The sequence below is a fragment of the Curvibacter cyanobacteriorum genome (assembly GCF_028649475.1).
Lineage (GTDB): Bacteria > Pseudomonadota > Gammaproteobacteria > Burkholderiales > Burkholderiaceae_C > Curvibacter > Curvibacter cyanobacteriorum.
Window position 1 is genome coordinate 56984 of sequence record NZ_JAQSIP010000003.1, and the last position, 56637, is coordinate 113620.

Annotated in this window: 48 protein-coding genes (2 of these 48 only partly in view); 23 read left to right on the forward strand and 25 right to left on the reverse strand. The window is 67.2% G+C overall.

Annotated elements, in window-relative coordinates; translation table 11 throughout:
• The 5 genes from PSQ40_RS06915 to PSQ40_RS06935 all read left to right on the forward strand — a co-directional run.
• Positions 1-1041, forward strand: the end of a protein-coding gene (locus tag PSQ40_RS06915; protein WP_273950025.1) for a 3-hydroxyacyl-CoA dehydrogenase/enoyl-CoA hydratase family protein. The gene continues 1359 nt to the left of window position 1, outside the view; 1041 of the gene's 2400 nt are visible here — the last part of the coding sequence; its start codon lies beyond the left edge, outside the window; it ends in the stop codon at positions 1039-1041.
• The gene (locus PSQ40_RS06920) at positions 1041-1565 is read left to right on the forward strand and encodes a DUF4442 domain-containing protein (protein ID WP_273950026.1); all 525 of its coding nucleotides are present in this window, start codon (positions 1041-1043) and stop codon (positions 1563-1565) included. Before PSQ40_RS06915 ends, PSQ40_RS06920 begins: the two co-directional genes overlap by 1 nt.
• Before the next feature lie 12 nt (positions 1566-1577).
• Positions 1578-2777: an acetyl-CoA C-acyltransferase gene (locus tag PSQ40_RS06925; RefSeq protein WP_273950028.1), complete on the forward strand. Its 1200-nt coding sequence runs from the start codon at positions 1578-1580 to the stop codon at positions 2775-2777.
• A 499-nt stretch (positions 2778-3276) separates the two neighbouring features.
• Positions 3277-4104, forward strand: coding sequence for an acyl-CoA thioesterase (locus tag PSQ40_RS06930; RefSeq protein WP_273950031.1), 828 nt, complete (start codon positions 3277-3279; stop codon positions 4102-4104).
• An 82-nt stretch (positions 4105-4186) separates the two neighbouring features.
• Positions 4187-4954, forward strand: coding sequence for an enoyl-CoA hydratase (locus PSQ40_RS06935; RefSeq protein ID WP_273950033.1), 768 nt, complete (start codon positions 4187-4189; stop codon positions 4952-4954).
• 57 nt (positions 4955-5011) lie between these two features.
• Here the strand turns inward: PSQ40_RS06935 and PSQ40_RS06940 are convergent, their stop codons facing one another.
• Complete coding sequence (locus tag PSQ40_RS06940) at positions 5012-5929, reverse strand: YicC/YloC family endoribonuclease (protein WP_273950034.1); 918 nt, start codon at positions 5927-5929, stop codon at positions 5012-5014.
• Between the two features lie 71 nt (positions 5930-6000).
• On the opposite strand from PSQ40_RS06940, the gene PSQ40_RS06945 reads away from it, so the two are divergent.
• From PSQ40_RS06945 to hemW, 5 genes are all read left to right on the forward strand, one after another.
• Entirely contained in the window at positions 6001-7011 is a 1011-nt protein-coding gene (locus tag PSQ40_RS06945; protein ID WP_273950036.1) for a serine/threonine protein kinase, read from the forward strand.
• Positions 7008-7910: a PP2C family protein-serine/threonine phosphatase gene (locus tag PSQ40_RS06950; protein ID WP_273950038.1), complete on the forward strand. Its 903-nt coding sequence runs from the start codon at positions 7008-7010 to the stop codon at positions 7908-7910. The genes PSQ40_RS06945 and PSQ40_RS06950 overlap by 4 nt, the downstream gene beginning before the upstream one ends.
• A 133-nt stretch (positions 7911-8043) precedes the next feature.
• Complete coding sequence (rph, locus tag PSQ40_RS06955) at positions 8044-8799, forward strand: ribonuclease PH (RefSeq protein ID WP_273950040.1); 756 nt, start codon at positions 8044-8046, stop codon at positions 8797-8799.
• A gap of 37 nt (positions 8800-8836) precedes the next feature.
• Positions 8837-9451, forward strand: a complete 615-nt coding sequence (gene rdgB / locus PSQ40_RS06960) for an RdgB/HAM1 family non-canonical purine NTP pyrophosphatase (RefSeq protein ID WP_273950041.1) — start codon at positions 8837-8839, stop codon at positions 9449-9451.
• Between the two features lie 29 nt (positions 9452-9480).
• Positions 9481-10659 carry a radical SAM family heme chaperone HemW gene (gene hemW / locus PSQ40_RS06965; RefSeq protein WP_273951143.1) on the forward strand — a complete coding sequence of 393 codons (1179 nt, stop codon included), beginning with the start codon at positions 9481-9483 and terminating at the stop codon, positions 10657-10659.
• Here hemW and PSQ40_RS06970 read toward each other — a convergent pair.
• The gene (locus PSQ40_RS06970; protein ID WP_273950043.1) at positions 10642-11091 is read right to left on the reverse strand and encodes a DUF2177 family protein; all 450 of its coding nucleotides are present in this window, start codon (positions 11089-11091) and stop codon (positions 10642-10644) included. The two genes, hemW and PSQ40_RS06970, sit on opposite strands and share 18 nt — an antisense overlap.
• Positions 11092-11362: 271 nt before the next feature.
• Here PSQ40_RS06970 and PSQ40_RS06975 point away from each other — a divergent pair, with 271 nt between their 5' ends.
• Positions 11363-13600: an NADP-dependent isocitrate dehydrogenase gene (locus PSQ40_RS06975; RefSeq protein WP_273950045.1), complete on the forward strand. Its 2238-nt coding sequence runs from the start codon at positions 11363-11365 to the stop codon at positions 13598-13600.
• A 235-nt stretch (positions 13601-13835) separates the two neighbouring features.
• On the opposite strand, the gene PSQ40_RS06980 is transcribed toward PSQ40_RS06975, so the two are convergent.
• Positions 13836-15107, reverse strand: coding sequence for a Glu/Leu/Phe/Val family dehydrogenase (locus PSQ40_RS06980; protein ID WP_273950047.1), 1272 nt, complete (start codon positions 15105-15107; stop codon positions 13836-13838).
• A gap of 280 nt (positions 15108-15387) precedes the next feature.
• On the opposite strand from PSQ40_RS06980, the gene PSQ40_RS06985 reads away from it, so the two are divergent.
• Complete coding sequence (locus PSQ40_RS06985; protein WP_273950049.1) at positions 15388-16194, forward strand: N-acyl amino acid synthase FeeM domain-containing protein; 807 nt, start codon at positions 15388-15390, stop codon at positions 16192-16194.
• Here the strand turns inward: PSQ40_RS06985 and PSQ40_RS06990 are convergent.
• A complete protein-coding gene (locus tag PSQ40_RS06990) occupies positions 16188-19127 on the reverse strand; it encodes a putative bifunctional diguanylate cyclase/phosphodiesterase (protein ID WP_273950051.1) in 2940 nt (979 codons plus the stop codon). The genes PSQ40_RS06985 and PSQ40_RS06990 overlap by 7 nt on opposite strands.
• A gap of 375 nt (positions 19128-19502) precedes the next feature.
• On the opposite strand from PSQ40_RS06990, the gene urtA reads away from it, so the two are divergent.
• From urtA to urtE, 5 genes are all read left to right on the forward strand, one after another.
• Positions 19503-20765, forward strand: a complete 1263-nt coding sequence (gene urtA, locus PSQ40_RS06995; protein WP_273950053.1) for an urea ABC transporter substrate-binding protein — start codon at positions 19503-19505, stop codon at positions 20763-20765.
• A gap of 114 nt (positions 20766-20879) precedes the next feature.
• A complete protein-coding gene (gene urtB, locus PSQ40_RS07000) occupies positions 20880-22457 on the forward strand; it encodes an urea ABC transporter permease subunit UrtB (protein ID WP_273950055.1) in 1578 nt (525 codons plus the stop codon).
• A gap of 13 nt (positions 22458-22470) precedes the next feature.
• Positions 22471-23619 (forward strand): urea ABC transporter permease subunit UrtC, encoded by a 1149-nt coding sequence (urtC, locus tag PSQ40_RS07005; protein ID WP_273950056.1) that lies wholly within the window; start codon positions 22471-22473, stop codon positions 23617-23619.
• A complete protein-coding gene (gene urtD, locus PSQ40_RS07010; RefSeq protein ID WP_273950058.1) occupies positions 23616-24497 on the forward strand; it encodes an urea ABC transporter ATP-binding protein UrtD in 882 nt (293 codons plus the stop codon). Before urtC ends, urtD begins: the two co-directional genes overlap by 4 nt.
• A gap of 92 nt (positions 24498-24589) precedes the next feature.
• Entirely contained in the window at positions 24590-25282 is a 693-nt protein-coding gene (gene urtE / locus PSQ40_RS07015) for an urea ABC transporter ATP-binding subunit UrtE (RefSeq protein ID WP_273950060.1), read from the forward strand.
• Between the two features lie 76 nt (positions 25283-25358).
• Here the strand turns inward: urtE and PSQ40_RS07020 are convergent, their stop codons facing one another.
• From PSQ40_RS07020 to PSQ40_RS07035, 4 genes are read right to left on the reverse strand one after another with little or no spacing between them, the layout of a single operon-like run.
• The gene (locus tag PSQ40_RS07020) at positions 25359-26186 is read right to left on the reverse strand and encodes an urease accessory protein UreD (RefSeq protein WP_273950062.1); all 828 of its coding nucleotides are present in this window, start codon (positions 26184-26186) and stop codon (positions 25359-25361) included.
• Between the two features lie 31 nt (positions 26187-26217).
• On the reverse strand, positions 26218-26667 hold the full coding sequence (locus tag PSQ40_RS07025) for a VOC family protein (protein WP_273950064.1): 450 nt from the start codon (positions 26665-26667) through the stop codon (positions 26218-26220).
• A complete protein-coding gene (locus tag PSQ40_RS07030) occupies positions 26664-27674 on the reverse strand; it encodes an isopenicillin N synthase family dioxygenase (protein ID WP_273950066.1) in 1011 nt (336 codons plus the stop codon). Before PSQ40_RS07030 ends, PSQ40_RS07025 begins: the two co-directional genes overlap by 4 nt.
• Before the next feature lie 20 nt (positions 27675-27694).
• Positions 27695-28735, reverse strand: a complete 1041-nt coding sequence (locus tag PSQ40_RS07035) for an ABC transporter substrate-binding protein (protein WP_273950068.1) — start codon at positions 28733-28735, stop codon at positions 27695-27697.
• A 589-nt stretch (positions 28736-29324) separates the two neighbouring features.
• Between PSQ40_RS07035 and PSQ40_RS07040 the strand changes: the two genes are divergently transcribed.
• Entirely contained in the window at positions 29325-30347 is a 1023-nt protein-coding gene (locus PSQ40_RS07040) for an isopenicillin N synthase family dioxygenase (RefSeq protein ID WP_273950071.1), read from the forward strand.
• 273 nt (positions 30348-30620) lie between these two features.
• Here the strand turns inward: PSQ40_RS07040 and PSQ40_RS07045 are convergent, their stop codons facing one another.
• The 14 genes from PSQ40_RS07045 to PSQ40_RS07110 all read right to left on the reverse strand — a co-directional run bounded on the left by PSQ40_RS07045 (position 30621) and on the right by PSQ40_RS07110 (position 48739).
• The gene (locus tag PSQ40_RS07045) at positions 30621-31394 is read right to left on the reverse strand and encodes an ABC transporter permease (protein ID WP_273950073.1); all 774 of its coding nucleotides are present in this window, start codon (positions 31392-31394) and stop codon (positions 30621-30623) included.
• A gap of 22 nt (positions 31395-31416) precedes the next feature.
• A complete protein-coding gene (locus PSQ40_RS07050) occupies positions 31417-32256 on the reverse strand; it encodes an ABC transporter ATP-binding protein (protein WP_273950075.1) in 840 nt (279 codons plus the stop codon).
• A gap of 31 nt (positions 32257-32287) precedes the next feature.
• Entirely contained in the window at positions 32288-33319 is a 1032-nt protein-coding gene (locus PSQ40_RS07055; RefSeq protein WP_273950077.1) for an ABC transporter substrate-binding protein, read from the reverse strand.
• A 282-nt stretch (positions 33320-33601) separates the two neighbouring features.
• A complete protein-coding gene (locus PSQ40_RS07060; protein WP_273950078.1) occupies positions 33602-35902 on the reverse strand; it encodes an NADP-dependent malic enzyme in 2301 nt (766 codons plus the stop codon).
• 139 nt (positions 35903-36041) lie between these two features.
• Entirely contained in the window at positions 36042-37529 is a 1488-nt protein-coding gene (locus tag PSQ40_RS07065; protein WP_273950080.1) for a nucleobase:cation symporter-2 family protein, read from the reverse strand.
• Positions 37530-37773: 244 nt separating this feature from the next.
• Positions 37774-38466 carry a GntR family transcriptional regulator gene (locus PSQ40_RS07070; protein ID WP_273950082.1) on the reverse strand — a complete coding sequence of 231 codons (693 nt, stop codon included), beginning with the start codon at positions 38464-38466 and terminating at the stop codon, positions 37774-37776.
• A 20-nt stretch (positions 38467-38486) separates the two neighbouring features.
• Complete coding sequence (locus PSQ40_RS07075) at positions 38487-40352, reverse strand: methyl-accepting chemotaxis protein (RefSeq protein ID WP_273950083.1); 1866 nt, start codon at positions 40350-40352, stop codon at positions 38487-38489.
• Positions 40353-40478: 126 nt separating this feature from the next.
• The gene (locus PSQ40_RS07080; protein ID WP_273950085.1) at positions 40479-41759 is read right to left on the reverse strand and encodes a C4-dicarboxylate transporter DctA; all 1281 of its coding nucleotides are present in this window, start codon (positions 41757-41759) and stop codon (positions 40479-40481) included.
• A gap of 535 nt (positions 41760-42294) precedes the next feature.
• Complete coding sequence (locus tag PSQ40_RS07085) at positions 42295-43044, reverse strand: tyrosine-protein phosphatase (protein WP_273950087.1); 750 nt, start codon at positions 43042-43044, stop codon at positions 42295-42297.
• Between the two features lie 96 nt (positions 43045-43140).
• The gene (locus PSQ40_RS07090) at positions 43141-44076 is read right to left on the reverse strand and encodes a pseudouridine synthase (protein WP_273950089.1); all 936 of its coding nucleotides are present in this window, start codon (positions 44074-44076) and stop codon (positions 43141-43143) included.
• Positions 44073-45320, reverse strand: a complete 1248-nt coding sequence (locus PSQ40_RS07095) for a M20 family metallopeptidase (protein ID WP_273950091.1) — start codon at positions 45318-45320, stop codon at positions 44073-44075. The genes PSQ40_RS07090 and PSQ40_RS07095 overlap by 4 nt, the downstream gene beginning before the upstream one ends.
• The gene (uraD, locus tag PSQ40_RS07100) at positions 45317-47092 is read right to left on the reverse strand and encodes a 2-oxo-4-hydroxy-4-carboxy-5-ureidoimidazoline decarboxylase (RefSeq protein WP_273950092.1); all 1776 of its coding nucleotides are present in this window, start codon (positions 47090-47092) and stop codon (positions 45317-45319) included. Before uraD ends, PSQ40_RS07095 begins: the two co-directional genes overlap by 4 nt.
• Before the next feature lies 1 nt (position 47093).
• On the reverse strand, positions 47094-48056 hold the full coding sequence (gene puuE, locus PSQ40_RS07105; protein WP_273950093.1) for an allantoinase PuuE: 963 nt from the start codon (positions 48054-48056) through the stop codon (positions 47094-47096).
• 17 nt (positions 48057-48073) lie between these two features.
• On the reverse strand, positions 48074-48739 hold the full coding sequence (locus PSQ40_RS07110) for a GntR family transcriptional regulator (protein ID WP_273950094.1): 666 nt from the start codon (positions 48737-48739) through the stop codon (positions 48074-48076).
• A 99-nt stretch (positions 48740-48838) separates the two neighbouring features.
• Here PSQ40_RS07110 and uraH point away from each other — a divergent pair, with 99 nt between their 5' ends.
• Entirely contained in the window at positions 48839-49189 is a 351-nt protein-coding gene (uraH, locus tag PSQ40_RS07115) for a hydroxyisourate hydrolase (protein ID WP_273950095.1), read from the forward strand.
• A gap of 6 nt (positions 49190-49195) precedes the next feature.
• Here uraH and PSQ40_RS07120 read toward each other — a convergent pair whose 3' ends face one another.
• A complete protein-coding gene (locus PSQ40_RS07120; RefSeq protein WP_273950097.1) occupies positions 49196-49753 on the reverse strand; it encodes a hypothetical protein in 558 nt (185 codons plus the stop codon).
• Between the two features lie 159 nt (positions 49754-49912).
• Between PSQ40_RS07120 and xdhC the strand changes: the two genes are divergently transcribed.
• The 3 genes from xdhC (at position 49913) to PSQ40_RS07135 (ending at position 53586) form a co-directional block, all read left to right on the forward strand.
• On the forward strand, positions 49913-50734 hold the full coding sequence (gene xdhC / locus PSQ40_RS07125; protein WP_273950099.1) for a xanthine dehydrogenase accessory protein XdhC: 822 nt from the start codon (positions 49913-49915) through the stop codon (positions 50732-50734).
• A gap of 218 nt (positions 50735-50952) precedes the next feature.
• Positions 50953-52161 carry a urate hydroxylase PuuD gene (locus PSQ40_RS07130; protein ID WP_273950100.1) on the forward strand — a complete coding sequence of 403 codons (1209 nt, stop codon included), beginning with the start codon at positions 50953-50955 and terminating at the stop codon, positions 52159-52161.
• A gap of 27 nt (positions 52162-52188) precedes the next feature.
• On the forward strand, positions 52189-53586 hold the full coding sequence (locus tag PSQ40_RS07135; RefSeq protein WP_273950102.1) for an 8-oxoguanine deaminase: 1398 nt from the start codon (positions 52189-52191) through the stop codon (positions 53584-53586).
• Between the two features lie 117 nt (positions 53587-53703).
• Here the strand turns inward: PSQ40_RS07135 and modA are convergent, their stop codons facing one another.
• Entirely contained in the window at positions 53704-54462 is a 759-nt protein-coding gene (modA, locus tag PSQ40_RS07140; protein ID WP_273950104.1) for a molybdate ABC transporter substrate-binding protein, read from the reverse strand.
• A gap of 138 nt (positions 54463-54600) precedes the next feature.
• Complete coding sequence (locus PSQ40_RS07145) at positions 54601-55191, reverse strand: lysophospholipid acyltransferase family protein (RefSeq protein ID WP_273950106.1); 591 nt, start codon at positions 55189-55191, stop codon at positions 54601-54603.
• A 424-nt stretch (positions 55192-55615) separates the two neighbouring features.
• On the opposite strand from PSQ40_RS07145, the gene PSQ40_RS07150 reads away from it, so the two are divergent.
• Positions 55616-56637, forward strand: partial view of an MFS transporter gene (locus tag PSQ40_RS07150; protein WP_273950108.1) — the 5' portion only. The gene runs 364 nt beyond the window's last position; only the first 1022 of its 1386 coding nucleotides appear in the window; the start codon lies at positions 55616-55618; the stop codon falls past the right edge of the window.

Consider the following 56637-nt stretch of genomic DNA (forward strand, 5'->3'; position numbering starts at 1 on the left):
CCGGTCTATGCGCGTCAGCATTTCCCGGAAGCCCTGCTGGGCGAGGGGGCGGTGACCTTCGAGACCGCAGGCAAGACCCTGCACGAAGACGAGGCCATCCGCCTGTGGACGCTGGACGACGAGGTGCTGATCGCCAGCATCAAGAGCAAGATGCATGCGATCGGCCCCGGCGTGGTCGAGGGCCTGCAGCAAGGCATCGAACTGGCGGAGCAGCAGTACAAGGGCCTGGTGATCTGGTCGGGTGACGAGCCCTTCAGTGCCGGCGCCGACCTGCAGTCCATGCTGCCGGCCTTCATGATCGCCGGGGTGGACGCCATCGAAGGCGCCGAGCACGAGTTGCAGCAACTCATGCTGCGCCTGCGCTACGCCGGCGTGCCCGTGGTGTCGGCCGTGCGTGGCCTGGCCCTGGGCGGCGGTTGCGAGCTGGCCGTGCATTCGGCGCGCCGCGTGGTGGCGATGGAAAGCTACATCGGCCTGGTGGAAGTCGGGGTGGGCCTGGTGCCCGGTGCCGGCGGCCTGACTTACATCGCACGCCGTGCCGCCGAGAACGCGGCCACCTCCACCGGCAAGGACCTGCTGCCCTTCCTGACTGAGGGCTTCACCGCCGCGGCCATGGCCAAGGTCGGCACCAGCGCGCTGGAATCGCGCAAGCTGGGTTACCTGCTCGACAGCGACGTCATCGTGCCCAACAAGGACGAGTTGCTGTTTGTGGCCCTCAACGAAGCCAAGTCGATGTTCGACGGTGGCTGGCGTGCCCCGTTGAAGCGCCAGTTCCCGGTGGCCGGCCGCAGCGGCATCGCCACCATCCAGGGCTCGCTGGTCAACATGCGTGACGGCGGCTTCATCAGCCAGCACGACTTCCACATCGGCTGCCTGATCGCCAACGTGGTCTGCGGTGGCGAGGTCGACGCCGGCACCCTGGTCACCGAGGAGTACCTGATGGCGCTGGAGCGCAAGGCGTTCTGCTCGCTCATCGTGCACCCCAAGACGCAGGAACGCATCATGGGCATGCTCTCGACCGGCAAGCCGGTGCGCAACTGATGGGTTCGGTGACTGCCGTGGAACGTGCGCCCAACAAGCTGCAACGCTCGCTGATGCGTCTGGACGAAGCCCCGGCTTTCATGCGGGGCTGGGTGCAGAACATCATCCTGCGCCGTGCCGTGCCTTTCACCGGCACGGCGGGGGTGCGCTTCATCTCGCTGAGCCCGGAGCAGGTGGAGGTGCGGCTGGCCAACGAGGCGCGGGTGCACAACCACATCGGTGGTGTGCACACTTCGGCGATGAACCTGCTGGCCGAAACGGCCACCGGCATGGTCATCGGCATGAACGTGCGCGACGACTGCACACCGCTGGCCAAGTCGATGTCCATGCGCTTCGTGCGGCGGGCCAGCGGCGGCCTGAAGGCCGTCGCCACGCTCAGCCCCGAACAGGCCGCCTACATGCAGGCCAATGAAAAAGGCGAGTTGGCCGTGGCGGTCACCGTCACCGACGACACCGGCGCCGAGCCGGTGCAATGCGAATTTATCTGGGCCTGGGTTCCTGCCAGCCGCCCGACCAAGAACTGAAGGAGTTTCACCATGGCCCACCCCGTCCAGGACGCCTACATTGTTGCTGCCACGCGCACCCCGATCGGGCGTTCGCACCGCGGCTTCTTCCGCAACACCCGGCCCGACGACCTGCTGGCCACCACGCTGAAGGCCGCACTGGCCCAGGTGCCCGATCTGGACCCCGCCAGCATCGAAGACATCATCTGCGGCTGCGCCATCCCCGAAGCCCAGCAGGGCCTGAACGTGGCCCGTGTGGCCGCCGTGCTGGCCGGCCTGCCCACCAGCGTGGGCGGCATCACCGTCAACCGCTTCTGCGCCTCGGGCCTGTCGGCCGTGCAGATGGCGGCCGATCGCATCCGCGTCGGCGAAGCCGAAGTGATGATCGCCGCGGGCGTTGAAAGCATGAGCATGGTGCCCATGATGGGCAATTCGCCCTCGCTGTCGCCCAGCATCTTCGAGCGCGACGGCGACGTGGGCATCGCCTACGGCATGGGCCTGACCGCCGAAAAGGTGGCGCAGCAGTGGAAGGTCAGCCGCGAAGCGCAAGACGAGTTCGCGCTGCAGTCGCACCTGAAGGCCCTCAAGGCCCAGCAGGCGGGCGAGTTCACGGCCGAGATCACCCCGATCGAAGTGACCGAGCGCCGGCCCGATCTGGCCACCGGCGAGGTCAGCCTGAAGACCCGCACCGTGAGCTTGGACGAAGGCGCCCGCCCCGACACCACGCTCGAAGGCCTGGCCAAGCTCAAGACTGTGTTCGCCGCGCGCGGCTCGGTGACGGCGGGCAACAGCTCGCAGACCTCGGACGGCGCCGGCGCGCTGATCCTGGCCAGCGGCAACGCGGTCAAGCGCTTCGGCCTCAAGCCGCTGGCGCGCTTTGTCAGCTTCGCCAGCAAGGGCGTGCCGCCGCACATCATGGGCATCGGCCCGATCGAGGCCATCCCCGCCGCGCTGCGCTACGCCGGGCTGAAGCAGGACGACATCGACTGGTTCGAGCTGAACGAAGCCTTCGCCGCGCAATCGCTGGCCGTCATCAACACCCTGGGCCTGGACCCGGCCAAGGTCAACCGCATGGGCGGCGCCATCGCGCTGGGCCACCCGCTGGGCGCCACTGGCGCCATCCGCTCGGCCACCGTGGTGCACGCGCTGCAGCGGCACCAGCTGAAGTACGGCATGGTGACGATGTGTGTGGGCATGGGGCAAGGCGCCGCCGGCATCTTCGAACGCTGTTAACTGGCTACCGGATGGGCGCCATGCGTCGTTGGGCGGTGCTCGGAATCCTCACGTACCTGAAGTACGTTGCGGTTCCTGTGCTCCGTCCGCCTAGCCTGACACCCATCCGCTACGCCCGATAGGCCGTCGTTGGGGGGCTTGCGGCGTGATGGGGGCTTTCTCGGGCGCTGGGGAGGGGCGGGGTTTTCTTGGGGGGCGTGCGCTCCAGTCCCGGTGTGCCGGCCGTCTAGCTTGGCACCCATACGCTACGCCCGATAGGTCGTCTTTGGGGGCTTGCGGCGCGATGGCGGCTTCTCGGGCGCTTGGGTGGGGCGCAGCGTTTCTGTGTTGGTGAGTGCGCCCCTGTGGTTGTGGGTCGTTCGGCTGACCTGAGGCCGATCCGTTGCGCCCTTGAGTGTGGGGTGGGCGCAGGCTCAGGGGCAGGGCGGCTCTGCTCGGCTTAACATCCGGCGTCGCCAATTCGACTGTCTGATTTTTGAACCTGTCTGACACTGCACGCATGAGCTCACATCCACTTGATATCGCACTGAAGTTGCAAGCCTCCGCTTCGGCGCCTGGGCACTTCACGGGGCAGTCGAGCCCCGCTTACTGGAACATGGTGGGCCCGTTTGGGGGGACCACGGCAGCGACCTTGCTGGAGGCGGTGTTGCGCCACCCCGATTTGCTGGGCGAGCCGCTGTCGCTGACGGTCAATTACGCGGGGGCGGTGAATGCCGGCGAGTTCGAGGTGCAAGCCCAGCCGGTGCGCACCAACCGGTCGACCCAGCACTGGGTCATCACGCAGTTGCAAAAGGACGCCGAGGGCCAGCCCGTGGTGTGCACCACGGCCACCGCGGTGACGGCGGCGCGGCGCGAGACCTGGAGCGTGTCGGACACGCCGATGCCCGAGGTGCCCCCCCCCGATGAGGTGCCGCGCCTGGACCTGGCGCGGGGCGTGGAGTGGATCAACCGCTATGAGATGCGCCCCGTGTCGGGCGTGATCCCGCAGCAGTGGGACGGCTCGGGCGACAGCAGCCTGTCGCAGTTGTGGATGCGCGACCAGCCGCCGCGACCGCTCGATTTCTGCGCCTTGGCGGCCATGTCCGACATCTTCTTCCCCCGTGTCTGGCTGCGCCGGGCCACCCGGGTGCCCGCCGGCACGGTGTCCATCACCATTTACTTCCATGTGGGGCTGGCCGAACTGGCGGCCACCGGGTCGGGCTACCTGCTGGGCCAGGCGCGGGCGCAGGAGTTCCGCAACGGGTTTTTTGACCAGACCGCCCAGCTCTGGAACCAGGCGGGCCAGTTGCTGGTCAGCACCCACCAGGTCGTTTACTTCAAGGAGTGAGCCGCGCCGCATGCCGCATCGATGCTGCGCGGCCGCTTTGCTTCAGATTCCATCACCCCTCACCCCATTCCAAGGAAGCCCCATGAGCCAAGACATCCTGGTCCACACCGAAGCCGGTGTCAGCACCATCACCCTGAACCGGGTCGACAAGAAGAACTCCATCACCTCGGCGATGTACGCCACCATGGCCGACGCGTTGGCTTCGGCCCAGGACGACGCCGCGGTGCGCGTGGTGGTGTTCCAGGGCGACCTCACCATCTTCAGCGCCGGCAACGACATCGGTGATTTCCTCAACAAACCGCCTGCCGGCATGGACTCGCCGGTGTTCCGGTTCCTGCACGGCCTCGCGGCCTTCCCCAAGCCGGTGGTGGCAGCGGTGTGCGGCCCGGCCGTGGGCATCGGCACCACCATGCTGTTCCATTGCGACCTGGTCTACGCGGGCGACAACGCGGCGTTCTCGATGCCGTTCGTGAACCTGGGTCTGTGCCCCGAGGCCGCTTCGAGCCTGCTGGTGCCGCAGATGCTGGGTTACCACCGCGCCGCCGAGGCGCTGTTGCTGGGCGAGCCCTTCATGGCCGAGGCGGCCCTGGAGGTGGGCCTGGTCAACCGCGTGGTGCCGCCGACCGAAGCCAATGCTGTGGCGCAGTTGGTGGCCAAGAAGCTGGCCGCCAAGCCGCTGAGTTCCCTGATCGAGACCAAGCGCCTCATGAAGGGGGGTCAGGCCGCGCTGGTGGCCCAGCGCATGACGGAAGAGGGCGCCAGCTTTGGCCGCATGCTGCAGGAGCCCGCGGCCAAAGAGGCTTTCACGGCCTTCATGGAGAAGCGCCGCCCTGATTTTTCGGGCCTGTGAGGGCCGTGGCCCCGGCCGGGGCCGGGGCTTGTGCTGGGGCCGAGGCCCCAGGATCGATCACTCGATGTTCTGCACCTGTTCGCGCATCTGCTCGATCAGCACCTTCATGTCCACGCTGATGCGCGTCAGTTCCATGGCGGCCGACTTGGAACCCAGGGTGTTGGCCTCGCGGTGCAGCTCCTGGATCAGGAAGTCCAATCGCTTGCCCAGCTCGCCACCCTTGCTCAGCAGGCGCTCGAGCTCGTCGAGGTGGGAGTCCAGGCGGGTGATTTCTTCGGCCACGTCGATGCGGATCGCAAAGGCCGTGGCTTCGGACAGGGCCCGGTCCTGAGCGGCTTCGGGGGCGGTGGCGCCCTCGGCCAGGTTCATGGCTTCTTTCCAGCGCTCCAGGAAGCGTTGGCGTTGTTGCTCCACCAACTGCGGCACCAGGGGCACGGCCTGGGCGGCCAGCGCGCGCAGCTGGGCAATGCGGTCCAGCAGCATGGTGGACAGGCGGGCGCCTTCGCGTTGGCGAGCGGCCATCAGCTCCTTGATGGCCTTGCTGGCCAGGGCCTGGATCTGTTCGCCGGTGGTCTGCACCGTGCCGGCCTCGCTGCCGCCCAGGCGGATCACATCGGCCACGCTCAGCGGCGTGGCCTGGGGCAGCCAGGCGCGGATGTTGTCCTGCATGGCGTTGAGCTTTTGCAGCTGGCGGGTGGTGGGCTCTTTGAGGCCGCCCCCGTTTTCTTGCTCGACGGCGGCGCGCACCTCGACCTTGCCGCGCTTGAGCTTGGCATTCAGCAGCTCGCGCAGTGCGGGTTCATGCTGGCGCAGCTCCTCGGGCAGGCGAAAACTCAGGTCCAGGAAGCGGCTGTTGACCGAACGGATCTCCAGCCCGATGCGGGTGGCGCCGGCGCTTTTGGCGTCGCCGCCGGTCTCGGAGGGGGCCACTTCCTGTTGGGCAGTGGCGTAACCGGTCATGCTGTAAACTGGCATTGGACTTTTTCACGTAACTTCAATACTGCGGATTATCCCGCCTGGGCGCCTCGCCGTCCTGCTTCTCAACCATGTCGAAGGTCAAACCGGCGCCGCTTCCACCAGATACCGTGATCGGTGGTTACCGCGTGGTGCGTCGCCTGTCCGCGGGCGGCTTTGGCGTGGTGTACCTGTCGCTGGACATGGAAGGCCAGCAGGTCGCTGTCAAAGAGTACCTGCCGTCTTCGCTGGCCACCCGGGCCCCGGGCGAGCTGTTGCCCAAGGTGCCGCCCGAAAAGCTGTCGCTGTACCGACTGGGGCTGAAGAGCTTTTTTGAAGAAGGGCGCTCGCTGGCGCAGATTTCCCACCCTTCGGTGGTCAGCGTGCTCAACTTCTTCCGTGAGAACGAAACCGTCTACATGGTGATGAACTACCTGGAGGGGGCCACCCTGCAGGACTTCATCATCACCGCGCGCGACCTCAAGACGCAGAAGGTGTTCCGCGAGTCCACCATCCGCTCGCTGTTTGACGAGGTGCTGCGCGGCCTGCGCATCGTGCACCAGCACAAGATGCTGCACCTGGACATCAAGCCGGCCAACATCTTCATCACCGACGACAACAAGGCGGTGCTGATTGATTTTGGCGCCGCGCGCGAAGTGCTTTCCAAGGAAGGCAACTTCATCCGTCCGATGTACACGCCCGGCTTTGCTGCGCCCGAGATGTACCGCCGCGACGCGTCGATGGGCCCCTGGACCGACATCTACGCGATTGGTGCCTGCATCTACGCCTGCATGCAGGGCTACCCGCCCAACGAAGCACCGCAGCGGCTGGAGAAGGACCGCCTCTCGCTGGCCCTGTCGCGCTTGCGTGGCGTGTACTCGGACAACCTGATCGAGGTGGTTGAGTGGTGCATGGCACTGGACCCGCTGTCGCGTCCGCAGTCGGTGTTTGCCTTGCAAAAAGAGCTCAGCCGCGAAGGCGAGCGCCGCTACACCAAGCTGACGGTGGGTGAAAAAGTGCGCTTGCAGTTCGACACCCTGGTGTCGGACACCAAAAAGAAGACCGGGCGTGAGGCCACCGACATGGGGGCCAAACCCAAATGAAGTTCTCTGTTTTTCAAGTCAGTCGACGCGGTGGCCGCGCCAAGAACGAAGACCGCATGGGCTACTGCTACACGCGGGATTCGGCGCTGTTCGTGCTGGCCGACGGCATGGGCGGACACCCCGAAGGCGAGGTCGCGGCGCAGTTGGCGCTGCAAACCATCTCGGCCCTGTTCCAGCGCGAGGCCAAGCCGCGGCTGGCCGATGTCAGCGAGTTTTTGTCCAACGCCCTGATGGCGGCGCACCAGCAGATCCTGCGCTACGCGGCCGACCAGGGCATGCTGGACACCCCGCGCACCACCCTGGTGGCGGGCGTGTTGCAAAGCGGCAGTGCCAGCTGGGTGCATTGCGGCGATTCGCGCCTGTACCTGGTGCGTGAAAACGAGCTGCTGACCCGCACCCGCGACCACTCCTACCTGGAGCACCGCACCCCGGGCCTGGCCTTGCCCGAGCGCGTCAACCGCAATGTGCTGTTCACCTGCCTGGGCTCACCGACCAAGCCGGTGTTCGACGTGGCCGGCCCGGCCATGTTGCAGCAGGGCGACAAGATCTTGCTGTGCTCGGACGGCTTGTGGGGCAGCGTCAGCGACGACGAGATCGTGCACCAGCTGAGCCGGTCGCCGGTCTCCGAGGCGGTGCCCGATCTGGTGGAGGCTGCTTTGCGCAAGGCGGGCGACAGCAGCGACAACGTCACGGCGGTGGCGCTGGAGTGGGAAACCCCCGACACCTTTGAGTCCACCCGGGGCATTTCGACCGACAGCATCCACGATGGGGTGTTTGCGTCCACCATCCAGTCGGGCGTGCTGGACAACCTGGTCGATGACCTGGACGACGCGGCCATCGAACGCTCCATCGCCGAGATCAACGAGGCCATCCGGCGCTCCGCGGCCCGCAAGCACTGAATCGACGGCGCCCCCGGGCGTGGCCTGCCCTGCAGAGCCTGCGCGACCAGGGGCACGGTCCGGTGCCCGGGCGCAGCCGGCACGGCCACCACCGGCGCAGCGCCGTTCCGTTTACTTTGACAGGATTGACACCATGACCACCACCGACACCCCTTCGGGCGCCCCCTTTGTCCGCAGCCAGCAACGGGCCGCCCATCAGTTGCGCCCGGTGCGCATCACCCGCCACTACACCATGCACGCCGAAGGCTCGGTGTTGATCGAGTTCGGTCAGACCAAGGTCCTGTGCACGGCCTCGGTCGAAGACAAAGTGCCTGGTCACCAGCGCGGCAGCGGCGCCGGCTGGGTCACGGCCGAGTACGGCATGCTGCCGCGCGCCACCCATTCCCGCAGCGACCGCGAGGCCGCACGCGGCAAGCAAAGCGGTCGGACTCAGGAGATTCAGCGCCTGATCGGGCGCTCGCTGCGCGCCGTGTTCGACCTGCAGCGGCTGGGTGAGCGCACCCTTTACCTGGACTGCGACGTGCTGCAGGCCGACGGCGGCACCCGCACCGCGGCCATCACCGGCGCCTTTGTGGCGGCGCATGACGCGGTGCAGGGTTTGCTGGCCGCGGGCAAGATCAGTGCCTCGCCGATCCGCGACCATGTGGCGGCGATCTCGGTGGGCATCGTCCAGGGCACGCCCTTGCTGGACCTGGAATACACCGAAGACTCTGCCTGTGACACCGACATGAACGTGGTCATGACCGGTGCGGGACACTATGTGGAAGTGCAGGGCACCGCCGAGGGCATGGCCTTCACGCGCCGCGAGATGGACCAACTGCTGGCGCTGGCCGAGTCCGGCATTGCCGAGCTGGTGCAGCTGCAAAAGAACGCTTTGGCGTCGGCCTGAGGCGACGCCGTTTGACCCCTGATGTGATGAGAACCCGATGAAACTGGTCCTGGCCTCCAACAACCAAGGCAAGCTCGCCGAGCTGCAGGCCTTGTTCGCCCCGCTGGGCATTGCGCTGTTGCGCCAAGGCGAACTGGGCATACCCGAAGCCGCCGAACCCTTCCGCACCTTTGTCGAAAACGCCCTGGCCAAGGCCCGCCATGCGGCCCAGCACAGTGGCCTGCCCGCGCTGGCCGACGACGCCGGCCTGTGCGTGGACGCTTTTGGCGGCCTGCCCGGTGTCGACACCGCCTACTACGCCACCCAGTTTGGCTACCCCAAGGGCGACGACCACAATGTGCGTGCGTTGCTGGCGCAGATGCAGGGCGTGACCCAGCGCCGGGCCGCGCTGGTCAGCACCCTGGTGGCGGTGCGTTCGCCCGAGGACCCCGAGCCGCTGATCGCGGTGGGCCGCGCGGTGGGTCAGATCACCGAGGCGCCGGTGGGCGACAACGGCTTTGGGTTTGACCCGGTGATGTTCATCCCCGAATTTGGTCAGACCTTTGCGCAGCTGCCCACCGAGGTCAAGAACGCCAACAGCCACCGCGGCCGGGCCGCCCAGCAGATGCTGCAGCTGATGCGCGAGCGCTGGCTGCCGGAGGGGGGGCTGTGAGCAACGCCCCGCAAGACCCCCAGCACTACATGCGCCCGGGCACCCTGAGCCTGAGCGCCCTGCCGCCGCTGTCGCTGTATGTGCACCTGCCCTGGTGCCTCAAGAAGTGCCCTTACTGCGACTTCAATTCGCACGAGTTCAAGGGCGATGATGGGCAGAGCGCCTCGCCGCCCGAGCAACGTTACCTGGCTGCGCTGATGGCCGACCTGGAGGCCTCGCTGCCCCTGATCTGGGGCCGTTCGGTGCACAGCATCTTCATCGGTGGGGGCACGCCCAGCCTGTTTTCGCCCGAGGCCATCGACCAGCTCATCAGCGGCCTGCGCGCGCGCCTGCGCCTGGAGGCCGACTGCGAGGTCACGCTCGAGGCCAACCCGGGTACTTTCGAGAAGGACCGTTTCAGGGCTTTCCGCCAGGCCGGGGTGACCCGCCTGTCGGTCGGGGTGCAGAGCTTCAACGACGCCCACCTGAAGGCGCTGGGCCGCGTGCACAACCGCGATCAGGCGCTGGCTGCGGTGGAAGAGGCCGCAGCGGCGTTCGACACCTTCAACCTGGACCTGATGTACGCCTTGCCCGGGCAGGACCTGGCGGGCCTGGCACAGGACCTGGACACCGCCTTGGCGCTGGCGCCGCCGCACCTGTCGGTCTACCACCTGACCATCGAGCCCAACACCTATTTCGCCAAGTTCCCGCCGGTGGTGCCCGAGGACGACACCGCCTACGCCATGCTCGACCTGATCACCGAGCGCACGGCCCAGGCGGGCCTGGGCCGCTACGAGGTGTCGGCCTACGCCAAGCCCGGCCATGGCTGCTTCCACAACACCAACTACTGGCAGTTTGGCGACTACCTCGGCATCGGGGCCGGGGCGCATGGCAAGCTCAGCTTTGCCCACCGGGTGGTGCGCCAGGTGCGGGTGCGTGAACCGCGCCTCTACATGGAGCGTGCGCTGGCGGGCCAGGCCATCGCGCAGGAACACGACGTCAAGCGCAGCGAGCTGCCGTTCGAGTACATGCTCAACGCCTTGCGCCTGCGCGAGGGCTTTGCGCTGCAGGACTTCTGCGACCGCACCGGCCTGCCCTTGAGCGCCATCGCTGCCGGCCTCGACGAGGCCGAACGCAAAGGCCTGATCGAGCGCGACCTCGCGCGCGTCAAGCCGACCGAGCGCGGTTTCGACTTCCTCAGCGACCTGCAGTCACTGTTCCTGGCTTGAGCGGCGCCGCCCCAGCGCCCGGTCTGCCAGTGCCGCCAGGGTGGCCGTGAGGCCGGTGCCCCACAGCAGGTCGGTCACGCTCAGACCCAGCGGCCAGTCGCGCAGCGTGGCCAGGTTGCTGAGGTTGTAGGCGCCGTAGGCCATCAGCCCAAGCACCGCCCCGCGCCAGGCCGCGCCGCCCGTGGTGGCCGGGCGGGGCACCACGCACAGCGCCACCACCCCGGCGGGATAGCCCAGGTAAAACAGCGCAGCCGGCCCCCAGCGCACCGGACCCAGCCACGGTTGCAGCACCCGGTACAGGTCGGCCCCCAACCAGCCCAGCCACAGGGCATCCAGCACACACAGGCCCAGCAGGGCTGCGCTGTAAGCACGCGCCGCGGCCCGTGGCGTGAGGCCTCCGTGGGGGGCGTTGAAGGGCTGAGGGACGGTCATGGGGTCTCCTGGTGGGCCTTTGGGGGGGGCCCGTCTGGCGCTCGGCTGCGGGTCATCCGCCTTGCTGAACCCGGGCGATCCGGGGATGATTCGGGGCGCCCGGAACGCGCTGTACCGAGCCCGCGCGAGGTTGATTTTTGCATTGTAAAATCGCGTTGCAAAAATCAGCTTGAGGTCAGACGATCGCAAGCAAAATCAGGCAATATCCAAGCATGACTGCCGGTCTGTGAACCAGCCGACGGCCTTTCATTACCCATTCTTGAGATCAGCGATGAGCACGCAGCAACCCACCATCATCTACACCCTGACCGACGAAGCACCGCTGCTGGCGACCAGTGCTTTCCTGCCCATCATCCGCACCTTCACCGGCCCGACCGGCATCGAGGTGACCACGGCGGACATCTCGGTGGCAGGCCGCATTCTGGGTGAGTTCCCGGAATTCCTGAGTGAAGAGCAGCGCGTGCCCAACACCCTGGCCGAGCTGGGCAAGAAGACCCTGCAGCCCGATGCCAACATCATCAAGCTGCCCAACATCAGCGCTTCGCAAAACCAGCTGGTGTCGGCCATCCGTGAACTGCAGTCCAAGGGCTACAACCTGCCTGACTTCCCGGAAAACCCGCAAACCGACGAAGAAAAGGCCATTCGCCTGCGCTACAACAAGTGCCTGGGCTCGGCCGTGAACCCGGTGCTGCGTGAAGGCAACTCCGACCGCCGCGCCCCCAAGGCCGTCAAGGAATACGCCCGCAAGAACCCGCACAGCATGGCCGAATGGAGCCAGGCTTCGCGTTCGCACGTCTCGCACATGCACGCCGGCGACTTCTACCACGGTGAAAAGTCCATGACCCTGGACCGCGCCCGCGACGTCAAGATGGAGCTGATCACCAAGAGCGGCAAGACCATCATCCTGAAGCCGAAGGTGTCGCTGCTGGACCGCGAAGTCATCGACAGCATGTTCATGAGCAAGAAGGCGCTGGTCGAGTTCTACGAAAAAGAAATCGAAGACGCCCACAAGACCGGCGTGATGTTCTCGCTGCACGTCAAGGCCACCATGATGAAGGTCTCGCACCCCATCGTGTTCGGTCACTGCGTCAAGATCTTCTACAAGGACGCGTTCGAGAAGCACGCCAAGCTGTTCGAAGAACTCGGCGTGAACGTGAACAACGGCATGGCCAACCTGTACGACAAGATCTCCACCCTGCCGCAATCCAAGCAGGACGAGATCAAGCGCGACCTGCACGCCTGCCACGAACACCGCCCCGAGCTGGCCATGGTCGACTCGGCCAAGGGCATCACCAACTTCCACTCGCCCAACGACGTGATCGTGGACGCTTCCATGCCCGCCATGATCCGCAACGGCGGCAAGATGTGGGGTGCCGATGGCCGTCTGAAGGACGTCAAGGCCGTGATGCCTGAGTCCACCTTTGCCCGCATCTACCAGGAGATGATCAACTTCTGCAAGTGGCACGGCGCTTTCGATCCCAAGACCATGGGCACGGTGCCCAACGTGGGTCTGATGGCCCAGCAAGCCGAAGAGTACGGCTCGCACGACAAGACCTTCGAGATCCCCGAAGACGGCGTGGCCAACATCACCGACCTCGCCACTGGCGAAGTGCTGCTGAGCCAGAACGTGGAAACCGGCGACATCTGGCGCATGTGCCAGGTCAAGGACGCCGCCATCCGCGACTGGGTCAAGCTGGCTGTCACGCGCGCCCGCAACTCCGGCATGCCGGTGGTCTTCTGGCTCGACGCCTACCGCCCGCACGAAGCCCAGCTCATCACCAAGGTCAAGATGTACCTGCATGAGCACGACACCACCGGTCTGGACATCCAGATCATGAGCCAGGTCCGCGCCATGCGCTACACCCTGGAGCGCGTGGTCCGTGGCCTGGACACCATCAGCGCCACCGGCAACATCCTGCGCGACTACCTGACCGACCTGTTCCCGATCATGGAACTGGGCACCTCGGCCAAGATGCTGTCGGTGGTGCCGCTGATGGCCGGCGGTGGCATGTACGAAACCGGTGCCGGTGGTTCGGCTCCGAAGCACGTGCAACAGCTGGTGGAAGAGAACCACCTGCGCTGGGATTCGCTGGGCGAATTCCTGGCCCTGGCCGTGAGCCTGGAAGACCTGGGCATCAAGACCGGCAACCAACAAGCCAAGGTGCTGGCCAAGACCCTGGACGCCGCCACCGGCAAGCTGCTGGACAACAACAAGAACCCGTCGCCCAAGACCGGTCAGTTGGACAACCGTGGCAGCCAGTTCTACCTGGCCCTGTACTGGGCTCAAGCCCTGGCCGCGCAGACCGAGGACGCCGCCCTGGCCGCCAAGTTCGCGCCGCTGGCCAAGGCCCTGAGCGACGGCGAACAAGCCATCGTGGCCGAGCTGACCGCGGTGCAAGGCAAGCCTGTCGACATCGGCGGTTACTACAAGCCCGACTTCGCCAAGCTCGACGCCGTGATGCGCCCGAGCCCGACGCTGAACGCCGCGCTGGCCACCCTCAAGGCCTGAGCCTGAGCCTGAGGCCCCGGGCCCGCCTGCGGGTGGGCCCCAGAGGCCGAACCGCTGAGCGGTTCGCACCGACAAAAAAACCCGCCAGCTGGCGGGTTTTTTCTTGGGCACTGGACCCGGGCTGCCGCTTCGGACGACGCACCGGGCGACGGTCTGGAGGGGCGCATGACCGCCGCGTGGCCGCCACTCCGGACGGGGCGCGCAGGGCGCCTCGAGGCGTGGCGATGCGCACCGTTCAGGGGTACAGGCCGCGCTCTTCGCGCGCCGTCAGGATGCGCTCGCAGGCCACGGCGAACGTGGCGGTGCGCAGCGTGATGCGGTGCTTGTCCGAGGTGTCCCAGATCTGGTTCAGCGCGTTCACCATGATGCGGTCCAGGCGCTGGTTGATCTCGTCCTCGTCCCAGAAGAAGCTCGAGAAGTCCTGCACCCATTCAAAGTAGCTGACCGTCACGCCGCCGGCGTTGCAGATCACGTCGGGCACCACCAGCACGCCGCGGCTGGCCAGGATGTCGTCGGCCTCGGGCACGGTCGGGCCGTTGGCGCCTTCGAGCACCAGGCGGGCCTGGATGCGTTGGGCGCGCGCCGCGGTGATCTGGCCTTCAAGGGCGGCCGGGATCAGGATGTCGGTCTTCAGGTCCCAGAAATCTTCGTCACCGATGCGCTCACCGCCGCGGAAACCCGCCACCCCGTTCTGGCGGGCATGCGGAATCAGCTGCGCCAGGTCCAGGCCTTGCGGGTTGTAGATGGTGCCGGTGTGGTCTTGCACGGCCACGATGCGGGCGCCGGCTTCGGCCAGCAGCTCGGCTGCGATCGAGCCCACATTGCCAAAGCCTTGCACCGCGACACGCGCGCCCTGCAGGTCCATGCCCAGGCGGCGGGCGGCTTCACGGCCGGTCACGAAAACGCCGCGGCCCGTGGCCTTGACGCGACCCAGCGAGCCACCGAGGTGGATCGGCTTGCCCGTCACCACGCCGGTCGACGTGGTGCCGGTGTTCATCGAGTAGGTGTCCATCATCCAGGCCATGACCTGGGCGTTGGTGTTCACATCAGGGGCCGGGATGTCCTGTTGCGGGCCAATGATGACGCCGATCTCGCTGGTGTAGCGGCGGGTGACCTTCTCCAGTTCCTTTTGCGACAGCAGCTTGGGGTCGACGCGGATGCCGCCCTTGGCGCCGCCGTAGGGCAGGTTCACGGCCGCGCACTTGACCGTCATCCAGGCCGACAGGGCCATCACTTCCTCGAGCGTCACGTCGGGGTGGAAGCGCACGCCGCCCTTGCCCGGACCGCGCGACAGGTTGTGCTGCACGCGGTAGCCCTCGAAGTGGGCGATGCGACCGTCGTCCATTTCAATCGGCACGTCCACGATCAGGGCCCGCTTGGGGCGCTTCAGCGTCTCTGACCAGCGGGCCAGGTGACCCAGGTACGGCAAAACGCGATCCACTTGCGACAGGTAGGTACCCCAGGGGCTGGTGACGTTGGGGTGAACGTAGGACAGGTTTGATTTCATGCGGTTCTCGCGGCGGGTGAAGATGACCGAACGTTACGCCGGTGCCGCGCGACTTGCCACGGGTTATGCACGCGCTGAAAAGGGTTATGCCGGGCGCGTCATGCCGTTGCCGCAAAGGGTTATGCATGGATGTAGGGGCGCTTCATTGTCCAGCGCAGGGGGTGATTCAGGGCGTTGATAAGGCTGCTTTTTGGGGTCGTTTTCACGTATTCCGCTGGGCAGCAAATCCCTAGAGTGGTCCCTCAACCCACTCATCTCCCCCACCCAACAGGAGTATTTCATGGCTGCCGTTATGACCCCGTTTCTGGATTCGGACATCCGCCTCACCCCGCCCCGTGCCGGCCAACAGGCCTCGCTGTCGCAGGGGAAGGATGGCCTGGTCGAGGAGCGTTTGCCTTTCACGGTGCGTCTGGTTTCCAGTGAGCGGCAACTGGCCAAGGCCATCGCCATCCGGCATGCGGCCTATGCGCGACACTTGCCCGAATTTGCCGAATCCCTGAAGCAGGCGGAGCGCTCGGATTTCAGTGACGATTCCGTCATTTTGCTGGCCGAGTCGCGCCTGGACGGCTCCCCGCTGGGCACCATGCGCATCCAAACCAACCGCCACGAACCGCTGCCGCTGGAGCAGTCGGTGGCGTTGCCGGACTGGTTGCGTCATGGGGGCGTGCTGGCCGAGGCCGTGCGCCTGGGCGTGACCGAGGGCGTGCAGGGCCTGCTGGTCAAAACGGTGCTCTTCAAGGCGTTTTTCCAGTACTGCGAACGCTTTGGCATCGACTGGATGGTGATCGCTGGGCGCTCGCCCCTGGACCGGCAGTACCGCCGCCTGATGTTCCGTGAGGTTTACCCCGAACTCGGCCCGGTGCCGCTGCGCCATGCGGGCAATATTCCGCACCGCGTCATGTGCTTTGAAGTCGGGACGGCCCGCACCTTGCCGAACGCCGAGCAGCATTCCTTCTACGACTTCTTGTTCCGCACCCACCACCCGGAAATTCAGCTCGACGATGTACCGCTGACCTCTCGCGCGTCACCGATGCCCATGCACCTGGCCCCGCGTGGGCCGGTGTCGGTGGGGGTTCGCCTTCAGTGAAAGCGCGGCAGCAGCAAGCCCTGGGGGTTGGTGGCCTGGCTGTGCAGGTAGACTTTCAGCGCTTCGTCCTGGATGAAGTCGGCTGAGGACCGGTGCTCCAACATCCGGGCCGGTGATTGGGCCCGGGCGATGGCAAAGCCCTGCACATAATCGACCCCGATGTCGGTCAGGGTCTGCACCGTGGCCGCGTCTTCCGCCCACTCTGCGATGGTCTTCATGCCCAGATTGCGGGCCAGATTGACAATGGCTTCGACGATGGCGATGTTGGCCGGGTGCTTGTTCATGTTCACAATGAAGCTGCCATCGATCTTCAACAAATCGGCTGGCAGGTCCTTCAGGTAGGAGAACGAGGTGTAGCCGGCCCCGAAGTCATCCAGCGCCACCTTGGCGCCGACGGCACGAACCCCGTCGATGAAGCGGCGCGTGTTCTCGAGGTCGTGCAGCGCGATGCTTTCGGTGATCTCCAGACACAGGCGACCCGCGATGTCCCGGTGGCGGTTCAGCAACTCGAACACGTCCTGGACAAAACGCTCGTCGTTCAGCGAGGCGCCACTGAGGTTGACGCAGATGAACAGGGTGTTGTCGAGCTGGGGCAGGTGGGCGCTGAGCCAATTCAGGGTCTCAGAGATGACCCAGCGATCGATCACCCCCATGCGGCCACTGAACTCGGCCGCCGAGATCAGCCGGGGGGTCGGAACCAACTCACCCGCTGCATCGCGGGCCCGCAGCAGCACTTCAAAGTTGAGCGTCTGGAAGGGCTCGCTCAGCGACATGATGGGCTGCATCTCCAGGTACAAACCGTCCGGTGCCCCAGCGTTGGCCGACAGCTGCTCGACCAGCTTCATCTCGGCCTCATGCTCCAGGAAGATCCGGGAGTGCCGTTCGAACACCACGAGGTGATCGCCACCGCTGGCCTTGGCATCCCGGCAGGCTCGGTCCGCCGTGGAGATGGCGTCTTTGTAGGCGGTGCCCGGTGCCACCTCGATCAAGCCGATGGAGCCCCGAACATGAAACGACCGCTCCCCCACCTTGATGGGGCGGGTGCGGATGCTGTTCACCATGCCCTGGCACAGCAGGGTGGCATGGGCTGCCCGGGTGTGGGGAATCACCAGCAGGAACTCGTCACCGCCGACGCGGCCCAATTGCATGTCGCCGGACAGCAGGTTGCTCAGGCGTTGGCTGATCTGCCGCAGCACCTCGTCACCCGCCGCGTTGCCATAGATGTGGTTGATGAGCTTGAAACGGTCCAAGTCAATGAAGGCCACCGACACCTGGCCGCGTGCCTGGGGTTCGGACAAGGCCATCTCCAGCGCCCGTTGGATGCCTGTGCGGTTCAGCAGCTTGGTCAGCGGATCGTGGTGGGCCAGGAACTGCAGGTGGGCCGTGGCGCGCGCGCGTTCCGTGATGTCTTCGAGCGAGCCTTCAATGCGGTCGCGTGCCAGCGTGGCCTTGACCAAGAACTTCTTGGAGTTCGGGTCGCGGCTGTCGCGTCGGCTTTCGATCTCCAGTTCGGCGCCGATCTGGGTCCCCACCATGTGGGTCAGGCGCAGCCAGGAGTCTGGGCTGAAATAGCTGGTCCATTGGTTGCTGCCGTTCTCCAGCAAGGCGGGCCCGAGCAGCGCCATCATGGCCGGATTCGCACTCAGAAAGCGGCCGTCGAGGTCGAGCGTGAACAGCCCGATCGGAATCACCTCGAAGGTGTGTTGCAGGGCGGCCTGGGCTTCTTGCTTTTGTTGGTTTTCCTGGCGCATCTGCGCTGCAATCGCCAACGAGGCCAGCAGGCTCGACGACAAGGCGGCTGTCACGCTGTTGACCGAACCCAACAGCGACTTCTGACCCAAGGCCGCCGACGCAATCTCGTACAGGCTGGCCAGCAGGGTGATTGCGATCGAGGCGCTGTACCAGAGCACCACCGGCGTGCGGGAGTGGGCCAGCACCCGCAGCAACAAATACAGCAGCGCCGCGCCACACAGGGTGGTGCTGACCCACACCAAGGGCAGGAACTGCGCAAACGACAAGCAGGTGGACAAGGCCAGCAACGGCAGGCACACCCACTGGATCAGCCTCATCCGACCCATTTGCTGGGTGGCCAGCAACTCTTTGCGCAGCAGGTTGCTGAACAGGGTCACGCCTACCACAAAGAACAGGGTGACCGTCAACAGCCGGCTGCGCCCGATCAGGTCGGCGGGGATCATGCGCTCCAGCCACCCCAGGTCCCAGCCGGCCGACAAAGAGGCCATGCGCAGGTTGATCACCAGCCACACGGCAAAGAGCAGGTGCAGGCGGCTGCGGGTGATGGCTGCCGTGATCAGGATGAAGACCGCCAACACCAGCAGCCCCCCATTGAGCAGGCCCGCGTTGTGGTCAAACTCGCGCACCGCGACCGACCAGGCAGATTCGTTCCACAACAACACACTCAGTTTCGCCGGGCCCACCGCGTCGATTTGGCAAAGAAGTCGGTGGGGGCTGGATTGCGCCGCCACCTGCAAGGCAAAGCCACCTCGGGAACTGATCAGTCGGCCAGTCTGGCCATGGTGTGACGCGCGCCCCAGCAGGGTCAGCGATGTCCGGTCCCAGCAGCTCATCTGGGTGGCGTGGCGGGACGGGAACTCCAGCATCCAGTGACCCGAGGCCGTTTTGGCGGGCAGATCGAGTTGCAGCCAAACCGGCGACTCGGAGAGGTGCGTCTCATGCTGAGACACTTCGGTGCGGTCGCTGAAGGATTTGAGCGCTTGCTCTGGCGTCCAGGAGGACTCTGCACTGACCGCTTTGAAACGCAAGGTCTCGTTGCTGGTTTCCGGGTAGATGTGCGGCCAGAACACCAGCGCCCAGACGGAAAACAGCAACACCCCGGCCGGCAGGATGTAGATGGACAGCGCCAGCAAAAACCGGTCAAGCCAGTGCTCAGCGCGGGGCGTATCGGAAAGGGTCACGTCGTCGGAAATGACACAACGAACCGTGCCTGGCTCCGAGCTGGATCACATCTGCTTGGCATGGGTCGAGGTTGTAAATAGATTGATCAATTATGAGGGGATTGTTGCCCTGGCAATCATCAACTTGAGGGATTCCCCCTGACAGTGAAGATGGTGTTGGTTCAACCCCACCGTTTTGGTGGACCTGCTGCACCGACCAGGCCGCAGCTGCGCAAGCCCACCGCATGCGCCCCCGCATCTCGCCCCCGCATACGCCACCCGGCGTATTCCTCATACCGCCTGCGCTTCCTACGATGACATCCGTCGTCATCGAAGTGTCACCAGGGGGTGACGCCCCCGGTGACGGACCGATCCAACCTCAACCGGAGTTTCCTCATGCAACGTCGCTTCACCCTCAAGGCCCTGACCGCCGCCGTCGCGCTCGCAGGCATCACCGCCATCCCGGCCCAGGCCGCAGACACCATCAAGGTCGGCGTGCTGCACAGCCTGTCGGGCACCATGGCCATCTCGGAAACCGTGTTGAAAGACACCGTGCTGATGGCCATTGAAGAAATCAACGCCAAGGGCGGCGTGCTGGGCAAGAAGCTCGAGCCCGTGATCGTGGACCCGGCCTCCAACTGGCCGCTGTTCGCTGAAAAGACCAAGCAACTGCTGACCCAGGACAAGGTCAGCGTGATCTTCGGCTGCTGGACCAGCGTGTCGCGCAAGTCGGTGCTGCCGGTGGTGGAAGAGCTCAACGGCCTGCTGTTCTACCCGGTGCAGTACGAAGGTGAAGAACTGTCCAAGAACGTGTTCTACACCGGCGCCGCCCCGAACCAGCAAGCCATCCCCGCCGTCGACTACCTGATGAGCAAGGACGGCGGCGCGGCCAAGCGCTGGGTGCTGCTGGGCACCGACTACGTGTACCCCCGCACCACCAACAAGATCCTGCGCGCCTACCTGAAGAGCAAGGGCGTGAAGGAATCGGACATCGACGAGAAGTACACCCCCTTCGGTCACTCCGACTACCAAACCATCGTGGCCGACATCAAGAAGTTCAGCCAGGGTGGCAAGACCGCCGTGGTGTCCACCATCAACGGCGACTCCAACGTGCCGTTCTACAAGGAACTGGGCAACGCCGGCCTGAAGGCCAAGGACGTGCCGGTGGTGGCGTTCTCGGTGGGTGAAGAAGAACTGCGCGGCGTGGACACCAAGCCGCTGGTGGGCCACCTGGCCGCCTGGAACTACTTCATGTCCATCAAGAACCCGAGCAACGACGAGTTCATCAAGAAGTGGAGCGCTTACGCCAAGGCCAACAACATCGCTGGCCACAAGGACAAGCCCCTGACCAACGACCCGATGGAAGCCACCTACATCGGCATCAACATGTGGAAGCAAGCGGTTGAGAAGGCCAAGTCCACCGACGTGGACAAGGTGATCGCCGCCATGGCCGGCCAGACCTTCAAGGCCCCGAGCGGCATCGTCTCCAAGATGGACGAAAAGAACCACCACCTGCACAAGTCGGTGTTCATCGGCGAAATCAAGGCCGACGGTCAGTTCAACGTGGTCTGGAAGACCCCGGGCCCGGTCAAGGCCAAGCCCTGGAGCCCCTTCATCGAAGGCAACGAGAAGAAGGCTGACGAGCCCGCCAAGAAGTAATTGCCACCGGCCCCCACCCGGGGGCCACCGGACCTGCGACCCGCCTTGCAGGTCACCCGGGCGCTGTGCTGGCCAAGATACGGCTCAGCGCCCCACCCAGACCCCCGAGGCGCCATGCTGATCCGACTCCTTTTCTCCCTCGCTGCCCTGCTGGCAGCCTGCCAGGCCCATGCCCTGGACCCCGCCGTGGCCCTGTCGCTGGTCAGCGGCGACACCGACGCCCGCATCGAGGCGCTGGCCAAAGCGACCGCCACCCCCGACGACCCGACCGCGGCCCTGATCCAGGCCCTGGCCGACGACGCCGTCAAGGTCAAAGGACAACAGGTGTGGCTGATCCAGAAAGACGGCCGAGGCCTGGACCCGGTCACCGGCACCGCCTCGCCCGTGCCCGACGACGCCGAAGACGTCATCAACAACAACCGCATGCGTGGCGAGATCGACGCCGCGCTGGCCGCGCTCAAGCTGTTCTCGCCGGACGAGAAAGTGCGCCGCGAAGCCGTCAAGACGCTGGAGACGGAAACCGACGAAGCGCGCCTGCCGCTGATCGAGAAAGCCCTCGCGGCCGAAACCGTGCCCGCCCTCAAGGACCAACTGGCCGTGGTGCGCGCCCGCATCCTGCTGGGCAGCAGCGACGCCGCTCGCCGCCTGGAAGCCGCGCGTACGCTGGGCGACAGCCACAACGCCAGCACCAAGACGGTGTTGGTCGAACGCCTCAAAGAGGAAACCGACGTCGGCGTGAAGAGCGCCATCCAGCGCTCGCTGCAAAGCATCGAAGCCTCGCTGGTCTGGAGCGACCGCCTGGGCGCTCTGTTCTCGGGCATCAGCCTGGGGTCCATCCTGCTGCTGGTGGCGCTGGGCCTGGCCATCACCTACGGCCTGATGGGGGTGATCAACATGGCCCATGGCGAGCTGATGATGATTGGCGCCTACGCCACCTACGTGGTGCAGGGCCTGTTCCAGAAATACCTGCCGGGGGCCTTTGACTGGTACCTGCTGGCGGCGGTGCCGGTGTCTTTCCTGGCCTCGGCCCTGATGGGCGCCGCGCTCGAGCGCAGCGTGCTGCGCTTCCTGTACGGCCGCCCGCTGGAGACCCTGCTTGCCACCTGGGGCATCAGCCTGATGCTGATGCAGCTGGTGCGCACGATTTTTGGCGCGCAGAACGTGGGCGTCGAGAACCCCAGCTGGATGAGTGGCGGCGTGCTGCTCATGGGCAACCTGCAGCTGCCGTGGAACCGCATCATCATCATCGCCTTCGCCGCCGCGGTGCTGCTGGGCATGGCCTTCCTGATCGGCAAGACCCGCCTGGGCCTGTTTGTGCGCGGCGTGACGCAGAACCGCCCGATCGCCTCGTGCATGGGCGTCAACACCGCACGCATCGACACCTACGCCTTCGCGCTGGGGTCGGGCATCGCCGGTCTGGCCGGTTGCGCGCTGAGCCAGGTGGGTAATGTGGGCCCGGACCTGGGCCAGGGCTACATCGTGGACTCGTTCATGGTGGTGGTGCTGGGCGGGGTGGGGCAGTTGGCCGGCACCGTTTACGCGGCGCTGGGCCTGGGCATCCTGAACAAGTTTCTTGAGGGCTTCGCCGGGGCCGTGCTGGCCAAGATCGCGGTCCTCGTTTTCATCATCGTCTTCATCCAGAAGCGCCCGCAAGGCATCTTCGCGATGAAGGGCCGCTCTGCAGAAGCCTGAAGGAGCGCAGCAAATGACCATGACCTCCACTTCTACTTCGACGACATCCGCCTCGTCCCCCCGCGTGGCCTTGCCAGCCCCGGCACCACTTCTGTCGGGCGCGGGTTGGGGTGCCTTTCTGCTGGCCCTGATCGTGGTGTGCGCGGTGGCCCCGGTGCTCAACCTGATGGTGCCTGCCGACAGCGTGTTCCACCTCAGCGACTACGCGGTCGCCCTGGTCGGCAAGATCATGTGCTATGCCATCGTCGCCCTGGCGATGGACCTGATCTGGGGCTACACCGGCATCCTGAGCCTGGGCCACGGCCTGTTCTTTGCGCTCGGTGGCTATGTGATGGGCATGTACCTGATGCGCCAGATCGGCCGCGACGGCAACTACAAGAGCGACCTGCCGGACTTCATGGTGTTCCTGGACTGGAAGGCCTTGCCCTGGCACTGGACCTTCTCGGACAGTTTTGTCGCCACCCTGATCCTGATCGTGCTGGTGCCCGGCCTGGTGGCCCTGGTGTTTGGCTTCTTCGCCTTCCGCTCGCGCATCAAGGGGGTGTACTTCTCGATCATCACCCAGGCCATGACCTTTGCGGCGATGCTGCTGTTCTTCCGCAACGAAACCGGCTTTGGCGGCAACAACGGCTTCACCGATTTCAAGCGCATCCTCGGCCTGCCGATCGCCACGCCCAGCATGCGCATGACCTTGTTCGTGCTGACCGGCCTGACCCTGCTGGGCTTCTTCCTGATGGCGCGCTGGTTGATCCGCTCCAAGTTCGGTCGCGTGCTGCAGGCCATCCGCGACGCCGAGAGCCGCGTCATGTTCTCGGGCTACAACCCGCTGCCCTACAAGCTCACCATCTGGACCCTGTCGGCCGTCATGTGCGGTGTGGCGGGCGCTCTGTATGTGCCCCAGGTGGGCATCATCAACCCCGGGGAAATGAGCACGGCGGCCTCCATCGAGATGGCGGTGTGGGCGGCGGTGGGCGGTCGTGCCACGCTGATCGGTCCGGTGATCGGGGCCTTCCTGGTCAATGGGGCCAAGAGCTGGCTGACCGTCACGGCGCCGGAGTTCTGGCTGTATTTCCTGGGCGCGCTGTTCATTGCCGTGACCCTGTACCTGCCGCAAGGGGTGGTGGGCCTGGTGAAGAAGTTTCGTGAAGGGGGCGGTCAATGACGCCAGATCTGTTGGAGCAGGGCGCGCGCCGCGCCGAGGCCCGCATGGCGGCCTTGCAGGCTGAGAAGAGCAACACCGAATCTGGTGGCCGCACGGCGGGCTTTGGCCGGGTCGTGACGCAGGGCGAGGTCGATGTGAGCCACGGCCGCATCCTCTACCTCGAGGACGTGAGCGTCAGTTTTGACGGCTTCAAGGCCATCAACAAGCTGTCGCTCGACATCGCCCCGGGCGAGCTGCGCTGCATCATCGGCCCCAATGGGGCCGGCAAGACCACGATGATGGACATCATCACCGGCAAGACCCGGCCCGACGAAGGCCAGGTTTATTTCGGCAGCACGATCGACCTGCTGCGCTACCGCGAGGCTGAGATCGCCCAGTTGGGCATCGGGCGCAAGTTCCAGAAGCCCACCGTGTTCGAACACCTGACCGTGTTCGAGAACCTGGAGCTGGCGCTGAAGACGCACAAGGGCGTGCGCGCCTCGATGTTCTTCCGCCTCGATTCGGCGCAGAAAGACCGCCTCGCCGAGGTGCTGCACACGATTCACCTCGCCGAGCATGTGACACGCCTGTCGGGCAACCTGAGCCACGGGCAGAAGCAGTGGCTCGAGATCGGCATGCTGCTGATGCAAGACCCCAAGCTGCTGCTGCTCGACGAACCGGTGGCCGGCATGACCGACGAGGAAACCGCCCGCACCGCCGAGTTGTTCCTGACGCTCAAGGGCAAGCACTCGCTGATGGTGGTGGAGCACGACATGAGCTTCATCCGCACCATCTCCGACATCGTGACGGTGCTGTGCGACGGCTCGGTGCTGGCCCAAGGCACGCTCGATCAAGTGCAGGCCGATGAGCGCGTGATCGAGGTTTACCTCGGGCGGTGATCCACACAAGCCACAGCGCAACGCGAGGGGCGCCGCCCCAGCGGTGCCAAGCAGCCACCCTGACCTCACCTCAACCTGACTAGCCTGCCACCATGCTGACCGTCAAAAACATCAACCAGTACTACGGCGGCTCCCACATCCTGCGTGACGTGAGCCTGCAAACCACCCCTGGCAAAGTCACCGTGCTGCTGGGCCGCAACGGCGTGGGCAAGACCACCTTGCTCAAGAGCCTCATGGGCCTGGTGCCCATCAAGACCGGCAGCATTGAGTTCAATGGCCAGGCCATCGAGAAAGCCACCCCGTACGAGCGCGCGCGGGCCGGCATCGGCTTCGTGCCCCAGGGCCGCGAGATCTTTGCCCGCCTCACCGTGGAGGAAAACCTGCGCATGGGCCTGGCCTACAAGAGCGGCAGCACCCCGGTGCCCGCCGAACTGTACGAGCTGTTTCCGGTGCTCAAGCAGATGCTGCACCGCCGGGGTGGGGACCTGTCGGGCGGGCAGCAGCAGCAACTGGCCATCGCACGCGCCCTGGCCGCGGGGCCCAAACTGCTGATCCTCGACGAGCCCACCGAAGGCATCCAGCCGAGCATCATCAAGGACATCGGCCGCGTGATCCGCATGCTGGCCGACCGTGGCGAGATGGCCATCCTGCTGTGTGAGCAGTACTACGACTTTGCCGAAGAGCTGGCCGACGACTACCTGGTCATGGAGCGCGGTGAGGTCATTGCCCGCGGCCCGGGCAGCGAGATGGTCGAAAAAGGCGTGCGCCAACTCGTCGCCATCTGACGGCCTGAGGGCGCCCAGCGCGGGCCCCTTCAGGCCCGTGGGCCGTGGGCCCGCGTGCTGCGGGCCGGGCCCAGGTTCACATGGCCCAGATGCGGGGCGGCGTGGCGGGCAGCTGCCACAGGCCTTCGCGCCAGCGGGCCCAGACCGCGCGCAGCAGCTGCATCACGGGCTCCACCTGCGGGCCCAGCACCCGCACCACCATCACCTGCTCGTGCGGGCTGGTGGCGCCGGCCAGGTCGCGCAGGGTGTGCGGTTCGAGCGCTTCGCGCGCCAGGCTCAGGCCCAGCTCGCGGCGCTCTCGGCCCAGGGCACTGCCGGCCAGGAAGAACAGCGACCCCACACACCGCTGCCCTGCCAGCCCCAGCGGACTGCGCAGCAGGCGGTGGTCGTTGGCGTCGATGCGCCCGCGTTCCAGCCAGACGCCTTCCAACTCGATGTGCTGCGCAAACTCGCCTTGTTCAAAAGGCTGCTTGGCGTGCGGCAGGCCCAGGGCCGTGATGTCCCAGCCCATCATCTCGGCACCGGGCGCCAGGCGCAGGCGCAGTTCATTGCGTGCCAGGCACTGGTTGTAGGCGATGGCTTCGAGCGGCAGCCATTCGAGCCGGGCACCCGCGGCCAGGTCCACTTGCGCGCGCTGCAAGGCGGGCTCGCCGAGCGAGCGGTAGAAGCGCGTCGCCCCTGGTGTGGTCACCAGGCCATGGGCGCCGTCGGCCACTTGGACCGTGATGTCCAGCGTGTCGCCCCCCACCAGCCCGCCGGGCGGGTGGACCAGCACGTTGTGGCAGATGGGGCCTTCGGGGTAGAGGCTTTGCAGGATGCGCAGCGGTCCGTCATGTTGAAAACGGGCCGCGGTGCGTTGGGCTTCATAGGTGTATTGGAGATCGAGTCGAGCGTGCCAGGACATGGGGTCAAGTGTAGGGGAGCGCCGGTGGGGCTCAGGCCGGTGGCAGGCCCTGGGACCGCGGAAACGCCGGCGGCTCCACCCCGTCGGGCAAGCGCTCGGAGCTGAGGCGGAAGGCGTTGCCGGCGGGGTCGGCCAGCACGGTTTGCCACTGACCGTAATAGGTCGCATAGGGCGGCTTGAGCAATTGCCCACCCAAGGCGCCGACGCGCGCAGCGCCTTCGCTGACTTCAGCGGCCGTGCTGAGCATGAAGGTCGCGTAGGCGGTCACGGGCGGGGGCTGGTCCGGCGCGGGTTCGCGGCCTTGCAGGCCGAGCAGCGCATAGGCCGGTGCGGCGTTGAAGCCCAGTTGGAAGTCGTGGCCTTCGAGCGCCCGGTAGATCGGCGATCGGCTGGCCCGCGCCTCGGGCAGGCCCAGCAGGGCCTGGTAGAACAGCATCAGGGCTTCGGGCTCGGCGCACAGCAGGTTGAACCAGAGTTTCATGGGGTGACGGTGGGCCGCTCGGCCACTGGGTGGGCGGCCACGGCGGCCTTTGGCGCGTAGGTTTTGAGGTACATCTGGCGCAGGTGCTCGCCCGCGGTGCAGGGTTCGAAGCGCGGCGTCTCGCCAGGCGCCACGGTGCCGGGCACCGGCGTGATCGGGGCCAGGTAGTCGGGTTCGTAGAAGAAGGGGATCGAGTAGCGCGCCGCGCCGCCCGAGTGGCGGTTGCGCACCCGGTGCGGGTTGGAGTGGTAGCGCCCATTGGTCCAGCGCGGCACCATGTCGCCGAGGTTGACCACCAGGGTGCCCGGCAGGGGCGTGGCCTCGATCCAGTCGCCGCGCGGCGTGCAGACCTCCAGGCCACCGTGGTGGTCTTGGGCCAGCAGGGTCAGCGCCCCCCAGTCGGTGTGGGCGCCGGCGCCAAAGGTGTGTTCGTCGGCCCCTGGCGGGTGGGGCGGGTAACGCACCATGCGCAGGGTGACCATGGGGCTGCCGTTGGCCGCGTCGAAATAGTGTTCTGGCAGGTCCAGCGACAGCGCCATCAACTGCATCAGTCGCTGGGCCAGGGTCAGCATGGCCTGCTGGTAGGCCTCGCAGCGGGCCGGGGCCTCGGGCAGTTCGGCAGGCCACTGGTTGTGGCCATAGGTCTGGTAGCCGGCGCGCACATAGGGGTGGTCGTCGGGGTAGGCCAGCCCGCAGTAGAAGCTCTCTTTGAGGTCGGGGTGGGCGCTGGCGTCCAGCGTCTGGGCGCCCAGGGCCTCGAAGCCACGCGAGGCTGGCGAGTGCCGGATCGACAAGGCCTCGCGCACCGCCGCCGGCAAGGTCAGCAGCTGTTCGGCGAGCGCGAACTGCGCGTCGATCAGCGCCTGGGGCACACCGTGCCCGCGCACATAGAAAAAGCCCGAGTCCTGGGCCGCCGCGCGAAACTGGCGCGCCACCTCGGCGCTGCGCGGCGAGCCCGGGGTCAGGGCGTCATGGAGGTCCAGCAGGGGCAACTGGGCGTCGGGCATGGTGGGCTCCAGCGGGGCGCTCAGGCCTTGAGCTTGCGGTCCGCCGCGCCGGGCAGGAAGCGGTCGGTCCAGAACTCGGCCAGCGTGGGCGCGCCCTTGAGGCCGAAGGCGGCCACGGTCTCGTCCAGCGTGGCCTGCAGGCGCGCGGAGGTGGCGGCGCCCCAGCCGTTGGCGCGGGTTTCGGCGGTCTTCATGGTGCCGTCAACGATCAGCTTGAGGCGCTCGAACTCCAGCTCTTCATTGGCCAGCGGCTCGCGGGCCTTGATGGCCGCGGCGCCCGCGCGCGGGTCGGCCATGACCTCGATCCAGCCGCGGGTGGTGGCTTTGACAAAGGCTTTCATGGCGTCGGGGTGTTCTTGCAGGCTCTTGGGGTTGGCCACCAGGCCGTTGCCGTAGGACTTCAGGCCCAGTTCCGAGTAGCGGAACACGGTCAGCTGGTCGGAGGACAGGCCGCGCGCCTTGAGGTTGAGCAGGCCGGTGAAGAAGAAATAGGCCGCGCCATCGAAGTCGCCCTTGGCGAAGCGCGTGTCGCCGATGTCGGGCGTCACGTTCTCCCACTTCACGCCGCTGGGGTCGAAGCCCTGGGCTTTGGCAAAGGCCGGGAACAGCTTGCGCGACGCGTTGAAAGGCTGACCCAGCAGGGTCTTGCCCGCCAGGTCGGCGGGCTTCTTGATCGCGCTGTCCTTGCGCACGATGATCGAGTTCGGGTTCAGGTCGTACTGGATGGCCACGGCCTGCAGGGCGGCCTGCGGGTTGGCGACGTTGAACTCGATCAGCGTCGACAGGTCGGCCGAGGCCACGTCGTAGGCGCCGCTGCCGACCAGGCTGATCGCCGCGGCCGAGCCGTTGCCGGTGTCGATGGCCACGTCCAGGCCGGCGTCCTTGTAATAGCCGCGCTGGAGCGCCAGCAAGAAGCCGGCGCCTGAGGCTTCGACCTTCCAGCCGAGGTTGAACTTGAATTTGTGCAGCGAACCTTGGGCCCGCACCCAGGGGGTGGCCAGGGCACTGGCGGCGGCCAGCGGTGCAGCAGCGCTGATGCGCAGAATGGAACGGCGTTGCATGAAGAGCTCACTCCTTGATGGACATGGGGTTGGGGCGCCCCGGCCCGCCGGTCCTCAAGCGCCCCTGCAGGCCCTTGAACACCAGGCGGACGCGGGCCTTTCGGCCCACCGGATCGGCGCCTGACTTCAAGAGCAATTTCCGGGCGGTCAAGCCGCTGAACGCTTCTACTCTCTGGGCTCAATGAGTGCAGTTTTCGTGCCACGCCGGCCCCGCCGTTCGGGCCCTGTCGGGGCACTGCGATGAGGCCTGGGTGCGCCACGCTGGTGCGCTGGGGGGGCTCAGGCGGCGCCGTACCGGCGCTGGTGAGGGGCCCTCAGGCCCTGCTCTTGCGGGGCAAGGCCTGGCCTGAAAACTGCTTGTTCCTGGGCAAGAGTAGAAGCGTTCAGTTGCGCTGCCACCGTCAGGCCATCCCGGCCCGAGCGGGGCGCGCAGACCGGGAATTGCTCTTGAGGCCCCCGACGCGACCGCCGGATTCGGTGGTGGCGCCCTTGGCCTCAGGTGGCTTTCCGGCACCCGGTGCGTCCTGGGCTGAGGGTCTCTGAGGCGGGGCCTTGGTTTGGTCCCAACCCGCTTTTTGAGGAGCCCTGAATGAACACCGCCCCCTTGACTGCCCCCCAGTCCACCCCCACGGCCTCGGCCCAATCCGAGCTGGCCAAAGAATCGCGCATGGGCGCGGTGGGCCAGGAGAACGCGCAGCGGGAAATCCGCCGCATCTCGCTGGCCCACTACGCCGAACGCAAGGCCGAGATCGCCCAGCAACTGTGGGACGCCTCGGTCGATGTGGGCTTTTTCCAGATCGTCGACCACGGCATTGCGCTGGACCGCGTGCGCGAGGCCTTTGCCATGTCGGAGCGCTTTTTTGCGCTGCCCGACGCGGTCAAGGCCCAGTACCCGCACCAGAAGGCCAACAACGTTGGCTGGGAGAGCAAAGCCCAGGTGCGCCCCAGCACCGGCACGCCCGACCAGAAAGAGTCCTACCAGATCACGCGCCCGCACATGGACGGCCTGTGGCCCAGCGAGGCCGAGCTGGCGGGCTTCCGGGCCACCCTGCTGGCGTTCGAGGCCCAGTGCTGGGGCGTGGGCATGCAGGTGCTGTCGTGCTTTGCCGACCGTTTGGGATTCGCCTCGGACTTCTTCACGGGGGCCCACGACCCGGCCAGCGACCAGTACCAGAGCACGCTGCGCCTGCTGCACTACTACGCCATCCCGCCCGAGGCGCAGGCCCAGCTGGGCCTGTGGCGTGCCGGGGCGCACACCGACTTCGACTGCCTGACCTTGTTGTTCCAGCGCCCTGGTCAGGGCGGTCTGCAGGTCTGCCCGGGCAAGGAAATGGACTCGCAGGCCTGGACGTCGGTCGAGCCCGACGAGGCCGCCATCACCTGCAACATCGGTGACATGCTGATGCGCTGGAGCGACGACCAACTGCCCTCGAACTTCCACCGCGTGAAGAACCCGGTGCCCGGTGAGTTCATGGGCTCGCGCTACAGCCTGGCCTTCTTCTGCCAGGCCAACCGCGATGCTGTGATCGAAGGCCCGGGCCGGAAGTACCCGGCCATCACCGCGGGCGACTACCTCAAGCAGCGCGTGGCCGCCAACTTCAAGCCGTACTGAGAACCGCGGACGCCAGCCTTGACACGGCGTTGCCTCGCCTTGTCGCTCCCCTTGGACTGGCTGCGGCTTCGCGCCGGGTCTCAACCGCCCCGCTTTGATGGGCGGGGTCGTGTTGGCGTTTCTGAAGGCCGGGGCCGGGCCGCCGTCCAGACCTGGGGGGGGCGGGCTTGCGGGGCGCGCGCCACGCGTGAAAAACCCCGGCGCTGAACCTGGGTTCAGCCCGGGGTTGGCGGGCGGCGGCGCGGCCGCAGCGCGGGGGCCGCGCTGGCCCCATCACTCGCCTTGCGAGCCCCGGTGCGCCCAGCCGGTGGTGCGCTTCTCGATGAAGCTGAACAGCTCGTACATCGCCATGGCCATGGCGCCCACCACCAGCAGACCTGCAAAGGCCAGGCCCATCTGCATGGCCGAGCCGGCGCTGATCAGCAGGTAGCCGATGCCTTCGTTGGCGGCGGTCATCTCCGACACCGTGGTGCCGACAAAGGCCAGTGTGATGGCGACCTTGAGCGAGCCGTAGAAGTAGGGCATGGAGCGCGGCAGGCCGACCTTCATGAGCACGTCCCAGCGGCGCGCACCCAGCACCCGCAGCACGTCTTCGAGTTCGGGCTCCAGCGTGGCCAGGCCGGTGGCGATGTTGACCATGATGGGGAAGAAGCTGATCAGGAAGGCCGTCAGGATGGCCGGGCCGACACCAATGCCGAACCACACCACCAGGATCGGCACAAACGCCGCCTTGGGCAGGGCGTTGAAGGCGGTCATCAGCGGGTACACCGCGGCATAGGCCAGGCGCGAGCTGCCGATCACAAAGCCCAGCAGCACGCCGACCACGATGGCCAGGCCAAAGCCCGCCATCGTGACCCAGAAGGTGCGCCAGGCGTGGCCGGCGATGATCCATTTGAACTCCATGAACTGGCTGCCAATGCGGGCCGGGCTCGGGAAGATGAACTCCGACACATTGAAGGCCGAGCACAGCAGTTGCCAGCTGACCAGCACGGCCAGCAGCAGCAGCCAGGGCGACCAGGCTTCGATGAGTTTTTTCTTGTTCGTCATGGCGTGGGGTGTCCGTGCGGGCTCATTGGTGGATCACGGCGCCGGTCTGGCGCAACGCACCGATGTGGCCTCGCAGTTCCAGCACGATGTCGGTGAATTCTTTGGTGTAGGTCAGCTCCAGCTCGCGTGGGCGCGGCAGCTCGATCTCGCGCTTGACCACAAAGCGGCCCGGGCTCTTGCTCATCACGTACACCGTGTCGGCCAGGAAGACCGACTCACGCAGGTCGTGGGTGACCAGGATGACGTTGAACTTCTGCTCGGTCCACAGGTCGCGCAAGATGCACCACAGCTCTTCGCGAGTGAAGGCGTCGAGGGCGCCAAAGGGCTCGTCGAGCAGCAGCATCTTGGGCTCGTGGATCAGTGCGCGGCAGATGCTGGCGCGCTGTTGCATGCCGCCCGAGAGCTGCCACGGGAACTTGTCCTCGTAGCCGCCCAGGCCCACTTTCTGCAAGAGCGCGCGGGCACGGGCTTCGTACTCCTTGCGCTTTTGTTTGAAGGTGGAGCGGTAGGGCTCGACGATCTCCAGCGGCAGCAGCACGTTGTCGACCGTGGTGCGCCAGGGCAGCAGCGAGGGCGCCTGGAAGGCCATGCCCGAGATCTTCAGCGGCCCGGTGACAGGCTGGCCGTCGATCAGGATCTTGCCCATCGAGGGCATGCGCAGGCCCGTGGTGAGCTTCATGAAGGTCGATTTGCCACAACCCGACGGACCCACAATGGCAATGAACTCGCCTTGCTTGACCTGCAGGTTGATGCCTTCGACGGCAAAGTGGTTCTGGGCCAGCAACTCGTCGTTGTAGGCCAGCCAGACATCACGGAAGTCCACAAACGGCGCGGACTCCTGGGGGGCGGGGGCGGTGCTCATGCAGTCGTTTCTCGCGGGCTGGGGCGGCGGCTTATTTCTTGGCCGGCAGGATGTTGAGCTCGGCGGCCGAAGGCAGGTAGGCGCTGGTCCAGGCGGTGTCCGGGTTGGCGCGGTTCTTGGTGGCGTAGGCATCCGACACCTGCGAGGCCATCAGCGACAGGCGTGCCGGGTTGACCTGGCCGAAGCCCTCGGCGCGCGCGTCGGGGCTGTTGATGACGGTGTCGATGGCCAGCTTCAGGCGGCGCGTCTCGAGCTCGGTGTTGATGATGCCGTCGCGCTGCTTGACGTACTCGATGGCGGCCTCTGGCTTGGCGATGACTTCCTTGGCGCCCTTGGCAAAGGCCTGCAGGAAGGCTTTCACGGCGGCCGGGTTTTCTTTGAGGATCTTGGGCGAGGCAATGATCGCGTTGCCATACAGCTTCACGCCAAAGTCGGCATACGGCAGCACCACCACGTCGGCGGCCTTGGCACCGCGCGCTTCGAGGTTCAGCAGCGAGGTGAAGGTGAAGCCCGTGATGGCATCGATGTCGCCGCGCACCAGCATGGTCTCGCGCAGCGGCGGGTCCATCGCGGTCCACTGCACGCTGCCGACCTGGTTGGCCTTGGCAAAGATCGGGAAGGCGCGGCGACCGGCGTCGAACACCGGGGCGCCGAGCTTCTTGCCGGTCAGGTCGGCGGGCTTGGTGATGCCGCTTTTCTTGAGGGCCATCACCGAAGCCGGGGTGTTGTTGTAGACCATCATGATGGCCACCGGCTTGTTGGGGGCGTCCGGGTTGTTGGCCTGGAACTCCATCAGCGCGGCCAGGTCGGCAAAGCCCATGTCGTAGCTGCCGGAGGCCACGCGTTGCACCGCCCCCCCCGAGCCGTTGCCCGCGTCGACGGTGACGTCGAGTTTGGCGTCCTTGAAATAGCCCTTGGCTGCGGGCAGCAGGAACAGGGCCGACGGGCCCTCAAAGCGCCAGTCCAGCTGGAACTTGATCGGGGTGTTCTGGGCCTGGGCGCTGCCCAGGGCGGCGGCAAGGCTGAGGGCAAGGCTGGCTTTGAGGAAAGTGCGTGGCGTCATTCAAGTCTCCAAGGGATGGAGGCTTGAAGCAAAAACAGTGCCCGCGGCGGTGTGGCGGATCAACAGGGTGGAAGGTGGGTGGGTTGGAAGGTTGGTGGGTGAAGGTTGGTGGGTGAAGGTTGGTGGGGCATGGCGCGCCGGTCGGGCGGCCCAGCCAAGGCCCAGGCACAAAAAAGCCCCCGCCCTGTTGCGCAGGGGCGGGGGCTGGGCAGGCCGGTGGCCCGCGCCGCGTCAGCCCGGGGCGGGCCCGGCTTGCGACGCGGTGGCCACGCGGGTGGCGACTCAGCTGCCTTGTTGCACGGCCGCGCCGGCGGCGGCCAGGGCGGTCATGTTGACCACGCGGCGCATGGTCGACGACGGGGTCATGATGTGCGCCGAGGCGGCGGCACCGAGCAGGATCGGGCCAATGGTCACCCCATGGCCGCCCGTGGTCTTGAGCACGTTGAACAGGATGTTCGCGGCGTCCAGGTTCGGGCAGATCAGCACATTGGCTTCGCCGGTCAGGCTGCCGTCCATCAGTGCGTTGCCGCGCACCGACTCCGACAGGGCCGCGTCGCCATGCATTTCGCCGTCGCATTCGACGTCGGGGGCCAGCTTGGCGAACAGGTCGCGGGCCTGGCGCATCTTGATGGCCGAGGCGCGCTTGGATGAGCCGTAGTTGGAGTGCGACAGGAAAGCCACCTTGGGCGGCAGGCCGAAACGCTTCACTTCCTCGACGGCCATCAGCGCGATGGAGGCCAGTTGCTCGGCGTCCGGGTCTTCGTTGATGTAGGTGTCGGCGATGAACAGGGTGTGCTTGTCGAGCATCAGCGCGTTCAGGGCGGCAAAGCCGCTGGCGCCGGCCTGCAGGCCCAGGATGTCGCGCACATGCTCGAGGTGGCTGTCGTAACGACCCACCAGGCCGCACAGCATGGCGTCGGCGTCACCGAGCTTGACCATCAGCGCCGCGATCAGGGTGTTGGAGCGGCGCACCGCGGCCTTGGCGGCTTCGGGTGTGACGCCCTGGCGGCCCATCAGGCGGTGGTAGGTTTCCCAGTACTGGCGGAAGCGCGGATCGTCCTCGGGGTTGCAGATCTCGACGTCCTTGCCCGGTTGCAGGCGCAGACCGGCCTTGGCGATGCGCGCGGCGATCACGGCCGGGCGGCCGATCAGGATCGGGCGGGCCAGGCCATCGTCGACGGCCAGCTGGGCGGCGCGCAGCACGCGCTCGTCTTCACCTTCGGCGTAGGCGACGCGCTTGTTGGCGGCCTTGGCGGCGGCGAACACCGGGCGCATGAACATGCCGGTGGCGTACACGAAGCGCGACAGGCTTTCGCGGTAGGCCTCGAGGTCTTCGATCGGGCGCGTGGCGACGCCGGACTCGGCGGCGGCCTTGGCCACGGCGGGCGCGATGCGCAGGATCAGGCGCGCGTCAAACGGCGTCGGGATCAGGTAGTCGGGGCCGAACACCAGCTCCTGGCCCGCGTAGGCGGCGGCCACTTCGTCGCTCATCTCGGCCTTCGCCAGGTCGGCGATTTCGCGCACGCAGGCCTGCTTCATTTCGGCCGTGATCTTGGTCGCGCCGCAGTCCAGGGCGCCCCGGAAGATGTACGGGAAGCACAGCACGTTGTTGACCTGGTTCGGGTAGTCCGAACGGCCGGTGGCGATGATGCAGTCCGGGCGAATGGCCTTGGCCAGTTCGGGGCGGATTTCGGGTTCGGGGTTGGCCAGCGCCAGGATGATGGGCTGGCGCGCCATGGTCTTGACCATCTCGGCGGTCAGCACGCCGGGGGCCGAGCAGCCCAGGAACACGTCGGCACCGTCGACCACATCGGCCAGGGTGCGCGCGGCGGTGTCTTGCGCGTAGCGTTGCTTGGATGCGTCGAGGTTGCCGGGGCGGCCCTGGTAGATCACGCCCTTGGAGTCGACCACATAGACGTTCTCGCGCTTGACGCCGAGGCCGACCATCACGTCGAGGCAGGCGATGGCCGCCGCACCGGCGCCCGACACGGCGATCTTCACCGCGCCGATGTCCTTGCCCACCAGTTCCAGGCCGTTCAGCAGGGCGGCCGAGGAGATGATGGCGGTGCCGTGCTGGTCGTCGTGGAAGACCGGGATGTTGAGGCGGTCGGACAGCTGCTTCTCGATGTAGAAGCACTCGGGTGCCTTGATGTCTTCGAGGTTGATGCCGCCCAGCGTGGGTTCGAGGGAGGCAATGATCTCGACCAGCTTGTCGGGGTCGCGTTCGGCGAGCTCGATGTCGAACACATCGACGCCGGCAAACTTCTTGAACAGGCAGCCTTTGCCTTCCATCACCGGCTTGCTGGCCAGCGGGCCGATGTCGCCCAGGCCCAGCACGGCGGTGCCGTTGGTGATCACACCCACCAGGTTGCCGCGCGAGGTGTAGTCCCAAGCCTTGGTCGGGTCGGCTTCGATGTCGAGGCAGGGGTAGGCCACGCCCGGCGAGTAGGCCAGCGACAGGTCGCGTTGGTTGGACAGGGGCTTGGTCGGGGTGACGGAAATTTTGCCCCGCACCGGCGTGCGGTGGTATTCACGGGCTGCGTCGCGCAGCGCTTGTTCGGCCGCAGACAAGGTTTTGGTCATTGAATGGTTTTCCTTCGGTGGCGATAGCGGGCTGGGAGCTTACCCCATCCTGACGTCAGACTGACACGGCGCGGGGGCACGGGCCCCAAGGCCAACGCCCCCAGGACAGTCTGGGGGCGTGTCTAGGGGGCCGGGCCGGTCAGTGGGCGTCGGCCTGCTTGGCGGCTGCGATGGTGGCCTGATCGTCCCGCTTGGCACCGTTGAAGAACAGGTTGAGCACCACGGCACTGATCGTGGCCAGCAGAATGCCCGACTCGATCAGCGGGTGAATCGCATGCGGCATCCACTGGCGGAAGTTCGGGGCCAGCAGCGGGATCATGCCCATGCCGACCGAGATGGCGACGATCAGGGCATTGAAGCGGTTGTGCTTGAAGTCCACCCCACCCAGGATGCGGATGCCGGTGGTGGCGACCATGCCGAACATCACCAGGCCGGCGCCCCCGAGCACCACGGTGGGCAGGGATTCGACCAGGGCGGCCATCTTGGGCAGCAGGCCCAGCACGATCAGGATCACGCCGCCCGCCACGCAGACAAAGCGGCTGCGCACCCCGGTGACGGCCACCAGGCCCACGTTCTGCGAGAAGCTGGTGTAGGGGAAGGTGTTGAAGATGCCCCCGATCAGGGTGCCCAGGCCGTCGGTGCGCAGGCCCGCGGTCAGCGCGCGGTGCTCGACCTTGCGCTCGGTCATGTCACCCAGGGCCAGGAACATGCCGGTGGACTCGATCATCACCACCAGCATGACCACCGTCATGGTCACCACCAGGATGGGGTCGAACACCGGGGTGGCGATCTCGAACGGCAGCACCAGGTCGAACCAGGCGGCCTTGCCCACCTTGTCGAAGTTCATCAGGCCCAGCGCGACCGAGGCCACACCGCCGATCACGATGCCCAGCAGCACCGAGATGTTGGCCGCAAAGCCCTTGGCGTACTTGGTGATCAGCAGGATCGACACCAGCACCAGCGCGGCCACGCCGACGCCCATCAGCTCGGCGTACTTGGGGTTGGGTACGGTTGGCAGGATGGCCAGGCCCTTGGGCAGGGCGGGCAGGGCCGAGCCCGGCGCGGCGGCCAGTTTGCCGGCCTCGGCCAGCCAGCGCACATGCTCCGGGTCCGGGATGCTGGGGGCGGTCGGGCCGACCGGGTTGCCAAAAATCCAGTTGATGCCCACGCGCATCAGGCTGACGCCGATGACCAGGATCAGCGTGCCCGTGACCACCGGCGGGAAGAAGCGCAGCAGGCGACTGACGATGGGCGCGATCAGGATCGAGATCAGCCCGGCGCCGATGATGGCGCCGAAGATCAGCTGCGCGCCTGCCTGGCCGGGGTGGCTGTTGGCGATGGCCACCATCGGGCCGACCGACGCGAAGGTCACGCCCATCATCACCGGCAGGCGGATGCCGAACCACGGCGTGGCCCCCAGCGACTGGATCAGCGTCACCAGGCCACAGCAAAACAGGTCGGCGGAGATCAGCATCGCCACCTGCTGGGGATCGAGCTTGAGGGCCCGGCCAATGATCAGCGGCACGGCGATGGCGCCGGCGTACATGACCAGCACATGCTGCAGGCCCAGGGCGGCCAGGCGGTTGAGGGGGAGGCGTTCGTCGACGGGGTGGACCGCTGAATTCATGCTGGGTTCCTTGAGGGCTGGAAGGGGGCGGGTTTCGGGGCCGGCAACCGCCACAACAGAACGTCGCACACTTCGTGCACATGTTTGTATGTGAAAAGTGTATACACGTTAAGCCGTGGCAGGGTCGGTGAAAACCCGAGCGCCAACAGCCTGCAAGAAGCAGGCCAAACGCCGGTCAACAGCCGTGGCGATCCGTTCAGGGCCCAGCGCGCGAAAGCACGGCCCCGGCGGGTCGAGGGCGCGGTCAGCCCGAAGGCTTGTGCGCCAGCGGACTCAAGGAGTCGCGCAGCCGGTCGTGGCTGCGCGGGGTGTCGGGTCGCAGGGCCTCTTCGACCTGCCCGATGTGGGCCAGCAGGCGCTCGCGCGCCAGGGCCAGGTCGCCGGCCTCGAGGGCTTCGACGATGGTGGCGTGCTCGGCGCAGGACTGGCTGGCCTCGTGGCGCGACTGGTACAGCGAGGCCGCCAGCGTGGTGCGGGCGGTCAGGTCGCGCAGCACGTCGGTCAGGCTGCGGTGGCCCATGCTCTCGGCCAGGCAGACATGGAAGTCGGCCAGCAAGAAGGCGCGCGTGGCGGCGTCTGCGCCCTCGATGGCGCGCTGCTCGTCCGCGATGTGGGCCCGCAGGCGGCGCGTCACCGCCTGCAGCGGGCGGCCCGCGTCGGCGGCGCTGGCCAGGATGCCGGCCTCCACGATGCGGCGCGCCGAAAACGCGTCGCGCGCTTCTTCCACCGAGGGCTCGACCACGTACCAGCCCCGGCGGGAGCGCACCTCGACAAAGCCGCGCGCTTGCAACTGCATCAGCGCTTCGCGCACCAGGGTGCGGCTGACGCCAAACAGGTCGGCCAGGTTCTGTTCGCCCAGGCGCTCGCCCGGGGCCAGTTTCTGGGCCAGGATGGATTCGACCACCTGTTGTGCGATTTCGGTCTGGGAGCGGCTCATAGGGTTGTGGCGTCTCGGGGTCAGTGCAGGCGTGGGGCGGTCCAGCTCGGTGCCGCAGGGCCTGCCAGTGCCGTGCCCTGCGAGGGCGTGTCACCGAGCTGGAAGGCACCGACGGTCTGGGCCAGGCGGTGAGCCTGGTCGTTGAGCACCGATGCCGCTGCGGCCGATTCTTCGACCAAGGCCGCATTTTGCTGCGTGGAGCGGTCCATTTCAGCCACCGCCTGGCTGATTTGGCCGATGCCGTTGCTTTGTTCGTGCATGGCGCCGTTGATCTCCTCGATCAACTGGCTGACGTTGAGGATGCTGCCCATGATGGTGTCCATGGTCTGGCCCACGGCCTGCACGCGCTGGGTGCCGGTGCTGACGCGCTCCTCCGAGGTGCTGATCAGGCCCTTGATCTCCTTGGCGGCGGTGGCGCTGCGCTGCGCCAGGCTGCGCACCTCGGCGGCCACCACGGCAAAGCCGCGGCCGTTTTCACCGGCGCGTGCGGCCTCGACGGCGGCGTTCAGGGCCAGGATGTTGGTCTGGAAGGCAATGCCGTCGATCACCCCGATGATGTCACTGATGCGGGCGGAGGACTGGTTGATCTCGTCCATGGTGCTGACGGCGCTGGCCACCACCTCACCGCCCTTGGCGGCCGCCTGGCTGGCCTGGCTGGCCAGCTGGGTAGCCCGCACCGTGGCTTCGGCCGACTGCTGAACGCTGGCCGTCAGTTGCACCAGGGCCGCGGAGGTCTGCTCCAGGCTGCTGGCCGCGCCCTCGGTGCGGCTGGACAGGTCCTGGTTGCCGTTGCGGATCTCGTCGCTGGCCAGGCGAACCGACTCGGCGCCCTGGCGGATGTCGCGCAGCACCACGGCCATCTTGTCGACAAAAGTGTTGAAGGAGTGGGCCACCTGGGCCACTTCGTCCTGCCCGGCAATGCGCAGGCGCTGCGTCAGGTCGCCGCCGCCGGAGCTGATGTCGGCCATCGCGTCACGCACTTGTGCCAGCCGGCGGAAGGCGCGGGCCGTGAAGACCGAGCTCAGCACCGCCGCCAGCAGGGCCAGCACCACGGTGGCCAGCAGCACGCCGCGCGACACCTCGCCCAAGGCCTGGGTGGCGTCGGCCTTGTCGAGCGCCACGATCAGGTACCAGTCGGTGCCGCGGATGGCCCGGGCCTGCAGCCATTTGCGGACGCCGTCGAGTTCGACCTCCTGGGGGCTGGTGGCGCTCAGCAAGCGGTCCAGCGATTCGCCTGCCAGGGCCGGGGACAGCTCGGCGGCGGGCTTGAGGGTCCGCTTGGGGTCGGCGTGGGCCAGCAGCTGGCCGCTGCGGGTGACCAGGAGGGCCAGGCTGTTGGGGGTGGGGTGGACGGCGTTCACCACCTGGCGCACCCCGTCCAGGGGCACGGCGCCGCTGACCACGCCGGCCAGCTTGCCGTCGCGCAGCATGGGCGCGGCAAACGACACAAAGGCCACGCCGGTCGAGGCATCGGCATAGGGCGGCGTGACGATCAGCTTGCCGGCCTGCGCGGCCGCCTTGTACCAGGGGCGCACCGTGGGGTCGTAGTTGGCCGGGGTGGTGGTGCTGCTGGAGACGTAGCTCTTGTCGATCCAGCCCACGGTGGTCACCGGAAAACCCCCGGCCTTGTTCATGTGCAGCACGATGCCCTGCGGGTCGCCGTGCTGCACCGCGTTGGCGGCGGCCTGCACGGTCGTGGCTTTGGCGTCCACCCACAGGTCGATGGCCATGCCATTGCCCTCGCTGGCCGCACTCAGTTGCTGCGCGGCGGTCTGGGTGGTGCTGGCGCGCAGCAGGGTCAACGTGATGGCGCCGGTGAGGCTCAGGGCCACCACGACCGACAGGGTCGTGATGAGCAGCAATTTGGTACGCAGTGAACTCAGCATGGGGACAACTTCAGGGAGGGGCGGGGGCGGACTGGGCTGGCGCTGCAAGGCAGCCTGTCGCCGCCAGCGTCTGGCTGGGGCGACAGGCTGGGGGGGAGGCGGGTCCGCATCCGCAGACCCGGGGCCTCAGGGGGCCGAATGGCCGGGGGCGCGGCCGTCCAGCACGGCGTGGGCCCGCTCGCGGTCGATGTCGCCTTCCCAGGCGGCCACCGCGACCGTGGCGACACAGTTGCCGATCAGGTTGCCCAGTGCGCGGGCAATGCCCATGAACCAGTCCACCGACAGCACCAGCACCAGGCCAATAGCCGGGATGGCCGGGATGGCTTGCAGCGTCGCGGCCAGCACCACGATGGCCGAGCCCGGCACGCCGTGTGCGCCCTTGGAGGTGACCAGCGAGATGGCCAGGATGGCCAGCAGGTCGGCGGTGGAGATGGGGGTGTTGGTGGCTTGCGCAATGAACACCGCGGCCAGCGTGATGTAGATCGAGAACGCGTCGAGGTTGAAGGAGTAGCCGGTCGGGATCACCAGGCCCACGGTCGAGTCGCGGATGCCCAGCGCCTTGAGCTTGGCCATGATCTGCGGCAGCACGCTGTCCGACGAGGTGGTGGCCAGCACCACCATCAGTTCTTCGCGCAGGTAGCGCAGCAGCTTCCAGAGGCTGAAGCCCGAGATCCGCATGATCAGGCCCAGCACCACGCTGACGAAGAAGATCGTGGCGGCAAAGAACAGGGCCACCAACATGCCCAGTTGCTTGAGCGAGCCGATGCCGTACTTGCCCACCGTGAAGGCGATGGCGCCCAGCACGCCCAGCGGCGCCAGGCGGATCAGCAGGCCCATGGTCTTGAACAGGGCGTGCGACAGGTCGTCGATGGCTTCGGTGATGCGGGCTCCGCGCGGGCCCAGCAGCGCCAGTGCGCAGCCGAACAGGATGGCGACCAGCAGCACCTGCAGCACGTCACCGGTGACGAAACCACTGAGCGCGGTGGTCGGGATCAGGCGCAGCGCGAACTCGGTGAAGCCGCCGCCGCTGAGCTTATTGGCGTTGTCCTTGTAGCTGGACAACGCGGCACCGTCGAGGGTGTTGGGGTCGATGTTCATGCCCACACCGGGCTGGAACACCCAGGCCAGCACCAGGCCCAGCACCAGCGCGATGCTGGTCACGACCTCGAAGTAAATCAGGGCCTTGATGCCCACACGGCCCACGCGCTTGAGGTCACCGGTGCCAGCGATGCCGTGCACCACGACCCCAAACACGATGAACGGGATCAGCATCTTGATCAACTTGATGAAGCCGTCGCCCAAGGGTTTGAGCTTGACGGCTTGTTCGGGCCAGACCAGGCCCACGACGACACCAAGGATCAAGGCCAGGACAACCTGGCCAAAAAGGGATTTGAAGAGGCGTGACATGTTGGCTCCAGGGGTTGTGGATGTTGTTCTCAAATCTTGTATGCAAGAACTGTAGGCAAATTGCATGCCCATGAACACAGGGTTTTCACGCGGGTCGCGGTGCCGTCATGCCCTCTTTTGAGGCGAAAGAACGGTCGATGCGTGGTTTTGGTGCGGTTTGTGTGCTTCTGCGCCAGAAGGGTGCGCGGAATGAGGGGCGTCCCGTGAACGCACAGCGCCCAGCGCCAGGCGAGCGCCAACAGGCCGCGTCTCCTGGGGCGAGGGATCGGCGGGGATTGGCGAATGGAGGCGAATGGAGGCGACGGTCGCCAACCCTTGCCGCGCGGGCTCAGGCGCCAGCGTCAGCGTGGCTTGGCGCCAGGCCAGCGTGGCCCGGGGCCTGGGGGGGCGGCGCAAGGTCAGCCCGAAGCCCCGCCCCTGGCGTGCCTCCGCGCGCCAAGGCGTGGGCGGGTCAGGCAGGGGCTCCGCAGGGCAAGCGGGGTTGGCGGGTTTGGCGGGTTTGGCGGGTTTGGCGGGTTTGGCGGGAGCGCGGGGCTCAGCGGGACGGGGCGAGGTACAGCGACTCGAGCCGCTGCATCTCGGCTGGGCCCAGGCCCATTTCACGTTGCAGGTAGGGCGCCAGGCCCCCGTGGACGTCGTCGATGGTCTGCAGCGCGGCATCGAGAAAGCTGGGCTGCACCTGCCAGATCACGCGCAGGGCGGCCTCCGGCGCGTCGCCGGGGGGCAGGGCGGGGCGCTGATAGAGCTGGTTGGTCAGCAGGTAGTCGTGCATCACCACGTCAGGTGGCACCCCGAGGGCGCTCAGGATCAGCGCCGCCGCCAGGCCGGTGCGGTCCTTGCCCGCGGTGCAATGGAAGACCAGGGGCGCGTCGTTCTCGAGCAGCAGGGCAAACAACTGGGCGAAGCGCGGCGAGTTGTGCAGCACAAAGTCGCGGTAGGTCTGCTCCATCAGCGCGGCGGCGGTCTCCGGGGTCAGGGCCTGGCCGCGCGCCTGCATGTCCTTGGCGCGTTGCACCACGGTGGGTTCGATCGGCAAGGCGTGCTGCGTCACGCCGGGCAGGGTGTAGGCCTGGGCGCGGCGCTCCCCCTCGCCCCGGAAGTCCACCGTGCGCTCCACTTGCAGGGCCTGCAGCTGCACCACATCGGCCGGGCTGAGCTGGGCCAGGTGGTCGGATCGGAACAGCCGGCGCAGGCGCAGCCGGCGGCCGTCCCGGCCCTGGTAACCGCCCAGGTCGCGGAAATTGGAGGCCCCAAGCAAGGGGATCGACGGGTTGTGCAGGTTCATTCGGGTGGTGCTGATGAAATCCGGGGAGCGGAGCGGTCCGGCTGACGTGGTGGACCCCTCAGACCGGCGCGGGTCGGCGCCGGTCTGCCCTCCATGCTAGCGCCGTGCCCGCTGATCCGGGATCGGGCTTGTCCCCGAGGTGTCGCGGTCGGGCTGCCAGGGCCAGCGCTGCAGCAGGGCCTGCCAGTCATGCAGGTCGGCGGGGGCGTTGGGGGGCTGCGGGTCGGCCCGGAACAGCCCGGGCTGCGCGGGCACCGAGGCGGTGGCCCCGCCCTCCGCCCAGGCGCTGGCCAGGCCGTCGGCGGCCGCCTCGGTGGGGGCTGCCGCCGCCAGCCCGCCGGGCTGGCACAAACCGCTGTGAATCTGCAGCAGGCCGCCGTGTACCGGGTGCGGCAGGCTCAGCGTGGCCGCGTGCAGCCACAGGCGCTGCTGCCCCAGTTGCTCGGCCCACCAGCGGTTGAGCGGGCCTTTGCCGTGGGTGGCGTCGCCAATGATGGGGTGGGCCAGGTGCTTCAGGTGGCGCCGTATCTGGTGGCGGCGACCGGTCTCGGGCCAGGCCTGCACCAGGGACAGCCGGCTGCTGGGGTAACGCGGGTCGGCGGGGGGCTGGCCTTCGGCGGGCGCCAGGGCCAGCGTGGCCAGGCGCGCAAAGCGGGTGCGGGCGGGCTGCACCGGGGCGTCGGGCGGCGCATCGTCGGGGCGCAGGGCGTGGTCCACGTCGCTGGCCAGCGGGGCCCAGCCGCGCACCAGCGCCAGGTAGTGCTTGTGGGTCTGGTGGTGCTCAAAGGCCTGCGACAGGGCGCGTGCCGCGTCCGCGTGCAGGGCCATCACCAGCACCCCGCAGGTGCCTTTGTCGAGCCGGTGCACCGGGAACACATGCTGGCCCAGCTGGTCGCGCAGGGTCTGCATGACGAAGCGGGTCTCCCCCGCGTCGAGGCCGGTGCGGTGCACCAGCCAACCTGCCGGCTTGTAGACCGCCACCAGGTGCTCGTCGCGCCACAGCACCGTCAGCGGGGCGGGCCCGAGGCTCAATTCAGCAGGTCGCAGAGGGCGCGCGCGATCACCTTGGTGGCGGCGCGCAGGTCGTTCAGGTCCAGGCGCTCGTCGGCGCGCTTGGCGTGCGACTCGAGCACCGTGCGCGGGCCCGCGCCGTAGATCACGCCCGGGATGCCTTGTTCGACATACAGGCGCACATCGGTGTAGAGCGGCGTGCCGACCGCGGGCACGTCCTCGCCCAGCACGGTCTTGGCGTGGGTCTGGATGGCGTCCACCAGCGCTTGGTTGCCGGCCAGCGGGGTCATGGCGCGGGCCAGCAGCAGGCGCTTGATGTCCACCGTGATGCCCGGTCGCTCGGCCGCGGCCTGTTCGATCACCGCGCGGATGCGGGCTTCGACTTCGACCGGGTTCTCTTCAGGGATCATGCGGCGGTCCAGCTTGAACACCACCTTGCCGGGCACCACATTGGTGTTGGTGCCGCCTTCGATGCGGCCCACGTTGAGGTAGGGGTGCTTGATGCCCGCCACCTGCGACGTGACCTGCTGGTACAGGGCGTTCTGGGCGTACAGCGCGTTCAGGAGGTGCACCGCGCCTTGCAGCGCATCGACCCCGGTGTGGGGCACGGCGGCGTGGGCCATCTTGCCGTGCACGGTGACTTCCATTTGCAGGCAGCCGTTGTGGGCGGTCACCACCTCGTGTGAGAAGCCGGCCGCGATCATCAGGTCGGGGCGGGTCAGGCCCTGGCGCAGCAGCCAGCCCGGGCCGAGTTCGCCGCCAAACTCTTCGTCGTAGGTGAAGTGCAGCTCGACCGCCCCCTGGCTGGGGCGGGCCACGGCCTCGAGGGCGCGCAGCGCGAAGGTGAAGCTGGCGAAGTCGCTTTTGCTGACCGCGGTGGCACGGCCGTACATCTTGCCGTCAACGATCTCGGCGCCGTAGGGGTCGTGGGTCCAGCCCTCGCCCGGTGGCACCACGTCACCGTGCGCGTTCAAGGCCACGGTGCGGCCCGATCCGGCGGCGCCGAAGGCGCGGCGCACGATCAGGTTGGTGATGCTTTCCATGCCGTAGGCCTGCACCTCGGCGGCGGGCACGGGGTGGCGCTCGGCCTCGTAGCCAAAGTCCTTCAGCAACTCGGCGGTGCGTTCGGCGTGCGGCGCGTTGTTGCCCGGCGGGGTGTCGGTGGGCACGCGCACCAGGGCTTGCAGAAAGCGCACTTCGTCGTCGAAGTGGGCGTCAACCCAGGCGTCCAGGGCGGCGTAGGCGGCGGTGTGGGAAGTGGTCATGGCTGGTCGTTGGCGATTTGATTCAGGACGTGGGAGAAGGTCTGCACCGCGAGTTGCATGTCGTCGTTGGTGGTGGACTCCAGCGGGTTGTGGCTGATGCCCGAGTTCTGGCCGCGCACGAACAGCATGGCCTGGGGCATGACTTCGTGCAGCTTCATGGCATCGTGGCCCGCGCCGCTGGGCAGGCGGAACACCGGCACGCCCTGGGCTTGCACGGCGGCTTCCCAGCGTTGTTGCAGCAGCGGATCGCTGGGGGCGGCCGAGGCGCGCAGGGTTTCTTCGAGGCTGTAGCGCAGGCCACGGCGCTCGCAGATGGCGGCCAGTTCGGCCAGCACATCGCGCGCCAGGGCGTCGCGTTGTGCGTCCACCGGCGCACGCAGGTCGAGCGAGAACTGGCAGCGCCCCGGCACCACGTTGATCGAGCCGTTGGGCACTTGCAACTGGCCCACGGTGCCCACCGAGTCGGCGTCCTGGGCGGCCCGCTTTTCGACGTACAGCGCCAGTTCAGCCACCGCGGTGGCGGCATCGCGGCGCCGGTCCATGGGGGTGGTGCCCGCGTGGCTGGCGGTGCCGATCACCTCACCCAGGTAGCGCAGGCTGCCGTTGATGGAGGTCACCACACCGAGCGGCAGGTCCAGCTCGTTGAGCACCGGGCCTTGTTCGATGTGCACTTCGATGAAGCCCAGGTAGGCCTGGGGGTCGCGTTGCAGCTTGGGAATGTCGTCCACGCACAGGCCTGCGTGTTGCATGGCCTCGCGCATGGTGATGCCATCGGCGTCTTTCTGGTCCAGCCATTCGGGCTTGAAGTCGCCAATCAGCGCGCCCGAGCCCAGGAAGGTCGCCTTGTAGCGCTGGCCTTCCTCCTCGGCAAAGCCCACCACTTCGATGCCAAACGGCAGGCGGCGCTGCGCCTGGGCCAGCGCCTTGACGCAGGCCATGGGCACGTAAATGCCCAGGCGGCCGTCGTACTTGCCGGCGTTGCGCACCGTGTCGTAGTGCGAGCCGGTCAGCAGGCTGCGCGCCCCCGGGGTGGCGGCGTGGTAGCGGCCCACCACATTGCCGACCGCGTCGATGGCGACGTCGTCAAATCCGCAGTCGCGCATGCCCTGGGCCAGGCGCTGGGCGCAGGCGCGGTGGGCGTCGGTCAGGTAGGTGACAGTGAGCTGGCCTTTTTCGGCGTAGCCGGGGTCGCTGTGCTGGCTGAGCTTTTCGTGCCAGTCCCAGACCTCATTGCCCTGCACCGGCTCGACACCGAACTTGTCGTTGAGTCGGATCTCGGCGATGCGGTGGATGTTGCGCAAGGCCTCGGCGCGCTCGAAGTCGGGGTGGTTGTGCAGGCGCCGCTCGAAGGTGTCGATGATCTCCTGGCGCGACAGCCCCAGGCCACGGGCGCCGCGCACCGCGAGGATGAAGGGAAAGCCGAAGCGCGCGTTGTAGTCGCTGTTGAGCTGCTGGATGCGCGCGAACTCGGCGGGGCTGCAGTCGGTCAGGCCGGCCTTGCCTTGCTCGTGGGTGGACTCGGCGGTCAGGCTTTGGCTGACCATGGCCTTGCCGGCGAGTTCGGGGTGGGCGCGGATCAGGTCGAGCTGCGCTGGCGCGCCCGACTCACGCACCACGCGCGCCAGGGCCGCCTTGAGCTGGGCCAGGGTGGCAAAAGGGCGCTGCGGCAGCACGCGCTCCACGATCCAGGGCGAGTGTTCGTACAAGCCGTCCAGCCATTGCAGGGCTTGGGCCGGCTCGGCTTGGTTGAATTGTTCCAGGGTGAGGGCCATGTCAGCCTGCCTTGTGGTCGGTGAAGGGATGGACCGCCTGCCAGTGGCGGGCGATGTCGATGCGGCGGCACACCCAGACGTGGTCATGGCGCTGGATGTGATCGAGGAACTTCTGCAAGGCCACCATGCGGCCCGGGCGGCCCAGCAGGCGGCAGTGCATGCCGATGCTCAGCATCTTGGGGCGGTTCTCGCCGTTCGGGTCGCCCTCGGCATAGAGGCAGTCGAAGCTGTCGCGCAGGTAGGTGAAGAAGTCTTCGCCCTGCGAAAAGCCCTGTGGCAAAGAGAACCGCATGTCGTTGCTGTCCAGCGTGTAGGGCACCACCAGGTGGGGCACCACCGCGCCGTCGGTGCGCTGCACCTTCATCCAGAAAGGCAGGTCGTCGCCGTAGTAGTCGCTGTCGTATTCGAGGCGCCCGTCGTCCACCACCAGGCGGCGGGTGCGTGGGCTGTCGCGCCCGGTGTACCAGCCCGTGGGGCGCTGGCCGGTGAGCTTCTCGATCGCGTCCAGGGCCACGCGCATGTGCTCGCGCTCGGTGGTCTCGTCGATGTTCTGGTAGTGGATCCAGCGCCAACCGTGGCAAGCGATCTCATGGCCCAGTTCGACAAAGGCCTGCGTCAGCTCGGGGTGGCGCTGCAGCGCCATGCCGACACCGAAGATGGTCATGGGCAGGCCGCGCTTTTCGAACTCCCGCAGGATGCGCCACACCCCGACGCGCGAGCCGTACTCGTAGATGCCTTCCATGCTCAGGTGGCGGTCCGGGAAGCTTGCCGGGTTGAACATCTCGGACAGGAACTGCTCGGACCCCGCGTCGCCGTGCAAGGTGGCGTTCTCGCCACCTTCCTCGTAGTTCAGCACGAACTGGACCGCGATGCGGGCCTGGCCCGGCCATTGCGCGTGGGGCGGGTTGCGGCCGTAGCCGACCAGGTCTCGGGGGTAGGGCAGGGTGGTGTCGTAAAGGCTCATGGGGGTGGGCTCGCGGGTCAGGACAAGGCCATGGAGAGGTCGCTGGTGGGCAGCTTGCGGTCAAAAGTGAGGCTGGTTTCGACGTGGGTCAGGTGCTCGTTCATGAGCTGCACGGCCAGGGCTTCGTCACGCGCGGCCAGGGCTTTGACGATCTCGCCATGTTCCTCGTGCGAGTGCTCGGCGGCACTGGCCGACTGGTACATCAGGGTGATCAGGGCGCAGCGCGAGATCAACTCGCCCAGCATCTGGGCCAGCACCTCGTTGCCCATCAGTTCGGCCATGCGGACATGGAAATCACCGAGCAGCTCGGTGCGGCCCGGTGCGTCGCCGCGCTCGACAGCGGCCTTTTCGCGCGCCACATGCTCACGCAAGGCCTTGATCTTGCTAGGGGTGACTTCGCGCACAAAAGCGCGCGTCATTTCGGCTTCCAGCATGCGGCGCACGGCAAACACCTGGCGCGCTTCGGTCACCGAGGGGGCCGCCACAAAGGCGCCGCGCGCGGGTTCGAGCCGGATCAGCCGGTTTTGCGACAGCTGGAACAGGGCTTGCCGCACCAGCGTGCGCGAGACACCAAAATGGTCGGCCAGCTTCTGCTCGGCCAGCTTGGTGCCCGGCAGCAGTCGGTGCTCGACGATGGCCCGCGTCAGGCTTTCGACGATGAAGTGGGTGGTCGAGGTCTCCATGGGCGCATGATAGCCCCCAATTCAAAAAGTGTATACACTTTTGGTTCACCAAACACGGGTCATCCGGGCCCGACGTCATCGCCAATTTGAAAGGTTCCCATGGGCTTGAGTACACACGTTCTGGACACCATGCACGGCTGCCCGGCGGCGGGCATGGCCGTGTCCCTGTTCACCACCCAGGGCGACAGCGCCACCTTGGTGCGCCGCTTTGTGTTGAATCAGGATGGGCGCTCCGATGGCCCGCTGTACGACAACGCCAGCCTGCGCGTGGGCACCTACCGGCTGGTGTTCGAGGTGGCGGCGTACTTCCAGGCGCGTGGCGTGGACTTGCCCGAGCCGCCGTTCCTGGACCGGGTGACGCTGGACTTTGGCATCGCCCATGCGGACCAGCATTACCACGTGCCCTTGCTGGTCAGCCCCTGGAGCCACTCGACCTACCGCGGCTCCTGAGGCTGCTCAGTGCTGGCCTTCGGTCAGGGTGTCGAGCTGGAAGCGCCCGCTTTCGTCCCACAGCCAGGTGTCGGTGTAGACCACCGAACCCAGGCGCGCGGCCACCGGGTAGGGCGCGGCCTGGCGCACGGTGCGTTCGATCTCGCTGATCACCTCGGGTGCGTGGCGCGGCGCCCGCATCCAGTGCAGTTGTGTGACCCGACCCTGGCGGTCGAGGTGCACCTGCAACACGCCCACCGCGTACAGCATGGCGGGCAGCTTGCCCGGGTAGATGCGGTCTTGGTTGAGCAGGTAGAGGTGCTTGGCGGCATCTTGCCGGTAGGCCTTGGGCGTGCTGGCCTGCGAGGCGGGCGGCGGCCCGCGGTGCGTGGCCTGGGGATCGCGCGCCGTGCCAGGGTCGGCCGGGGTGGCGTCTGGCCGGCTGGCCGGGGTGGGGCTGCTGTCGGGCAGCGGCGTGTGGCTGCACGAGGCCAGCAGGGTGGCCCACAGCGTGGCCACCAGCCAGCTGGGGCGTTGCCACAGGCGGTGTTTGAACAGGGATGGACGTGGGTTTGAGCCGCTCATGCGCGCATTTTGCCTGCGCTCCCAAGGCCTGCCCCAGAAGGGTGCCATTTGTTTCAATCGGCGGCGGTGGGGCGGGGGGTGGCCTGGCGCCCCCGCGTCACCGTGCGCCCGCCGCCGGTTGGGCGGCCGATCGGGGCCCCGCGCCCGCACAATGCCCACATGACTGCCTTGTCTCTTTTTCTTGAGCGCCTGGCGCGCGAACCGGCCTGCCTGGTGCGGGTGGTGCAGACCCAGGGCTCGGTGCCCCGGGGGGTGGACGCCTGGATGGCGGTGTGGCCCGACGCGGTGTTGGGCACCATCGGCGGGGGGCACCTGGAACTGGTGGCCCTGCTCGCCGCCCGCGAGGGGCTGGCGCGCCCCGACACGGCCTGGCCGCTGCAGCAGCGCCATGCCCTGGGCCCCAGCCTGGGACAGTGCTGCGGTGGCGCGGTGCACCTGTCACTGCAACGCGTGGTGGCGGCCGACGTGCCGCGCCTGCGCACCGAGTTGGCACCCCAGGGCTCGCCGCTGGCCCTGTTTGGCGGGGGGCATGTGGGGCATGCGTTGGTGCAGGTGCTGGCCCGGCTGCCGTTCCAGATCCACTGGATCGACAGCCGCGATGGCATCTTCCCGGCCGAGCTGCCGGAGACGGTGCTGGCCGAGCACTCCGACCCGGTGGCCCAGGCGGTGCAGGACCTGGCGCCCGGCGCCCAGGTGCTGATCATGAGCTTCAGCCACGCGGAGGACCTGGACATCGTGGCCGCCTGCCTGCGGCGCCAGCGCGAGCGTGCCGACCTGCCCTTCATCGGCCTGATTGGCAGCCAGACCAAGTGGGCCACCTTCCAGCGGCGCCTGCGCGAGCGCGGGTTCACCGACGCCGAACTGGCCCACGTCACCTGCCCGATCGGCTTGCCCGGTCTGCAGGGCAAGCAGCCCGAGGTGATCGCGGTGTCGGTGGCGGCACAGTTATTGCTGAAGCGCTCCGACTCGGGAAAGCCCTGAGGACGGGTCGCGTGAGCGGCTTCGACGGTTTGCAAAAAGTGTATACACTTCGGCCGGTCGGGCGCTTCGGCGCGCGGTCATTCAGCATCAGGTCGCAGCGGAGCTGGGGTTCTCTTGAGGCCCATGGCCGCGGCCGCAACATCTGCTCAGAGCGCCCGCAGTGGTGAGCAGGCTTTCAACGTGGGGGTCCGTTCGCGGGCGCGTCACGGGAGTTGAGCATGGAAAGTTATTTCCTCGACTGGGCCAACCTGCTGCTGCGCTGGGTCCACGTCATCACGGCCATCGCCTGGGTGGGGTCGTCGTTTTACTTTGTCTTTCTGGACAGCAGCCTGACCCCGCCGGTCGATGACGACCTCAAGCGCCAGGGCGTCAGCGGCGAGTTGTGGGCCGTTCACGGCGGGGGCTTCTACCACCCCGTCAAGTTCGCGGTGTCGCCGCCCAAGCTGCCCAGCCACCTGCACTGGTTCTACTGGGAAAGCTACAGCACCTGGCTCAGCGGCTTTTCGCTGTTCACCATCTCCTACCTCTGGAGCGCCAGCACCTACCTGATCGACAAGTCGCGCATGGACTGGGCACCGGCCGAGGCCATTGCGGTGGCGCTGGGCTTTCTGGTCGTGTTCTGGCTGCTGTACGACGGCATCTGCCGCGTCTTCGGTCAGCGCAAGAACGGCGACGCCATCGTCGGCGCCCTGGTGCTGGTGCTGGTCTGTGTGGCGTCCTGGCTGGCCTGCCACTGGTTCGCCGGGCGTGCCGCCTTCTTGCTGGTGGGCGCGATGATCGCCACCTCGATGAGCGCCAACGTGTTCTTCTGGATCATCCCGGGCCAGCGCACCGTGGTGCAGCAAATCAAGGACGGCCTGCCGGTCGACCCCATCCACGGCAAGCGCGGCAAGCAGCGCAGCGTGCACAACACCTACTTCACGCTGCCGGTGCTGTTTGCCATGCTGTCCAACCACTACAGCTTCACCTACACGCACCCGCAGAACTGGCTGATCCTGATCGCCATGATGTTCGCGGGCGCCGCCATCCGCCAGTTCTTTGTCATGCGCCACGGCCACAAGCTGGGCCGCAACCCCCACCCCTGGCCCTACGCGGCGGCGGGCGTGGTGGTGTTGCTGGGCCTGCTGGTCTGGCTGCGCCCGGCCCCGGTGGCCGCCACCCCCCCGGCGGCCGCGCCGGTGGCCGTGGGCTATGAGCAGCTCAAGCCGGTGCTGGCCGAGCGCTGCTACCTGTGCCACGGCGAAGCGGTGCAGATGAAGAACATCCGCCTTGATTCGCCGGCCCAGGTGCAAGCCCATGCGCAGGCGATCTACCAGCAGGTGGTGGTCAGCAAGGCGATGCCCATGAACAACGCCACCGGCATCACCGATGCCGAGCGGGCGCTGGTGGGCGCCTGGTTCCAGGGTGGTGCCAAGACTGCGCCCTGACCGTTCTCCGCCTGCCGAGCCCCCGCCATGAGCACCCTTTTGCTGCGCCACGCGCGCTGTGTTGCCACCCTGGACGCACAGCGGCGCGAGCTGACGGACGCGTCCGTCTTCATCCGTGACCACCGCATCGAGGCCATCGGCCCCGCGAGCGAACTGTCTGCCGAGGCCGACGAAGTGCTCGATGTGTCGGGCTGCCTGGTCACGCCGGGCCTGGTCAACACCCACCACCACATGTACCAGTCGCTGACCCGGGCCATCCCCGCGGTGCAGGACGCGGAGCTGTTCTCGTGGCTGCGTGGCCTGTACCCGATCTGGGCTGGCCTGACGCCCGAGATGGTGCGGGTCTCGACCCAGGTGGCGATGGCCGAGCTGCTGCTCAGTGGCTGCACCACCAGCAGCGACCACCTCTACATCTACCCCAACGGCGTGCGCCTGGACGACAGCATCGAGGCGGCCCAGCAGATCGGCATGCGCTTCGTCGCCACGCGCGGCAGCATGAGCGTGGGCCAGTCGCAAGGCGGTCTCCCACCCGATGCGGTGGTCGAGCGCGAGGACGCCATCCTGCGCGACACCCAGCGCCTGATCGAGACCTGGCACGACGCCGGCCACGGCGCCATGGTGCAGGTGGCGGTGGCGCCGTGCTCGCCCTTCAGCGTGAGCCGTGACCTGATGCGCGAATCGGCCTTGCTGGCGCGTGCCCATGGGGTGCGCCTGCACACCCACCTGGCCGAGAACGACCATGACATCGCCTACAGCCGCGAGAAGTTCGGCTGCACCCCGGCCGAGTACGCCGAGCAACTGGGCTGGGTTGGCCACGACGTCTGGCACGCGCACTGCGTCAAGCTCGACGCGGCCGGCATCGGCCTGTTCGCCCGCACCCGCACCGGCGTGGCCCACTGCCCCTGCAGCAACATGCGCCTGGCCTCGGGTATTGCGCCGGTGCGCCGCATGCTGGACGCGGGCGTGCCGGTGGGCCTGGGGGTGGACGGCAGTGCCAGCAACGACGGCGCCCACATGCTGGGCGAGGCACGTCAGGCCCTGCTGCTGGCGCGCGTCGGGCGCGCACTCGAACCCTTTGGCTGTGACGCCGGTCCGGCCGAAATGACGGCGCGCGACGCCCTGGCCCTGGCCACGCGCGGTGGCGCCGAGGTGCTGGGCCGCAGTGACATCGGCCACCTGGCTGTGGGCCAGTGTGCCGATCTGGCGGTGTTTGATTTGCGCAGCCTCGACTTTGCTGGCGGCGCGGTGCACGACCCGGTGGGGGCCTTGTTGCTGTGCGCCAGCGCCAAGGCTCGCCACACGGTGGTCCATGGCCGGGTGGTGGTGCGCGACGGGCAACTCACCACCCTGGACCTGCCGCCGCTGCTGGAGCGCCACAACCGCCTGGCCCTGCAACTCGCCATCTCGGCACTGGGGCAGCGCTAGGACGGTGCACTGATCCGCACTGTGCGGCGACGCAGCGCGGTGCTGGCGGCGCCCTGACGCCGCGCGGTGTGGTGTGGTGCGGTGCGGTGCGGTGCGGTGCGGTGCGGTGCGCAGGCTTCAGGGTTTGGAAAAGCCGTGCCCCTGCAACAGTGCCTGCGCGGGGGCCGAGCGCAGGTAGTCGACAAAGGCCTGGGCCAGGGCGGGCTGGCGGCTCGCCTTGACGACCGCCACCGGGTAGCGCACCGGCGTGGCCGTCGGCACGCTGAAGGCGATGCGCACCTTGCTCGGGTCCAGCAAGGCGTCGGTGCGGTAGACAAAGCCCGCGTCCACCTCCTGCCGCCCCACATAGGTCAGGACCTGGCGCACGCTGTCGCCGTAGATGAAGCGCGGCTGCAAGGGCGCGTCCAGCTGGGCGGCCCGCAGGGCCTCCAGGGTGTAGCGGCCGACCGGCACGCTGCTCGGCTGGCCCACGGCGATCTTGCGGTAGCCGGGGCCACCCAGGTCGGCCAGGCTGCTGGGGGGCTGGGTCTGGTTGGCGGGCACCACCAGCACCAGGCTGTTGCTGGCAAAGTCCACCCGGCCTGGGGCCATCAGTTGGGCCGCGACGGCGCGGTCCATGGTGTCCTGGTCGGCCGAGGCGAACACATCCACCGGCGCGCCTTGGCGAATCTGCTGCAGCAGCGGTCCCGAGGCGGCGAAGTTGAGGGTCACCTTGACGCCGGGTCGCTCTTTCTCAAACGCCTGCGCCACCGCCTGGAAGGCGTTGGTCAGGCTGGCCGCGGCCGACACCGTCAGCTCTTGTGCGCGCAGCGGGGCGGCCAGGCTCCAGGCGATCAGGCCCAGGGGCAGCAGGCGGCGCAGGGACTGGGTTGGCATTCGCTATTCCTGAAGTGAATAGCGAATGGTAGCGCCAAGCGCTGACCCTGGCATCAGCAGGGCGGCTGGGCAGGCTGGGGTTGGCGTGGGCGTGGGCGTGGGCGTGGGCGCGGTGCCACGGGGCTTGCCCGCGCGGGTTCAACTGGCGTCGAACTCGGCCGCGTTGCGGCCCCGGAATGGGGCATAAAAGGCTTTGATCTCGCGCATGTCGGCGTCGATGTCCCCGGTGGGGTGGAACACCGGGCCCAGCCCACTGCGTTTCTCGGCGAAATCCATGTACGCCAGCACGATCGGTACCTGGGCGGTCACGGCGATCCAGTAGAAGCCGGTTTTCCAGTGGCGTGTCTTGCTGCGCGTGCCCTCCGGGGGCACCACGAGCTGCCAGGGGCCGGGGCTGGCCTGGATGGCCTCGGCCGAGGCGGCCACCAGGTTGGTCGACTGCTCGCGGTTCACCGCCAGGCCGCCGAGCCAGCGCATCACCGGGCCGAAGGGGAAGCGGAACAACTGCCGCTTGCCCATCCAGTGGATGTTGAGTCGCAAGGCAAAGGCCACCATCAGCGTGTAGGGCAGGTCCCAGTTGCTGGTGTGCGGCGCCGCAATCAGCACGCAGCGGGCGTGCTCCGAGGGCAGGGCGCCTTCCACGCGCCACCCTTTGAGGCGCAAAAAGGCGATCGAGAAGGCGCGCAACAGGCGGTTGACCCCAGGGGTGGTGAAGATGGTTCGGTGCATGAGGCGGGGGGCTTAGGGCCTGAGATAGCCGCGATTGTGCCGGTTGGGCGTGGCATTCCACCCGATCAAAGGCAAGGTAGAGCCTGAAAACACGGCTTCAACGGGGCCCAGTGGGCGCTTTTTCAGCCGAAAGAGCCGCGCGGCTCAGGGTTTATGAGCCTAGGTGAAACCCTTGGATTGAATGATCATCGGACAATATTGCGCGGTGATCGCACGAAATCGTGGACTCCACACTGGGATAAACCCTGTGTAGGCCCTACAGTCCGCACCCACGTTCTCCCGCCCGGCCCGCCCCTCTGGGGTGAGTTGCTGCGGCGGGAGATGGAACCCTGGAACTGAACCCGGCCCCCGCGGGCTCCCGGCACCGAAGCGCCTGGGGGCCGCCCGGGCCCTCTGTCCTGAGCCCTGCTCGAAAGAACCCGTCATGTCCCGCTCTCCCGTGGCCTCGCACGAGGCCCAGCAAACCAAGAAGGCCACCGCCAGTGGCTGGATCGGCTCCGTCCTGGAGTACTACGACTTCTTCATCTACGCGACGGCCGCGTCGCTGATCTTCCCGCAGCTCTTCTTTCCGTCGAGCAACCCGCAAGTGGCCATCGTGGCCTCGCTGGCCACCTATGGCGTGGGCTACGTGGCGCGCCCGATCGGCGCGTTCTTCCTGGGCCATTGGGGCGACACCCATGGCCGCAAGCAGGTGCTGGTGCTGTGCATGTTCCTGATGGGCTTCTCGACCGTGGCGGTGGGTCTGCTGCCCACCTACGACCAGGTCGGCTTGCTGGCGCCGACGCTGCTGGTGCTGCTGCGCCTGGTGCAGGGCTTTGCCGTGGCCGGTGAGATCTCGGGCGCCAGCTCGATGATCCTCGAGCATGCCCCGGTGGGCCGCCGCGGCTACTTCGCCAGCTTCGCGCTGCAGGGCGTGCAGGCGGGCCAGATCCTGGCCGCCGCGGTGTTCCTGCCCTTGGCGCATTTTCTGCCCGCTCAGGACTTCAACACCTGGGGCTGGCGCATTCCGTTCTTGCTGAGCTTTGTGGTCATCATCGTGGGCTGGGTGATCCGCCGCGAGGTCGATGAAACCCCGATCTTTGCCGAGGAAAGCCAGGCCGGCCAAGTGGTTCGCGCCCCCATCGTGCAGGCCATCACCCAAAGCTGGCCCAACATGCTGCGCGTGGTCTGCATGGCGCTGATGAACGTGATTCCCGTGGTGACCACGGTGTTCGGGGCCGCCTACGCGGTGCAGGCCGGCTATGGCATTGGCTTTGACAAGGACGTCTACCTGTGGATTCCCGTGCTGGGCAACTGCCTGGCCGTGGTCGTGATCCCGATGGTGGGCAATTTGTCTGACCGCATCGGCCGCCGTCCGCCCATCATCCTCGGGGCCCTGGGCGCGGGCCTGCTGTCGTTTGGCTACCTGTACGCGATCAGCATCAAGAACGTGCCGCTGGCCATGCT

Bases quoted from the DNA above. Each gene is read 5' to 3' on its own strand.
- PSQ40_RS06920 (WP_273950026.1), top strand. From the start codon at position 1,041: ATGGGTTCGGTGACTGCCGTGGAACGTGCGCCCAACAAGCTGCAACGC.
- PSQ40_RS06925 (WP_273950028.1), top strand. From the start codon at position 1,578: ATGGCCCACCCCGTCCAGGACGCCTACATTGTTGCTGCCACGCGCACC.
- PSQ40_RS06930 (WP_273950031.1), top strand. From the start codon at position 3,277: ATGAGCTCACATCCACTTGATATCGCACTGAAGTTGCAAGCCTCCGCT.
- PSQ40_RS06935 (WP_273950033.1), top strand. From the start codon at position 4,187: ATGAGCCAAGACATCCTGGTCCACACCGAAGCCGGTGTCAGCACCATC.
- PSQ40_RS06940 (WP_273950034.1), bottom strand. From the start codon at position 5,929: ATGCCAGTTTACAGCATGACCGGTTACGCCACTGCCCAACAGGAAGTG.
- PSQ40_RS06945 (WP_273950036.1), top strand. From the start codon at position 6,001: ATGTCGAAGGTCAAACCGGCGCCGCTTCCACCAGATACCGTGATCGGT.
- PSQ40_RS06950 (WP_273950038.1), top strand. From the start codon at position 7,008: ATGAAGTTCTCTGTTTTTCAAGTCAGTCGACGCGGTGGCCGCGCCAAG.
- rph (WP_273950040.1), top strand. From the start codon at position 8,044: ATGACCACCACCGACACCCCTTCGGGCGCCCCCTTTGTCCGCAGCCAG.
- rdgB (WP_273950041.1), top strand. From the start codon at position 8,837: ATGAAACTGGTCCTGGCCTCCAACAACCAAGGCAAGCTCGCCGAGCTG.
- hemW (WP_273951143.1), top strand. From the start codon at position 9,481: ATGCGCCCGGGCACCCTGAGCCTGAGCGCCCTGCCGCCGCTGTCGCTG.
- PSQ40_RS06970 (WP_273950043.1), bottom strand. From the start codon at position 11,091: ATGACCGTCCCTCAGCCCTTCAACGCCCCCCACGGAGGCCTCACGCCA.
- PSQ40_RS06975 (WP_273950045.1), top strand. From the start codon at position 11,363: ATGAGCACGCAGCAACCCACCATCATCTACACCCTGACCGACGAAGCA.
- PSQ40_RS06980 (WP_273950047.1), bottom strand. From the start codon at position 15,107: ATGAAATCAAACCTGTCCTACGTTCACCCCAACGTCACCAGCCCCTGG.
- PSQ40_RS06985 (WP_273950049.1), top strand. From the start codon at position 15,388: ATGGCTGCCGTTATGACCCCGTTTCTGGATTCGGACATCCGCCTCACC.
- urtA (WP_273950053.1), top strand. From the start codon at position 19,503: ATGCAACGTCGCTTCACCCTCAAGGCCCTGACCGCCGCCGTCGCGCTC.
- urtB (WP_273950055.1), top strand. From the start codon at position 20,880: ATGCTGATCCGACTCCTTTTCTCCCTCGCTGCCCTGCTGGCAGCCTGC.
- urtC (WP_273950056.1), top strand. From the start codon at position 22,471: ATGACCATGACCTCCACTTCTACTTCGACGACATCCGCCTCGTCCCCC.
- urtD (WP_273950058.1), top strand. From the start codon at position 23,616: ATGACGCCAGATCTGTTGGAGCAGGGCGCGCGCCGCGCCGAGGCCCGC.
- urtE (WP_273950060.1), top strand. From the start codon at position 24,590: ATGCTGACCGTCAAAAACATCAACCAGTACTACGGCGGCTCCCACATC.
- PSQ40_RS07020 (WP_273950062.1), bottom strand. From the start codon at position 26,186: ATGTCCTGGCACGCTCGACTCGATCTCCAATACACCTATGAAGCCCAA.
- PSQ40_RS07025 (WP_273950064.1), bottom strand. From the start codon at position 26,667: ATGAAACTCTGGTTCAACCTGCTGTGCGCCGAGCCCGAAGCCCTGATG.
- PSQ40_RS07030 (WP_273950066.1), bottom strand. From the start codon at position 27,674: ATGCCCGACGCCCAGTTGCCCCTGCTGGACCTCCATGACGCCCTGACC.
- PSQ40_RS07035 (WP_273950068.1), bottom strand. From the start codon at position 28,735: ATGCAACGCCGTTCCATTCTGCGCATCAGCGCTGCTGCACCGCTGGCC.
- PSQ40_RS07040 (WP_273950071.1), top strand. From the start codon at position 29,325: ATGAACACCGCCCCCTTGACTGCCCCCCAGTCCACCCCCACGGCCTCG.
- PSQ40_RS07045 (WP_273950073.1), bottom strand. From the start codon at position 31,394: ATGACGAACAAGAAAAAACTCATCGAAGCCTGGTCGCCCTGGCTGCTG.
- PSQ40_RS07050 (WP_273950075.1), bottom strand. From the start codon at position 32,256: ATGAGCACCGCCCCCGCCCCCCAGGAGTCCGCGCCGTTTGTGGACTTC.
- PSQ40_RS07055 (WP_273950077.1), bottom strand. From the start codon at position 33,319: ATGACGCCACGCACTTTCCTCAAAGCCAGCCTTGCCCTCAGCCTTGCC.
- PSQ40_RS07060 (WP_273950078.1), bottom strand. From the start codon at position 35,902: ATGACCAAAACCTTGTCTGCGGCCGAACAAGCGCTGCGCGACGCAGCC.
- PSQ40_RS07065 (WP_273950080.1), bottom strand. From the start codon at position 37,529: ATGAATTCAGCGGTCCACCCCGTCGACGAACGCCTCCCCCTCAACCGC.
- PSQ40_RS07070 (WP_273950082.1), bottom strand. From the start codon at position 38,466: ATGAGCCGCTCCCAGACCGAAATCGCACAACAGGTGGTCGAATCCATC.
- PSQ40_RS07075 (WP_273950083.1), bottom strand. From the start codon at position 40,352: ATGCTGAGTTCACTGCGTACCAAATTGCTGCTCATCACGACCCTGTCG.
- PSQ40_RS07080 (WP_273950085.1), bottom strand. From the start codon at position 41,759: ATGTCACGCCTCTTCAAATCCCTTTTTGGCCAGGTTGTCCTGGCCTTG.
- PSQ40_RS07085 (WP_273950087.1), bottom strand. From the start codon at position 43,044: ATGAACCTGCACAACCCGTCGATCCCCTTGCTTGGGGCCTCCAATTTC.
- PSQ40_RS07095 (WP_273950091.1), bottom strand. From the start codon at position 45,320: ATGACCACTTCCCACACCGCCGCCTACGCCGCCCTGGACGCCTGGGTT.
- uraD (WP_273950092.1), bottom strand. From the start codon at position 47,092: ATGGCCCTCACCCTGGAACAATTCAACCAAGCCGAGCCGGCCCAAGCC.
- puuE (WP_273950093.1), bottom strand. From the start codon at position 48,056: ATGAGCCTTTACGACACCACCCTGCCCTACCCCCGAGACCTGGTCGGC.
- PSQ40_RS07110 (WP_273950094.1), bottom strand. From the start codon at position 48,739: ATGGAGACCTCGACCACCCACTTCATCGTCGAAAGCCTGACGCGGGCC.
- uraH (WP_273950095.1), top strand. From the start codon at position 48,839: ATGGGCTTGAGTACACACGTTCTGGACACCATGCACGGCTGCCCGGCG.
- PSQ40_RS07120 (WP_273950097.1), bottom strand. From the start codon at position 49,753: ATGAGCGGCTCAAACCCACGTCCATCCCTGTTCAAACACCGCCTGTGG.
- xdhC (WP_273950099.1), top strand. From the start codon at position 49,913: ATGACTGCCTTGTCTCTTTTTCTTGAGCGCCTGGCGCGCGAACCGGCC.
- PSQ40_RS07130 (WP_273950100.1), top strand. From the start codon at position 50,953: ATGGAAAGTTATTTCCTCGACTGGGCCAACCTGCTGCTGCGCTGGGTC.
- PSQ40_RS07135 (WP_273950102.1), top strand. From the start codon at position 52,189: ATGAGCACCCTTTTGCTGCGCCACGCGCGCTGTGTTGCCACCCTGGAC.
- modA (WP_273950104.1), bottom strand. From the start codon at position 54,462: ATGCCAACCCAGTCCCTGCGCCGCCTGCTGCCCCTGGGCCTGATCGCC.
- PSQ40_RS07145 (WP_273950106.1), bottom strand. From the start codon at position 55,191: ATGCACCGAACCATCTTCACCACCCCTGGGGTCAACCGCCTGTTGCGC.